The organism is Streptomyces sp. NBC_00354, from assembly GCF_036106915.1.
GTDB lineage: Bacteria > Actinomycetota > Actinomycetes > Streptomycetales > Streptomycetaceae > Streptomyces.
In genome coordinates this window covers 3,704,257-3,757,005 of the sequence record NZ_CP107983.1, presented here as the reverse complement: position 1 = coordinate 3,757,005, position 52,749 = coordinate 3,704,257, and the positions used below count along the sequence as shown (strand labels likewise).

The following is a 52,749-nucleotide window of genomic DNA, read 5'->3' as shown; positions in this document are numbered from 1 at the left end:
GCGCGCTGACCCTTGCCGGTGGTGGCCCCGCCGGTCAGCGCAGCGGCCACACGTGCCGCTCGGACCCGGCGGGGAGCCCGGCTCGCCAGACCCGCCACCACGCCCACCACTGCCCCGGCTTCGGTCGCCGCGCTCTGCCCATGCGGGGAGCGTAGGCGGGGCGGGTCGAGCCCTCATGGGGCGGGGACGGAGTACGTCAGCTTGCCTGCTTGCCTGCTCGGGGCAGGGTCAGTCGATGATCCCGGCGAACACGATGTAGTCGAGGACGACGGCCGCCGGGGCGAGCAGGGCGAACGTGATGCGGCGGGCGGAGTTCCGGCGCTGCCAGGGGAGCGCCCAACTGGTCACGAGCAACACGAGGACGAGCAGCAGGCCGGCGCCGAAGACGGGGAAGGCGATGCCGAACGAGGCGTCGAACCGGTCGCTCGCGGCCTCCCCGCAGGAGTCACAGGCCATGGGGGACAGCCCGGCGAAGAAGAGTGCGACGAGGGCCATCGGCAGCGTCAGCAGGGTGGAAACGAGCGGCGCGACGAAGGCGCGCTTGTCGCGCGAGGTGTCCTGATCCATGGCACCAGTCAACCGCCCCGGCGGGAGAGGCACATGAGTGCCGGTACTCAGGCCGGGGTGGGGTTGGTGGCCTGGATGGTGTTGCGGCCCCTGAGGTGGATTGCGCCCGTGCCCCGGAGGGTGACCATGGCGGTGCAGACGGGGTCGAGGCTGTCGACGACGTGCCCGTAGAAGGGGATGCGGGTCAGCTCGAGGTCGATCTCTGCGTCTACGCACACGACTTGGCGGAAACGCGCCCCGAGCCGGACCGCCCCGACCACGCAGCGCACACGGAGCCCGACCCGGAGGGTCCGGCTGGCCTCTCCGTCGCCGAGCGCGCGGACCCGGCCCCCTGCGTCCCGCCCGGCGCTCCCGACCCCGCTCACCCCGCCCTGCCCCCCGACCCCCGCGCCCGTCCCCGCTCGCGTTCCCGTCCCCCCAGGCGCACCCTGGAGGCAGGGTGACCCCCCTGGAGGTGATGCACCATGCCCACACTCGTCGGGTGGCACGTGGAGCTCGAATTCACCGAGGAAGGCCACCGCACCAGTGCGGCGGCCATGGTCAGACTCGGCGACGGCTCCGAGATGAGGGCGCACGGCTACGCCATGCGTCACCCCTCCGACCCGGAGCAGCTGCGGGTCGGGGAAGAGATCGCCGGCGCTCGCGCGCTCATGGATCTCGCTTCCCAGATGTTGCAGAAGGCCCACTCGGAGATCGATGAGGTGACGGGCCGGCACTCCTATCCGCTGAACCAGTGAGTGAGCTGCGGCCACGCGGTGGGAGCGAGGGCGAGAGAAGGGCCGTGAGGGACTTTCGAGTCCCTCACGTGCATCCGAGGAGGCCGGGGACGACCGTGGCAGGGCCGGGTGGCCGGTCTCCGGGGTGTGGGCGCGCTTCGGCCTGGCAAGGTGGTGGGGTGCGAGTGCCGAACGGGCCTTGCTGACATGCGCAGTTGGGGGACGTGCTCACGTGTCGGATCAGGAGCGCCGGATGATGCGCGGACGGGTGGGCTGTCTGATCGCCCCGCCGGCCGGAGTGGGCACGGGGGTGCTCGGGGCGGTGCTGCTGAATGCCGCGTGGCGGGCCTGCGGCGTCGGGGTCAACGGGGCGGCCAACGGCCTCGCCCTCCTCTTCTACGGCGCGCTGCTGGCGCTGTTCGCGACGGCATGGTGGGGGGTGCTCGTCGGGTACGTCGGGCGGAACAACCCGGCGGCCGGGTTGTTCGGTGGCCTGGCCGGGGCAACGGTGATGGTGTGGGTGTTCGTGGCGCTGTTGCAGGTGCCCGACGGGTATCGCTGCTAGCTTCAGAGGTTCGGTTCATTGGCTGGAGGGGGCCCAATGTCGCGTCCGTTGCGGTGGGTTGTCGTGCTCGTGGGTTCGGCTGTCGTCTTCTTCGTCTGCTTCAAGCTCGCCCAGGTGGATCCGTTCGGCTGGCTGCCCGTGAAGGATTCCGATGCCGTGGCCGTCGCGGCCGGGTTCGCCGGGGCCATGACCGCGGCCGTCGGGCTGGCCGGCGGCTGGTGGGCCGGTATGGCGCCCGTGCCGCCCACCGTGCCCGTCGCGGCCCCCGTGACGCCGGAACGCTCTGTACGGCAGAAGGCCGAGGCGTCGGGCACGTCGCAGATCAGCCAGGCGGGCGGGGCCGCCCCTGCCGGGCCGGTCGACCAGGAGGCCACGGCCCGGGACAACAGCCGGATCCGGCAGACCGGCGGCGATGAGCAGGCCACGCCGTAAGGCCGCGGCGCAGCGTCGTGCCGATTCCGATATCCGGTGTCCGGCTTCCTCTGATCGGTGACGGAAAGGCTTCCTTCGGAGGAAGCGATGGTGACAACTGATCAGTAGTTGGTTAAACGGCCGATACGCTGACCTGTGCCGGAAAGTTAAGATTAGGGGCGGTGTTCCGATTTCGCCGCACCTTCTTAACTGCTACAGGCAGGAATGCGTGAGACCCTCAGCGAGTCCGTACTGCCCCTACTGTAAACTCGGTGAACCCGAGCAGTGGGACAAGGAAACGGAATGGATCCGTCAAGGATTTCTCCGGATCCCGGATCTTACCGACCGGGAACTTGAGATGTTCAAGGAAATGACCTGCGGTCCGTCGAACGAAGAGCTCGGAAAAAGGCTCGGGATGACCGTCCGCACGGTGAAATTCCATCTGGAGAACATGCGCGGCAAACTGGGTGGCCTGTCCCGAGTCCAGACGTGTTTACTCGCCGTGCACCACCGCATTGCCAGCTGCCCTGTCGGGCATGTCTGACCGCTGTTTACGAGGCGCATCTCCGAGGCGGTTCCTCACGGCACGGGCGGCCCTTCCACGTATTGCCCGGCGGCGTCGTACGGCCATGCGTTGGGCAGGCAGCCGTCCAGCCCCTTGATCTGCTGCATCATCGCGGGCGCGAGCGCGCCCGGCCCGGCACAGCTCTCATGCCCGCGGCCTATTTCATGGCCGACCTCATGGTTGACGATGAGGGCCCGGTACTCCTGGATCGGCCCGTCGAACTGCGGGGATCCCTGCGCCCAGCGCTTCAGGTTGACCACGACGGTGTGCCCCGTCCGGCAGTTCACGTTGCCGCGGCTCTCCGGCGTGGTCACGTCGCACAGCCGGTCGGTGGTCGCGGGCGTGGCCACCTTGATCGTGAAGTCGACGGGTCCCGAGGAGACGAGCTGGAATCCGTAGGCCTTGTTTCTCGTCCAGCCGCGCGGATTCCCGAGGATGTCGGCCACCTCCCGCGCGGTCTGGGGCCCGGGCAGCCGGATCCCGTCCTCGATCTCCACCCGGTAGCGGCGGATCCGGCCCTGCCCGTACGCCTTGCCCTCGGCCGCCGCGACGGTGAAGGTGCCCGGTCCCGCGTCCGGTACGGCGGTGCCGGGGGACGCCGAGGGAGAAGGGGAGGGGGAGGGAGACGGGGACGGCGAAGGTGACGGCGGCGGCGACGGTGGGGCGGGCGGCGACGGAGAGGCCGTGGGTGCCGGCGCCGGGCTGCTGCCCGGAGCCGCCCGGGCCGGCGGTTCGGACGGTGACGGCAGGAGCACGAGGGCAGTCGCGGCCCCGGCGCAGCCCACCGCCGCCACGGCGGTGGCGGCCAGGGTCCGTTTCCGCCTGCGGAGCCGTGCCTCGGCGCGGGGCGGCAGGGCCGCTCGCTTCCCCATGGGTCAGGAGCCGGCGATCAGGGAGGCGGCGAGCTTCATGCGTTCGTCGAGCTGCTTCTTCGCCCGGTCCAGGGTCTCGGCGTTCTGCTCGATCAGCCGCTTCTGGTAGGCGATTTCCACCGTGTACCAGGTGCCCACCAGGTTGGTCTCCTTCTTGCACTCGACGTCCTGCTTGGCAAGGGTGATCGCCTGCGGGCTGCTGATGTTGGAGTCGTTGATGCCGGGCGGTTGATCCATCGGGTTGTCGATGCTGTGTCCGTGCTTCGCCATGCACTCGCTCCAGGACTTGATCGTCTTGACGACCCGGCTGTCCTTTCGGGAGCGCGCAAAGGAGTCCATGCCGAAGCCCTGCGCGACCATGGAGCCCACTGTCTCCTTGGTGGGCGTCCAGAGTTTCAGGGAGCTTTCGCGCAGGCAGCCGCCCGCCGGCACTTTCTGCCCGCCGACGACCGTGGTCGCCACATCGGACTTCTCGGCCTCCTCCTGGCTCTTGGGAACCGGCAGGGACGGGTCCACCTCCAGCCCGTACAGCACCAGCTTCTCGTTCGGCCCGAGGGGCTGCTGCGGGGGCCTCTGGGCCTGGGAGACCTGAGGGTTGTCGTAGCCGAGCCGGGCTGCCTCGGCGGGGTCGGAGAGCCCGTACCTCCGGTTGTAGTCGCGCTTGACTGCCGAGTCGGCCTTCCGCCGCATCTGGTAGCGGAATCCGTAGCGCTGCATGCACTGGTCGACGAGGACGTCCTGCGCCTCGTTGAGGAGCCCGAGTTGCCGGTCGTCCGCGATGTAGGGGGTTATCGGGAAGGTGAGGTTCCGGCTCTCGAGCAGCGTAGGTACGTCGCCGATCGCGGGTTCCTTGTCGGAGTCGCCGCCGTCCGACTGCGAGCACCCGGTCAGCAGGAGTGCCAGTACGGCTGCGGAAGCCGTCAGAACGGGACGGGGTGAACGCGGCGAGAACATGGTGGCTCCGATGCGGGGAAGGCTAGGATGCGCGAAGCGGCAGCTCCGCCCGGCGATTACGGGCGGAGCTGCCGTTTCTGCGTGTGGGGTCAGGCGGATGTGCCTAGCGGGGGTAGGCCGAGGAGACCTTGTTGAAGAACGTCGAGCTGAAGTTGTCCCGGGAGCCGACGCCGATGTAGCCGCCGCTGCCCTGGCCGTTCCAGTCGGTGTAGACGTCCCAGACGTACGCGTCCTGGTTGGAGAAGGACTCCGTGTAGTCGTTCGTGGTGTGACCGGCGCAGCTCTGCGAGCCCTTGAAGTAGTCGTCCGCGAAGTTCGAGTCGTAGCTGTAGAGGTCGAAGACCGAGTTCCCCTGGTTGGAGTAGCAGAACAGGCCCAGCTCCCCGGAGGTGAGCCAGCCGTCCTTGGCGGCGGCCGAGGCCGAACCGGCGCTGACGCCGATGGCGCCGAGGATCAGGCCGGCGGCCGCGAGGGAGCGGAGGGAATTACGAAGCTTCATCAGCCATCTCTTTCCGAATCATTGCGGATTTTCCTGGTCGAGATTTCGGCCGTCGGGCCGGGTTTCGAACCGTTGAGGAGTGGATCACGCCATGGCCGACCTTCACAACTGTCCCTGAGTACAGGGGCATGATCTTTCTTTTCGCCTAGGGTGTCGTCGATACAAGATGCCTCAGGAGGCCTGCTGTGCCATTTCGACGGGTCCGATCCGTGGCCGCCCCAGCTTTGTTGTCCGGCCTATTCCTGCTGGCCGGCTGCTCGGGCGGGGATTCCGCTTCGCCTTCGCCTTCGTCTTCCACTTCCGTTCCGCAGTCCGGGCAGTCCAAGGGGGCGGTAGACCCCAAGCAGGCCGACTTTTTCCGGTGCCTCAAGGAAAAGGGGCTGCCGATGAAGGAAACGGACTCCGAGATTCCGGTCGTGGATTCGGCCAAGGCGGATCCGGCCAAGGTGAAGGAAGCCGAAACCGCCTGCGAGAGCCGCCGGTCGGTACCCCCGGTGACCCCCGAACAGCTCGCCGAGGCGAAGGAGCTCACGGCTTGTATGCGGGCGAACGGCGTTGCGAACTTTCCTGATCCCGATCCGCGGACGGCCCAGCACGACATGGAAAAGCTCGGCCTGAAGGAATCGCCGGAGGGCTGGGCAGCCCTGCAGAAGTGCGGTGGCCGGCCCAAGTCGTCGACCCCCGGGCAGAGCGCCGGATGACGGCCGGGGAGCCCGAGGGCGCGGAGGTCTCCGCGGGCCTGTCCCGGCGCCGTGCGTGGGTGGCGGCCGTCGCGGTGGGCGCGGTCCTGCTTTCCGGCGCCGGTGTCGCCGCCTCGCTGGTGATCAAGTCGCCGGCGCAGACCGCGGCGGAGGCCGGCCCGCCGCCCCTGGACGTACTCATCGCACGCGTCGAGAAGCGCGTACTGCGGGACACCGTCATCCTGCGCGGCACGGTCACCTCGGCCCAGGCCGTCCAGTTCACCCCGACCGCCCCGGGCGGGGAGGGCACGGCTGCCCCCGTCGTCACCAAGGTCTCAGTCCGTCAGGGCGATCAGGTCGAGGCGGGCAAGGTGCTGCTGGAGGTGTCCGGCCGCCCCGTCTTCGCGCTGCCGGGCCGGCTGCCCGTGTACCGGGACCTGAAGCCGGGCGCCACCGGTGACGACGTGAAGCAGCTCCAGAAGGCGCTCGCCGACCTCGGCCACGGCACGGGCTCCGACAAGGCGGGCACGTTCGGGGCCGGGACCAAGACGGCGCTGGCAGCCTTCTACAAGTCCATCGGCTACGACCCGCTGCCCGCTCTCGCCGACCGCGGCGAGGCCCTGAAAGCTGCCGAGGACGCGGTCACGTCCGCCGAGCGCTCCCTGGAGGACGCCCGCGCTGCTGCCAAGGGCGGTACGGGGAGCACGGGGGGCACGGGGAGCACGGGGGGCACGGGAAGTACGGGCGCCACGAGCGGCTCGGGTGCCAAGGGCTCGGAGGGTTCCGGGAGTTCCGGCAGCGGCAAGGGCTCCGGTCAGGACGGGGCCCGAACGGTGGCCCGCGCCCAGGAGGACCTGAACAAGGCCCGCGAGCGCCTCACCGAGGCCCGCGCGGCGTCCGGCCCCATGCTCCCGGCCGGCGAGGTCGTCTTCCTGGAGTCCTTCCCCGCCCGCGCCGACTCCGTCGCCGTCCGCCCCGGCTCCCCGGTCAGCGGCAGCGCGATGTCCCTCTCCGCAGGCGCGCTGGTCGTACGCGGCCAGCTCCAGGAACACCAGAAGGGCCTGGTCCGCGGCGGCCAGAAGGTCGAGATTCTCTCCGAGGTCAGCGGGGTCACGGCGGCCGCCGAGGTGCAGTCGGTCGCGGACAGCGCGCAGTCCGCGCCCGCGCCGGGCAACGGGTCCACCGGCGGCCAGGGCCAGAGCCAGGGCCAGGGCCAGCAGGCTCCCGCTCCCGGCGGACCGGCCGGGTACGAGTTGCTCGTACGGCCCCTCGCCCCGCTGGACGCCAAGCTCGTCGGCCAGGATGTACGGCTGACCGTGGAAGCGGCCGCGACCGACGGCAACGCGCTGGTCGTCCCGGTGTCCGCCGTCTCTGCCGGAGCCGACGGCCGCACCATCGTCACCGTCGTGGACGGCAAGGGGACCCAGCGCCGGGTCGAGGTCCGGCCCGGAACCACCGGCGACGGCTACGTGGAGGTCCGGCCCACCACGGACGGTGCTCTCGCGGAAGGCGACTCGGTGGTCACCGGCATCAATCCGGGCGTCGCCGGCAAGCAGACGGGCGGGAAGACCGGGGGAAAGAGCAGCGGCGGTGAAAGCGGTTCCAAGAGCGGCGGTTCCAAGGGCGGCGGCTCATGACCGAGGCCGCACCACCCGTCATCGAGTTCCGGCAGGCGGGCCTGACCTACCCGGGCCCGCCTCCGGTGGCCGCGTTCAAACCGTGTGACCTCACCATCCGGCGCGGCGAGTTCGTCACGGTCGTCGGCCCCTCGGGCTCCGGCAAGTCGACCTTCCTCAACATCGCCGGCCTGCTCGACGCACCCACCGAGGGCCAGTACCTCCTCGACGGCATCGACACCGGCGCACTCGGCGACAGCGACCGGACCGCCCTGCGCGGCCGCCGCATCGGATTCGTCTTCCAGTCCTTCCATCTGCTGCCCCACCGCTCAGCCCTGGAGAACGTGGCCCTCGCCATGTTCTACAACGGCGTGCCGCGCCGGGAGCGCCCCGCCCGCGCCAGGGAAGCCCTCACCCGGGTCGGGCTCGGCCACCGCCTCTCCGCGGTGCCCTCCCGTCTGTCCGGCGGTGAGCGCCAGCGGGTGGCCATCGCCCGTGCCCTGGTCGCCCGGCCGTCCCTGCTGCTGTGCGACGAACCCACCGGAAACCTCGACTCCGCCAACGCCGGCACCGTGCTGGCCCTCCTGGACGAGCTCCACACCGACGGGATGACCGTGCTGGTCATCACCCACGACCACGAGGTCGCCGCGCACGGCGGCCGTACCGTCGCGATCCGCGACGGCGTACTGCGCGAACAGGCACCCGTATGACGCTGCCCTCCATGAAGCCGCCCCCGCTCCGCCGGCGCCGCTCCCGTGCCGCCGTCCGGATCGAGCCCTCCCGGCTCACCGTGCGCGATACCGTCGGGGAGGCCTTCGCCGGGGTACTGCAGCGCCCGGCCCGCTCGGCGCTGACCGCCCTCGGGACCGTGCTCGGCGTCGGGACCTTCGTCGCCGTCCTCGGGCTGACCGCCACCACCTCGTCCCAGATCGACAGCCGCTTCAACCTGCTCACCGCCACCGAGGTGAGCGTCGAGGACATCGCCAGGGAGAAGAACAACTTCGCCGGGCCCGGTTTCCCGGCGGACGCCGACCTCCGCGTCGAGCGTCTCAACGGGGTCCGGCACGCGGGTGTCCTGTACACCGTCCGCTTCGACAGCAACGCTGGCGGCGTCCGCGCCGCCCCGGTCGGCGGTGCCCAGGGCGGGGGCGAACGCACCGATGTGGTCGCGGCTTCCCCCGGCGCGCTGCAGGCCGCGGTTCCGCGGATGGCCCAGGGCCGCCTCTACGACGAGTACCACTCCCGCACCAAGCAGCGCGTGGCCGTCCTCGGCTCGGGCACGGCCGCCCGCCTCGGCATCACCACCCTGGACACCCGTCCGGCCGTCTTCATCGGCACGGAGCCGTTCACCGTGATCGGGATCATCGACGACGTGGAGCGCAAGGCCGACCTCCTCCTGTCGGTCATGGTTCCCCGCACCACCGCGGAGGACATCTGGGGGCCGCCCGAGGGCTCCGGCACCACCATGCTCATCGCCACCGACATCGGCGCCGCCCAGCAGGTCGCCCGCCTCGCCCCCACCGCGCTGCGCCCCGACCACCCCGAGTACCTCAAGGCCGTACCGCCCCCCGACCCGCGCACCCTGCGCAGCGGTGTCACCTCCGACCTCGAACAGCTCTTCCTGGTCCTGGCAGGGATCTGCCTGGTGATCGGCGCGGTCGGCATCGCGAACACCACCCTGGTCGCCGTCCTGGAACGGACGGGGGAGATCGGCCTGCGCCGGGCCCTGGGAGCCCGTGGACGCCACGTCACCGCCCAGTTCCTCGCGGAATCGGGTGCGCTGGGTGCCCTCGGGGGGCTCGTCGGCACCTCCCTGGGCACCCTGACCGTGGTGGGCGTCGCCGTCATCCGTGACTGGACGCCCGTCGTCCACCCGGCGACCGTCGCGACCGCGCCCCTCCTCGGCCTGATCACCGGCGTCCTGGCCGGGCTCTACCCCGCCGGGCGGGCCGCCCGCATCCAGCCCGCCGAGGCGCTCCGGCGCTGACACCGTTGCCGGTGGCCTTCCTGATCCCGCGGCGCGGGCCCGGGCCGGCGCGCTACGAGCCGCCGACCCGGGCCTTCAACCGCTCTGCCGCCAGCTCCAGTTCGCGCTTCGCCCCGAAGGGGACGATCGCCGCGCGCCCGGGGACCCGTACGCCGCCCGTCAGGGCCACGCGGGTGCCGCCCGCGGGGTCGGGGGCGGCCGCCATGCCGATGATCAGGAACCGGCTCTGCAGCCAGCACCAGCCCGGGCGCAGGACGCCCCGGAAGTGGGCGCGGAAGCCGTACCTGCTGCGGGCCAGCGCCTCCACCCGGTCGCCGGCCACCCGCAGGACGCGGACGCTGCGCATGTCCGGCTGGAAGCGGCCGAACTCGCCCTCCAGGTCGCCCATCACAGCCCAGACGGCATCGAGGGGGGCGGGGACGACCCGTTCGGCGATCCGGGCGCCCCGGACTCCCGCCGCCATGATCCGCAGGCGGTTCACCTCGTCGAGTGCGTACGTCATGCGGACCATGCCCTTCGGAAGCTCGTACGGGCCCGGTGCAGCCGGGACTTGGCGGTGCCGGGCGGGACGCCGAGGAGGGCGGCCGCGGACTCCTCGTCGAGGCCCTCCACGTCCCGCAGCACCAGGACGGCCTGGTGGTCGGGCGAGAGGCGGGCCAGGACGTCGTCGATGTCGGCGGCGAGCTCGGGGTCCCCGGGGCCGGGGAGGTCGGCGAGTTCGGCGGGGCGGGCGCGGGCCGCGCGGCGGGCGGTACGGACCGCCTCGCGGACCGCGATGGCGCGGACCCAGCCGTACAGGGTCTCCGGATCGCGCAGGGCCCGCAGGGCGCGGAAGACCGCCACCAGCGCCTCCTGGCAGGCGTCCGGGCCGTCCACGAGGGCGATGGGGGTGCAGATACGGGCGATGTACGGGGTGAGGTGCTCGAGCAGGTCGTGCATCGCGAGGGTGTCGCCGGCGCGGGCGGCCCGGGCGAGGGCGACGCCGCGGTCGCGTTCGGCGGGGGTCACCGGGCGCGGGCCAGCCGGGCGGCCGCCCAGCCGAAGCCGAGGCAGGCGGGCGTGTAGAGGAGCAGGTTCAGCCGGTGGAAGGGGCCGGCCGGGCTGTCGAGGAGACCGGCCGCCCACCCCAGGCCCGCGAGGCCCCGTACGGCCAGCCCGGCCGCGACCGCGGCGGTCACGAGGCGGGTGGGCCGGCCGCCGCGGCCGTGGGCGTGCGCGAGGACGGCCCCCGCACCCGTGAGGGTGAGGGCCGCCAGCGGGAGCACGACGGGCGGGGCGAAGGACACCTCCGTGCCGAGGACGGCGAGGGAGAGGGCGCGCTCGCTCGCCGCGGGCCAGGTCTGCCCGGTGGCCCAGTACAGGTGCGCCAGCCCGTCCACGGCCAGCAGCCCGGCGAGTGCCGCTCCGGTGCGGCGCCGCGATGCGTCCCTCATGAGTGCCCCCTGGGTATCGAGAATCAACACTCGGAAGAGGAGGCGGACTTGGAGAACGTTCCCTGTGTGCTGCGTCACATCAGATCTTGCCCCCCTGCCCCGCGAGAAGCTGGATTCCGATGGTCATCTCGGCGCCCAGGATCACCAGGTCGAGCACCATCCCCACCGTCAGCAGCAGGCTGAACGGGCCGCGCAGCAGGGAGAAGCCGCGGATGAGGCCGAAGAGGGCCATGAGCAGCGAGAGGAGCCACATGACGAGGAGGATGGGGCTGATGGCCAAGGACTGCTCGAACCTGATGACCAGCCAGGCGGCGGCCGTGAAGCCCAGGCACTGGGGCAGTCCCAGCATGAAGACCGACCGGATGAGTTCGCGCCGGGTCCGCCGCTTCCGGGGCGGCGTCTCCCGGATCACGATCACCTGAGGCTGCGGCGGCGCCACGGGCATGGGCGGCGCCGGGGGCGGCGGGGGCGGCTGGAAGGGGATCGCGTTCGCGGTCATCGCACCCAGCCCGATCGACCCCAGCGAAGTCGAAGTCGAAGCCGGCGGCGAGGTCGGCGGCGAGGTCGGCGGCGGCGTCGGCCCCGGCGTCGTGGCCGCAGCCGGGGATGCGCCCGGCGGGGCGGGGGGCGTCGTGGGCGGCGGGGGGACCGCGTACGCCGCCACGGCCGCCGGTCCGCCCAGCAGCTGTTCCAGCAGGTCGTTCAGGGTGTCCCCGAACGCCGGGTCGCGGGAGATCTCGTCCGCCAGTACCGGCACGGCGATGGCCGTGGACGCGTCACCCGGCTCCTCGCGCAGCTTCGTCAGTACCGCCGTACCCAGCGCGCCGCTCCGCAGCCGGTCCTCCACGTGGACCCGCAACCGTGCCTCGAGCGCGGACCGTGCCGGGGTACCGCCCCCGGCGCCGGTCAGCACTCTCAGCGCGGCGCGCGCCAGCTGTAAACCCTGCGAACCGTTCACGATCGGCCTCCCCTGCCGTCAGGACGGGAAGGCCGATCGTACGGAGCCGCGTGCCCCGCCAACAGGGTCAGAGACGCTCGGGCGTGCGGATGCCCAGGAGGGACATGCCCTTCGTGAGCGTCCGGGCGGTCAGGTCGCACAGGAACAGGCGGTTCTCGCCGACGACGAGCTCCGGCTCCGGCTTCACGACCGGGCACTCGGTGTAGAACGTCGTGTACAGCGAGGCGAGCTGGTACAGGTACGCGGCCAGCTTGTGCGGGGCGTGCTCCGCGGCCGCCTCGGCGATCAGCTCGCCGAAGCCGTCCAGGTGCAGGCCCAGCGCCCGCTCGGCCGGCGCCAGCGCCAGCTCCGGGTGGGCCACCGGGGAACGGTCGCCCGCGTTGCGCAGGATGGACCGGATCCGGGCGTACGCGTACTGGAGGTACACGGACGTGTCACCGGTCAGCGAGACCATCTGGTCCAGGTCGAACTTGTAGTCGCGCGCGGCGGAGGTGGAGAGGTCCGCGTACTTGACCGCGCCGATGCCGACCTGGAGGCCGTTCTCGACGATCTCCCGCTCGGTGAGCAGGCCACGGTCCTTGTCCTTCTCCCGGACCACGGCGGTCGCCCGCTCCACCGCTTCGTCCAGCAGGTCGACCAGCCGCACCGTCTCGCCCTCGCGGGTCTTGAACGGCTTGCCGTCCTTGCCGAGGACCGTGCCGAAGGCCAGCTGCACGGCCTTGACCTCGTCGTTCAGCCAGCCGGCGCGGCGGGCCGTCTCGAAGACCATCTTGAAGTGGAGCGACTGCCGCGCGTCCACCACGTAGATGAGGCTGTCCGCCTTCAGGTTGCCGACACGGTCCCGGATCGCCGACAGGTCGGTCGCGGCGTAGCCGAAGCCGCCGTCGGACTTCTGGACGATCAGCGGGGTCGGGTTGCCGTCCTGGCCCTTGTACTCGTCGAAGAACACGCACAGCGCGCCGTTGGAGCGGACGGCGACGCCCGACTCCTCCAGCAGCTTGCACGTCTCGACCAGCATGTCGTTGTAGCCGGACTCGCCGACGACGTCCGGGTCCTGGATGTCCATGTCGAGCTTGTCGAAGACGGAGTAGAAGTAGATCTTCGACTCGTCGACGAACCGCTGCCACATCGCGAGGGTCTCCGCCTCGCCCGCCTGGAGGTCGACGACCCGCGCCCGGGCCCGCGTCTTGAACTCCTCGTCCGAGTCGAAGAGCGCCCGCGAGGCCTTGTACAGGCGGTTCAGGTTGGACATGGCCTCCTCGCCGGAGACCTCCGCCGACGCGCCCGCGGCCTTGTGGTCCAGCTCGTGCGGGTGCTCGATCAGGTACTGGATGAGCATGCCGAACTGGGTGCCCCAGTCGCCGATGTGGTGGCGCCGGACCACCTTCTCGCCCGTGAACTCCAGGATCTCGACCATCGCCGCGCCGATGACCGCCGACCGCAGGTGGCCGACGTGCATCTCCTTCGCGACGTTCGGCTGCGCGTAGTCGACCACCGTCGTGCCCGCGTTCGCCGCGTACGGGACACCGAGCCGGTCGTCGCCGGCGCGCGCCGCCAGGGTCTCGATGATCGCCCGGTCGGAGACCGTGATGTTGAGGAAGCCGGGGCCCGAGACCTCGATCTCGCTGATCAGGTCGGCGTCGGAGCCTGCGGGGATGGACCCGACCACGGTCGTCGCGAGCTCGCGCGGGTTGGCCTTCGCCTTCTTCGCGAGCGCCAGGATTCCGTTGGCCTGGAAGTCGGCCCGGTCGCTTCGTCGCAGCAGCGGGTCGGCGCCACCGGCCTCCGGCAGGGCCGAGGCGAGGGCGTCCGCGACGCGCTGATTGACGGAAGAAGCGAGGGAAGGGACCGAGGCCATGAGCTGCCGTTCCTGTGAGGTCGTGGTGCGTGTAGGTGCACTTGGTTGTTCCGACAAGCCCCGAGTATCCCACGCGAGGACCGTCCGGTGCCCGGGATAAAGGAGGGCCGCAGGCAACCCCGGAGCGGCCTGTTCCGTCTGGGAGAATGGCTGAAGCCAGCATTCGAGATAGAAGGACGTGTCGTGGCTCAGAGCAGCACCGAGACCGACTGGGTCTCCCGTTTCGCGGACGAGGTCATCGCCGAGGCGGAGCGCCGAGCACCCGGCAAACCTGTCGTCGTCGCGTCCGGACTCTCCCCCTCCGGCCCGATCCACCTGGGCAACCTCCGCGAGGTCATGACCCCGCACCTGGTCGCCGACGAGATCCGCCGCCGCGGCTTCGAGGTCCGGCACGTCCTGTCCTGGGACGACTACGACCGCTACCGCAAGGTGCCGGCCGGCATCCCCGGCGTCGACCCCGAGACCTACGGCCGGTACATCGGCATGCCGCTGACCTCCGTCCCGGCCCCGGCCGGATCGGAGTACGCGACCTGGGCCGAGCACTTCAAGGCCGCCATGGTCGAGGCCCTGGCCGAGCTGGGCGTCGAGTACGACCCGATCAGCCAGACCGAGCAGTACACCTCCGGCGCGTACCGCGAGCAGGTCCTGTTCGCGATGAAGCACCGCGGCGACATCGACGCCGTCCTGGACCAGTACCGCACGAAGCAGAAGCCGGGCGGCAAGAAGCCCCAGCAGAAGCAGGTCGACGAGGCCGAGCTGGAGGCCGCCGAGGGCTCCGGCGCGGCCGCCGAGGACGACGGCAGCAGCGCCGAGGGCGGGTACTTCCCGTACAAGCCGTACTGCGGCCGGTGCGGCAAGGACTTCACCAAGGTGACGTCCTACAACGACGAGACGACCGAGCTGGTCTACGTCTGCACCGAGGACGAGTTCACCGAGACCGTCAAGCTCAGCGAGTTCAACCGCGGCAAGCTGGTCTGGAAGGTCGACTGGCCGATGCGCTGGGCCTTCGAGGGCGTGATCTTCGAGCCCTCGGGCGTCGACCACTCCTCGCCCGGCTCGTCGTTCCAGGTCGGCGGCCAGGTCGTGCACATCTTCGGCGGCGAGCAGCCGATCGGACCGATGTACGCGTTCGTCGGCATCAGCGGCATGGCCAAGATGTCTTCGTCGAAGGGCGGGGTCCCGACCCCGGCCGACGCGCTGAAGATCATGGAGCCGCAGCTGCTGCGCTGGCTGTACGCCCGCCGCAGGCCGAACCAGTCCTTCAAGATCGCCTTCGACCAGGAGATCCAGCGGCTCTACGACGAGTGGGACAAGCTCGAGGCCAAGGTCGCCGACGGCTCCGTGCTGCCGGCCGACGCCGCCGCGCACACCCGCGCCGTACGCGTCGCCTCGCACGAGCTGCCGCGCACCCCGCGCCCGCTCCCGTACCGGACCCTGGCGTCGGTCGTCGACATCACCGCCGGGCACGACGAGCAGACCCTGCGCATCCTGGCCGACCTGGACCCGTCGCAGCCCCTTACCTCCCTCGACGAGGTACGGCCGCGCCTGGACCGCGCCGAGAACTGGATCACCACCCAGGTCCCGGCCGACCAGCGGACCCTCGTACGCGAGGAGCCCGACACCGAGCTGCTGTCCTCGCTGGACGACGAGGGCCGCGAGTCGCTGCGGCTGCTCGTGGACGGGCTGGACTCGCACTGGTCGCTCGACGGGCTCACCACGCTCGTCTACGGCGTCCCGAAGGTGATGGCGGGCCTGGAGCCCGACGCCAAGCCCACCCCCGAGCTCAAGGTCGCACAGCGCTCGTTCTTCGCGCTGCTGTACCGCCTGCTCGTGACCCGGGAGACCGGGCCGCGCCTGCCCACGCTGCTGCTCGCGGTCGGGGCGGACCGGGTGCGCAAGCTGCTCGCCGCCTGATGCAGATGTAGATGATGTAGATGCGGAAGGGCCCGCACCCCCTCGGGGTGCGGGCCCTTCCGCGTGCGTGTGTGCGTGCTGCCTGCTGCGTGCTGCCCGTCAGGCGATGTGCTCGTTCTCGAGGTCGCGCTGGTAGCGCTGCTTCAGGTCCGGCATCAGCCGCTTGAGCGTGGTGGCGCTGCGCGGGTGCACGATGCCGAGCCGGTCCGAGAGGTGTATGTCGAGCTGCTCCGGGTTCGGGAACTGGGAGTACTCGTCGATGTACGCCCGGAAGACCTCGTACGCGGCCTCCGCGAACTTCACCTCGTCGACCTCGCCGAGGTCGCCGGCGGACTCGTCCGCACGGGCCGCCGGGATCGGGAGCTCCTGCTGCCCGGGCTGCTCCTGCGACTCCTCCGGGCCGGTCGGGGGCATGACCGGGGTCGGCTCCAGGCCCTCGACGTACTGGGGGTTGTACCCGCCCTCGTACGCGGCCTGCGGGGCCAGCGGCGCGGCGAACCAGGCGCTGTCGTGGGCGGCGGGCATGGCCGTCGGGTCGACCGCGTAGGGGGGCGGGGTGTGGCCCTGCGGGGCTGCTCCCCCACCCGCCCCGGGGGCGTACGCGGAGGCCGGCGCCTGCGGCGCGGCCTGGCCCGCGGGGCCGACGGCTCCGCCGGGCAGGCCCGGCTGGCCGGGGCCGGGGACGCCGGCGGCCGCGCCGACAAGGCCCGGCCCGCCCGTCAGGCCGGCGGTGGCCGCCTGGCCCGGGATGCCCGCCTGGCCCGGTATGCCTGCCGCGCCCGAGCCCGCCGGACCCGCCGCGCCCGAGCCCGCCTCCAAGGCCGGAGCCGATGACGCCGATACCGCCGCGCCCGTCGCGATGGCCGCGGCCGCCGGAGGCAGCAGCATCGGGTCGATGCCCGCCGCCGCCAGGCCCTCCGGGGCCGTCTGGGAAAGGGGGACGCCGATCCGCGCCAGCCGGAGCGGCATCAGCGCCTCCACCGGCGCCTTGCGGCGCCACGCCCGCCCGTACCGGGCCTGCAGCCGCGCCTGGTAGATCAGCCGGTCCTGCTCCATGCCGACGGCCTGCTCGTAGGAGCGCAGCTCCCACAGCTTCATCCGGCGCCACAGCTTGAACGTCGGGAGGGGGGAGAGCAGCCACCGCGTGATGCGCACGCCCTCCATGTGCCGGTCCGCGGTGATGTCCGCGATCCGGCCCACCGCGTGCCGGGCCGCCTCCACCGTGACCACGAACAGGATCGGGATCACGGCGTGCATGCCCACACCCAGCGGGTCCGGCCAGGCCGCCGCGCCGTTGAACGCGATCGTCGCCGCGGTCAGCAGCCACGCCGTCTGGCGCAGCAGCGGGAACGGGATCCGGATCCACGTCAGCAGCAGGTCCAGCGCCAGCAGCACACAGATGCCCATGTCGATGCCGATCGGGAACACCAGCGAGAAGCTCCCGAACCCCTTCTGCAGGGCGAGCGCGCGGACCGCGGCGTACGAGCCCGCGAAACCTATCCCCGCGATGACCACGGCTCCTGCGACCACGACGCCGATGAGTATCCGGTGCGTACGAGTCAGCTGCATCGCGGCCACCCGCGGTCCCCTCCCCTTGTCGAGCTACGGCAGGCACAGCGTACGGGTGACTGCACAGGTGACTGAATGTCAGCCTCCTGTTAAGCGCCCGACAAGCCGCCCGGATCCGCCGACGTCTACTGCGCGGAGGGAGAAGCCTGCTGCTCAGGCTGCTTCTGCTGCTGGTTGGCGGTGCCGACCGAGGCCACCGTCTCCTTCGCCGCCGCGATCGCGTTCTCGAGCAGCTTGGCCTGATCCGGAGCGCCGGCACCCTCGTACGCCGCACCGTTGTAGTCGAGCGTGATCACGATGTTCTGCGTGCGCGCCACGATCGTCGTGTTGAAGAAGTCGACGTCCTTCTTCACGCCGTACACGACCGACGACGCCTGGTCGCCGATGCCGGCCGCCTGCTCGACCTTCACGTCGTGCGCGCCCTCGGCCGTCTTCGCGGTCTCGACCTGCTTGTTGAACTGCTCCTCGGCGCGCTTGTTCGCGCCGCCGAGCGAGGCGTGCGAGTCGTAGCGGACCAGGGAGATCGACAGCCAGCGGTACTGCGAGCCCTTCAGACCGTCCTCGTCCAGGCCGTTCCAGGAGCAGCTGGCGCGGGAGGTCAGGTCGTTCGACTTGGTCGCGGTCCCGTTCTTGTCCTTCGCCTCGGGGACGAGGGTCTCGACCGTCTTCGTCTGGATCGACTTGCACGGGTCGGGCAGCGTCGCGAACGCCGCCTTCTCCAGCTCGGCCGACGGCTTGCCGCTCGGCTTGGCGGACGAGGACGCGCCGGGCTTCTTGTCGCCGCCCGAACCCGAGTCCTTGCCCGAGTCGGACGAACAGCCGGCGACGGTGAGGATCACCGGGACGGCTGCGCAGGCGAGAACGCGAGTGAGGCGCGAGGCTGATCGGTGCATGGTTCCTTCAGTACGTTGTGAGGCGCGTTCTGTGGACGCGGTACGGACGCGGTACGGGTGTGGTGCGGGTGCGGCGCGGGCGCGGGACCCGAGCAACGGTAGCCCGACCCGGCGCGCGCCTGCTGTGCGCGCCGTCACTCCGAGCCCCCCGCGCCCGCTCCCGGTCGCCCTCTCAGTCGTTGAAACGCTCGACGAGAGCCTGCGCCAACTGCCGTGCCTTGTCCTGGGTTTCGGGGCTCGCCGGGACCGTACCGGGCAGCGCGGGCTGCACGCTGTACTCGACGGTGACGATGACATTCGAGGTGCGGAACACAATCCGCACGGTCCGCGCCTGCGCCGCGCTGGCCCCGGCCGCGCTCAGCTTGTCCTCGAGGAACGCCTCGGTCCCGAGCCCTTCGATGACGCGGGAACCGAGCTCGGGCGGCGGCGCGGAGGGGCTGCCGGCGCCGGGGGACGGCGACTGCCCGGCCGGCGGGGGAGCGCTTGCGGCCGGCGGGGCGCTGGGGGCGGTGCTGGGGGCGGGGCTGGTACCCGTACTCGTACCGGGGCTCGGTGTGGGGCCGGGGAAGGGCAGGTGCGCGTCCGTCAGCCGGCGCACGTACACCTGCCGCGCCTTGTCGTCGTCGCTCATGGTGGTCCGGTCGTACGAGACGACGCGCTCGAAGACGACCGACAGCAGCCGCGTCTCCTCGGGCGTCTGCGCCGTCCAGCGGCAGCCGACGTGCCGGTCGCCGTCGTACGAGGTGTCCGCGGCGCCGGCGTACAGCTGCGCGCGCTGCTCGTCGGTGAGGCTGTCCGCGGCCGGGAGCATGGCCTTCAGGCGCTTGCCGTCGGCGGCCCTGCACGGCGCGGGCAGGCTGCGGTACTTGCCGGCCGGTGCGGGTGCGGGGCTGCTGTCGCCCGCCTTGGAGTCGGTCTCGTCCCCGACGCCGTTGCCGCTGGTGCACCCGGTCAGGCCGGTCAGACCGGCCATGAGTGCGGTCAGCATCGCGATGCCCGGCAGGACTCGTCGCCGTACCGCCTTGCGCTGCACGTCCACTGGCTCCCTTCGACCGGCCGGCGGCCCGGCGGTCAGGAAAATACGTTGCCGCGCTTTGGACGCGGATGAACACAATGTCTATCGCACACGCTGGTGCTGGCGCCGGTCTCCTGTCTGGTTTGGGGCTAAGAGCGAGGCTTTTTGCGTATAATGAATTTTCTATGCTTCTCGGGGGATTGAAGCCGTATGTCGTATGTAGAGGTACCGGGAGCGAAGGTCCCGATCCGGATGTGGACCGACCCGGCGTCGGTCGAGGCCGGCGCGATGCAGCAGCTGCACAACGTCGCCACCCTTCCGTGGATCAAGGGCCTGGCGGTCATGCCGGACGTCCACTACGGCAAGGGCGCCACGGTCGGCTCGGTGATCGCGATGAAGGACGCGGTGTGCCCGGCGGCGGTGGGCGTGGACATCGGCTGCGGCATGTCGGCGGTGAAGACGTCCCTGACGGCGAACGACCTCCCGGGGGACCTGTCCAAGCTCCGCTCGAAGATCGAGCAGGCGATCCCGGTGGGTGCGGGCATGCACCGCGACCCGGTGGACCCGGACCGGCTGTACGGGTTCCCGGTGGAGGGGTACGAGGACTTCTGGCAGCGGTTCGACTACATCGCTGATGCGGTGAAATACCGGCGGGACCGGGCACTGAGGCAAACCGGAACCCTAGGGTCCGGAAATCACTTTTGGGAACTTTGCGTCGACATGTCCGATTCGGTGTGGATCATGCTGCACTCGGGCTCCCGGAACATCGGCAACGAACTGGCCGACTTCCACATCAACGTGGCCCGTGGGCTCTCGCACAACCAGGGGCTGGTCGACCGAGATCTCGCCGTCTTCCTTGCTGCGACGCCAGAGATGGAGGCGTACCGCAGCGACCTCTTCTGGGCGCAGGAGTACGCGAAGTTCAACCGCGCCGTGATGATGAGCCTCTCGAAGGAGGTCCTCCGCCGGGAGTTCCGCAAGGCGAAGGTCTCCTTCGACCGGGAGATCAGCTGCCACCACAACTACGTGGCGCAGGAGCGGTACGACGGCATGGACCTGCTGGTCACCCGCAAGGGCGCGATCCGCGCCGGCAGCGGCGACTACGGGATCATCCCGGGGTCCATGGGGACGGGCTCGTACATCGTGAAGGGTCTCGGCAACGAGAAGTCGTTCAACTCTGCCTCGCACGGTGCGGGCCGGAAGATGAGCCGGACGGCGGCGAAGAAGAAGTTCTCGGCGCGCGACCTGGTGGAGCAGACCAAGGGCGTGGAGTGCCGCAAGGACTCGGGCGTGGTCGACGAGATCCCGGGCGCCTATAAGTCGATCGAGCAGGTCATCGACCAGCAGACGGACCTCGTCGAGGTCGTGGCCAAGCTCAAGCAGGTCATCTGCGTGAAGGGCTGAGGCCCGGGCGTAGCTGTCGGGGGAGTGGAGGGGCCCGGACCGATCGTGATCGGTCCGGGCCCCTCCGCATGAGATCAGTCCTCGTCGCCGTCGAGGAGGAGATCCACGGGGAGATCGAGTGACACCCCGACGTACTCGGGGACCGTGATGGACTCGCCCCGCTTATGGGACGTGCGGAGCCGGTAGGTGCCGTTGCGCGGGTCGCGGCAGACCACGACCTCGTCGTGGCGGCGGTCGGCGATGATGTAGAAGGGGATGTCGGCCTTGGCGTAGGCATCGACCTTGGATCCGAGGCCATCCGCCCAGTTCGAGGAGGTCACCTCGACGATGAGGCGGAAGACGTCGGGCGGGTAGCAGTTGTTCCGTCCCTTGACGGCGAGGAAGTCCTTGCTGACGAGTGCGAAGTCCGGGATGGCGTAGTCGTCAGGGCCGGTGGGAAGCCAGATGCCGACACCCTGGACGTAGCGCAGGCCGGCCTTCTTGGCCCCGGCCTCGTAGAACTTCTCGATCAGCCAGCTCAGAGCGAGCGCGTGCGCCCCGTCGGCGGGTGGTGTCGCGGTGAGCCTCCCGTGGAGAATCTCCACTCGGTGCCTGGGAAGCTCCTTGGAGAGTCGATCGGCGGCTTCCGCGATCGTGGTCTCGTGTTGCATCACGGCCATAGCTTCCTCCTCTTCACGGCTCACGCTTTCGGAGCGTAGCGGCGTGCGTTGACGATTCGCGTGGATTCATCCATACGGGCCATGGAAGGTTGCTGCATGTCAACGCCCGCTTGCGACAAGGGGATTGACGGGCCAAGTTGGCCTAGACCAAGGTGTGTGGCGTGTAGAGAGCTCGTGTGATCGTCGCTGCGCTCGCGGCGCTGTCGCTTGCCTTTGGGGCCGCTGGGTCCGCGCAGGCCGGGGTGGGGCTGCCGCCCGTCGTATCGCATGTGCCGACCCAGGAGAGGGCCGTGTTCAACACGATCGACGACGGGTGGAGGTGTGCGGGCCCTGGGTGCGGCGAAGGCCGCCGGGTTGAAGCCGGCGGCCCTCATGCCGCATCTGAAAGCGGCGGGAATCGTCTAGAGGTCGCGGTGGACCTTGGTGTTCGAGGCCTGGGCACGGGGGCGGACCACCAGGAGGTCGATGTTGACGTGGCTGGGGCGGGTCACGGCCCAGGTGATGGTGTCGGCCACGTCGTCGGCGGTGAGGGGGGCCGCCACGCCCGCGTAGACCTTCTCGGCCTTCTCCGCGTCGCCGCGGAAGCGGGTCTTGGCGAATTCCTCGGTCTTCACCATGCCCGGGGCGATCTCGATGACGCGGACGGGCTGGCCGACGATCTCCAGGCGGAGGGTCTCGGCCAGGACGCGGGCGCCGTTCTTGGCGGCGACGTAGCCGGCGCCGCCCTCGTACGTGGAGTGGCCGGCGGTGGAGGACAGGACCACGACCGTGCCGTCGCCGGAGGCGACGAGGGCGGGGAGGAGGGCCTGGGTGAGGTTGAGCGTGCCGATGACGTTGACCTCGTACATGGTGCGCCAGTCGGCGGGGTCGCCGGTGGCGACGGGCTCGGCTCCGATGGCGCCGCCGGCGTTGTTGACGAGTACGTCGCAGCGGTCGAGGGAGGCCGCGAAGGCGTCGACGGCGGGCCGGTCGGTGACGTCGAGGGCGTGGGCCGCGGCGGAGTGGCCGGCTGCCGTGAGCTCCGCGGCGAGGGCCTCGATGCGGTCCTTGCGGCGGGCCGTGAGGACGACGTGGTAGCCGGCGTCGGCGAGCTGCCGGGCGGTGGCCGCGCCGATGCCGCTGCTCGCGCCGGTGACTACGGCGGTTCGGGTGGCCGTGCTCATGTGCGGGGCTCCTCGGGCGTTCGGTCGTTCGTACGGGCGAATACCCGCCAGCATAGGCGGGGGTCAGCGGCCGCGCGGGGCGTACATGATCACCGCCATGCCGGCGAGGCAGACGAGGGCGCCGGCGATGTCCCAGCGGTCGGGGCGGTAGCCGTCGGCGGCCATGCCCCACACGAGGGAGCCGGCGACGAAGACCCCGCCGTACGCGGCGAGGACGCGGGCGAAGTCGCCCTGGGGCTGGAGGGTGGCGACGAAGCCGTAGAGGCCGAGGGCGATGACGCCGGCGCCGATCCAGGCCCAGCCCTTGTGCTCGCGGACGCCCTGCCAGACGAGCCACGCGCCGCCGATCTCGAGAAGGGCGGCGAGGGCGAACAGGGCGGCGGAGCGGGCGATCAGCATGGCTCGAAGCGTACGCAGGCGGGCCCGGGCCGCCGCCCGCCGGTTGGGCGAGGGCTCGCCCTCGTTCGTGTGATGGTCCGACCGGACGGGGGCGGTGCTGGCTAGCCTCCGCGCGTGGAGGTGGTGGCGGTGCGCCGTGGTGCCGTACGGAGTGTGGTGGTGGCGGGCTTGCTGGTTCTCGGGGTCTCCGGGGTGCCCGGGGTGCCCGGGGTGCCGGGGATGTCCGGGAGCGCCGAGGCGTGGAGCGGACCCGAAGCGGACTTGGCGTACCACGGGCGGGTGTCCCTGTCGCAGGGGCGGCTGCGGGTGTGGGTGGTGCCGCAGAACGAAGGGCCGGCCGCGCTGCCGAACGCGACGCTGCGGGTCCGGCTGTCGGCGGAGCTCGCGGACCGGCAGGAGCTGGCGGAGGGCTGCGCGCGGGCCGGACTGCGCGAGGTGGTGTGCGAGACGGGCGCGCTGCCGCTGCACGGGCGGGGCCGGCACATCGGGCTGCTGCTGGAGCTGAAGGAGCGGGTGCCGGAGGTCGTGGTCCGGATCGACACGTGGTGGAACGGCGGGGCGTCCGACCGGGACCTGTCCAACAACCAGCACGCGGTGCTGGCGCTGGACACGGGCGACGCCTACGCCTTCTGAGCCGGGGGCGGGGCCGACCGGCTACGGGGTGGCCACGCCGCCGAACTCCTCGACGGCCTCGCTGACGATCCGCTCCAGGCGGGCGTGGTGGGCGCCGCGCCAGTAGACGCGCTCGCACGCCGTGCACTGGGCGAAGACGTCGTACGAGCGGTGCGTGCCGCTCTCGAGGCGGTCGCCGACGCTGTCCTTGTCGGCGCTGCGGAGGGGCCCGTTGCACGCGGTGCAGCGGGTCCAGGGGGCGAGCGCGGGGGCGAACCGGCCGAGGACGTCGCGCAGTTGCTCGTCGGGGTTGTCGCTGTAGACGTACGCGCCGGCGAAGAGCTCGCGGCGGCGCAGCAGTCCGCGGTCGCGGGAGAGCAGGACGCGCTGCTCGGCGGCGGAGCGGGTGGCGAGGGCGGGGTCGCCGATGTCCTCGTTCTCGTACGCGGCGTCCACGCCGAGCAGGCGCAGGCGGCGGGCGAGGGTGCCGAGGTGGACGTCGAGGAGGAAGCGCAGCGGGGCGCCGGGGACGTGCTGGGGGCGCTCGACGCCGAAGACCTCGACGGACTGGCCGGCGCTGGGCACGTACGAGACGGGCACCTCGTGGCCGTCGACGAGGAGCCGGCCGACCTCGGTGAGCGGGACGCCTGCCGATTCCACGACGTGCCCGAGGCTGGAGGCGCCGTCGGTGGCGGTCGGTACGCGTTCGGCCCGCCGGCTGGGCGGGGCGAACAGGCGTAGTTCGGGGGCGAGGGTGAGCTGAATGCCGGGTCCGTTCACGCTGTCAGCATGCCATCGGGGCCGTGGCGGCGCGGCCGAATTACGCGGCCGGATCACGCGGCCGGATCACGCGGTGGCGGCGGAGCTGTCGTAGGAGGTGCGGTGGGCGTCGACCTCGTCGAAGTGGTTCTCGGCCCACTGCTTCACGGAGGTGAGGAGGCAGGCGAGGCTGTTGCCGAGTCCGGTGAGGCGGTAGTCGACGCGGACGGGGACGGTGGGGGTGACGGTGCGGGTGACGAGGCCGTCGCGTTCGAGGGAGCGCAGGGTCTGGGTGAGCATCTTCTGGCTGACGCCCGGGATCTTGCGGCCGAGGTCGCTGTAGCGCATGGAGCTGTCCTCGGCCTGGGCGAGGGCGGCGACGATGAGGCCGACCCATTTGTCGCTGATGCGGGCGAGGAGCTGGCTGGTGGGGCACTCCTTGAGGAACGCGTCGTAGGCGTAACGGGCCTCTTCGCGGCGGGCGGCGGCGGTACGGGTGGCCATCGGGTGCCCCACTTCCGGGTCGGGTACGCACCTCCGAGTACGTACTTACGAAAGGAGAGTACCTCTCCCTAGGTTAGTGCTCAGTGGAACGCAGGAAACGAGCGAACGAACCGAACAGGGGAGACATCATGAGCGAGAACGCGCAGACCGTACGGACCATGCAGGCGGCCGTCGTGAACACCTTCGGCGGGCCGGAGCAGGTGGAGATCGTGCGGGTGCCGATCCCGCAGCCGGGGGCCGGCCAGGTCCGGATCCGGGTCGCGGCGGCCGGGGTGAACCCGGTGGACGGTGCGGTCCGCGTCGGTGTCTTCGGCGGCGCCGGGACGCGGCTCGGGCTCGGCTGGGACGTGGCGGGCGAGATCGACGCGGTCGGCGCCGAAGTCACCGGCTGGTCGGCGGGGCAGCGGGTGGTCGGTCTGCACTACGGGCCGGTCAAGCCGCTGGGCACGCACGCGGAGTACGCGGTGCTCGACGCCTCGGCGGTGGCGGCCGCGCCGGTCACCGTGGACGCCGTGGCCGCGGCCGCGCTCCCGCTGAGCGGGCTGACCGCCGCACGGGCGGTGGGGCTGCTGGGGCTGGCCCCGGGGTCCTCGGTGCTGGTGACCGGGGCCGCAGGGATGGTCGGCGGGCTCGCGGTGCAGCTCGCGGTACGCGCCGGGTTGGTGGTGACGGCCCTGGCGGGGGAGTCGGACGAGGAGTTCGTACGGTCGCTGGGCGCGACGGCGTTCGTCTCGCGGGGCTCGGCTCCGGCCGAGCCGGTGGACGGGGTCGTGGACGCGGCCGTCCTGGGGGAGCCGGCGCTGGGCTTCATCCGTGACGGGGGGGTCTACGTGGGCCTGCGGCCGCACGCCGGCCCGGCCGCGGAGCGGGGGATCCGGGTGGTGGAGCAGGAGGTCGCCGCGGACGGCGCGCACCTGGCGGAGCTGGTGGGTCTGGTGGACGCGGGCGCCCTGACCCTGCGGGTCTCGCAGACGGTTCCGCTGGCGGACGCGGTGAAGGTCCACGCCCGCCTGGCGGAGCCGGGCACCCGCGGCCGCCTGGTCCTGACGGCCTCCTGACGGCGGCCTGCCCGGGCGGGCCGCCGGTCGGGGGGACCGGCGGCCTGCCCGGGCGCCCGGGCCTCAGTGGAACAGGGCGTAGCCGGTGGGGTCGCCCGGCATCTGCCAGGCGAAGCCCTGGAGGAAGAAGCAGGCGACCAGGTTGCTCGCGGCGAAGACGAGCAGCACCGCCGAGGTGACGGGGCCCGCCCGGCGCAGGGCGGGGGAGGCGAGGCCCGCGTCGAGGGGCTGGGCCCGGGGGGTCAGGAACAGCGCGGTTCCGGCGGCGACCGCGGCGGCCAGGAAGGTGATCAGGGCCCAGGTGTAGAGGTGCAGGCCGAACAGGGCGCCGGCGTAGCCGGGGTCCGGGGGCGCGATGTGCATCAGGACCTGGGTGGCGGAGACGGTGCTGCCGGCGAGCGCGGTCACGACGGCCCAGCCCCAGCCGGAGGCCCATTCCCCGGCGGTCACCGCGCCCTTGCGGGACCGGGAGATGATCCAGGCCGGGCCCAGCGCGCTGGCGGTCCCCATCACGGCGGCGTACCAGTTGGGGCCGAGGTGCCGGATCAGGCTGGGGCCGGCGGGGGGCGGTGGCGGGGGCGCGGCCATGTGCCCACCGTGACCCGGCGCGGTGACCTCCGCAAACAGCGGGCGCAAGCGGTCTACGGCTGGCCTGCCCGGCACCGCGGTGGAACACTCGGGGGAGAGCGGCGACGAGCCGCCGGGAGTGTCCCATGGGTACCTCGACTGTGCCGGTCCGGCTGGACGACTCCGCGTACCACGAGCTGGCGCGGTCCTTCCGGGGGAGCCTGGTGCGGGCCGGGGACGCCCCGTACGAGGAGCGCCGGAGGATCTGGAACGGTTCGATCGACCGGCATCCCGCCCTGATCGCCCCCTGCACCGGTTCGGCCGATGTGGTGGCGGCGCTGAAGTGGGCGGTGGAGACGGGTGCGCCGGTCGCGGTGCGCAGCGGCGGGCACAGCTTCCCCGGGCATTCGGTCTGCGACGGCGGCGTGGTGATCGACCTGTCGGGGATGAAGGAGGTCCGGGTGGACCCCGAGGCCCGTACGGTCCGGGTCCAGGCGGGGGTGCTGCTGGGCGAGCTGGACGCGGCGACGCAGCCGTTCGGGCTGGCGGTGCCGTCGGGGATCGTGACGCACACGGGGGTCGCGGGGCTCACCCTGGGCGGCGGGATCGGCTGGCTGAGCCGCAAGTACGGGCTGAGCGTGGACCAGCTGCTGTCGGTGGACCTGGTCACCGCGGGCGGGGACCGGGTCACGGCGAGTGCCTCGCACGAGCCGGAGCTGTTCTGGGGGATGCGCGGGGCGGGCGGCAATTTCGGGATCGTCACGGAGTTCACGTTCCGGCTGAACCCGGTCGGCCCGACCGTGCTCGCCGGGCCGGTGATGTGGCCGGTGGAGGATTCGGCGCAGGTGCTCGGCCGCTACCGGGAGTGGATCGCGGGGGTGCCCGACGAGCTGACGACGATCGTGGTCCACCGCAAGGTCCCGCCGCTGCCGGCGATCCCGCCGGAGCTCTACGGCCGGCGCGTGGTGATGGTGATCGGCTGCTGGGTGGGGGAGCTGGAGGCCGGTGAGGAAGTGATGAGGCCGATGCGGGAGTTCGGGCGGCCGCTGCTCGATCAGTGCCGGCCCAAGCCGTACCTGGCGCACCAGGCGATGTTCGACCCGTCGTTCCCGCACGGCTGGTGGTACTACTTCCGGGGCTGCGGCCTCGACCGGCTCGCCGACGGGGCCGTGGAGACGATGGCCGAGTACGCGGCGCGGATCGCCTCTCCGCAGAGCGGGTTCCCGCTGTTCCAGCTGGGCGGTGCGGTGGCCCGGGTCGGCGAGGACGACACGGCGGTCGGCGGGCGGGGTCTGGGCCACATGCTCAACATCAACGGGATCCGGAAGACGGCGGAGGGCTTCGCCGAGGAGTGCCGGTGGGTCCGGGAGTTCTGGTCCGCGCTGGAGCCGTACCACGCGGGTGTGTACGTGAACTTCCTGATGGACGAGGGCGAGCAGCGGATCAGCCAGGCCTACGGTGCGCGGGAGCGGAAGCTGGACCGGCTGCGGGCGCTGAAGGGCGAGTGGGACCCGGGGAACGTGTTCCGCCTCAACCAGAACATCCCGCCGGCGGCCCGGACCGCCGCGTAGCCGAAGCCCGCCGCCTGCCTGCCTCCAGCCCTGCCCGCCTCCAGCCCGGCCCGCCTCCAGCCCGGCCCGCCTCCGGCGCGGCTACGGGCACTCGCGCGGCGGCATGGCCAGGCTGGGTGGGGAGACCAGAGGCCACCACCGAGCCGGAGGCACAGATGAACCAGGCCGTACCGTTCACGACCGCCGAGACCAGCGGACTGCACGACGCGCTGCGTGAGATCGTCGCCGACGGCGCCACCCCGGGCGGGGTCGTCGTCTGCGGTACGGCGGCCGGGGACCGCACCGTCCGGTCGGCCGGCGTCGTCTCCCCGTTCACGGGCCCCGGCACTCCCGACGCGGACACCGTCTACGACATCGCGTCCCTGACGAAGGTCACCGCCACCTGGCCGCTCGTCGGCCGTGCCGTCGATGCGGGCCTGCTCGAGCTCGACACCCCCGTCCGGGAGTTCCTGCCGGTCATGGACGGGCCGATGCCGAGCGCGGAGGCCACCGTGCGACAGCTGCTCTCGCACACCTCCGGCCTGCAGGCCGCCACCCGGCTCGACCTCTGCGACCTGACCGAGCGGCCCCTGCACGAGCTGATCTGCCGTGAGCTCATGGAGAGCCTGCCGGGCACCCACCGCTACATCAACCGCGGCTACATCCTCCTCGGCCTCGCGCTCGCCCACGTCCACCGGCAGCCGCTGGACGAGCTCGCCGCCGTCCTGTGGGCCGAGCTGGGCATGGAGGACACCGCGTACGGGCCCGTCGAGCAGTCGCCCCGGGTCGCGCCGACCGAGCGGCAGGACGGCCACGACCGGCTCTGGGGTGCCGTCCACGACGGGAACGCGGCGGTCATGGGCGGCGTCGCGGGCCACGCCGGGGTCTTCGCGCCGGCCGCCGACCTCGCCACGTACGCCGAGCACCTGCTCGCCGGGGACGGGAGCCCGCTGGGCCGGTGGTTCCGCGCCGGCCTCGTCCCGCAGGCCGAGATCGAGCCGGGCCTGCAGCGCGGCCTGGGCTGGATCATCGGCGCGGGCGGGACGGTGGCCTACCACCACGGATTCACCGGTACGAGTCTCCACCTCGCTCCCGCCACCGGCCGGTACGTGGTGATCGCCACCAACGCCGTCCACAACGGCGCCGCCTCGCGCATCCGGATCACCCCGCTGCGCGAGCTTGCCCTCAAGACCCTCGCGGCCGGCTGACCGGGCGAAGGGGAGCCGTCAGGGCCAGACCAGGCAGTACGGCTGGTGGCCCGCCTCGTGCAGGCGGTGGCTGAAGTCCTGCCACTCGTGGAGCAGCTGGTAGACGTTGAAGGCGTCGCGCGGGCCGCCGCGGTCCGGGACCGTTGACCAGATGAACGCCGCGGCGCCGACCGACTCCTCGCCGATGCCGCGCAGCGGGTCGACCACCGTCATCGGGAGCTTGACCACCGCGTAGTCGGGGTGGAGGACGACCAGCTCCAGCGGGGGCACCTTGTGCAGGGGTATGCCCTCGATGCCGGTCAGGACCATCGCGGCCACCGTCTCCGGCTTGATCTTGGTGAACAGGCCGCCCATGCCGAGCTCGTCGCCGCCGAGCTCCTCCGGCCGCATCGTGACCGGGACCCGGGCCGCCGTCGCGCCGTCGGGCGCGCCGAAGTACTTGTACGTCACGCCCATGCCGCGGCCCTTGGGCAGGCCGTCGGGGAGCTCGAGGGGCCCGGGTACCGGATCCGCCGCGTCCGCTGCCCGGCGCCGGTGCTTGCCGCGGCGGCGGGCTTCGCGCGCCTCGCGGGCGCGCTGCGGGTCGAGGCCGTCCGTACCCTCGCCCGGTCCACCACCGCGTTGCATATCTCCACCCGACTGGTCTTGCCTGCCCCGGCCCCGCGGCCCCCGCCACGCAGCCTGATCATCATGGCAGTGACCTCCCCAGGGGCGGCGCGGTGAAACGCCCGTCCGCAAGTCAGTCGCGGCCTGATGAGACCATGGCTGGTGTGAGCTACCCGTACCCGTATGAAGCCAAAGTCTCGCAGACTCTCTTTGACCGCGCGTCCCTCGTGACGCCTGGCGGCGTGAACTCTCCCGTGCGCGCCTTCCGCGCCGTGGGCGGAACGCCCAGGTTCATGGTGTCCGGTACCGGTCCGTACCTGACCGATGCCGACGGCCGCGAGTACGTCGACCTGGTCTGCTCGTGGGGGCCGATGATTCTCGGCCACGCCCACCCGGCCGTGGTGGAGGCCATCCAGGCCGCCGTCGTCCGCGGCACCTCCTTCGGCACGCCCGGTGAGGGCGAGGTCGCGCTCGCCGAGGAGATCGTCGAGCGCATCGAGCCCGTCGAGCAGGTCCGCCTGGTGTCCTCGGGCACCGAGGCGACCATGTCGGCGATCCGGCTGGCGCGTGGCTTCACGGGCCGGGCCAAGGTCGTGAAGTTCGCCGGCTGCTACCACGGTCATGTGGACGCGCTGCTGGCCGCCGCCGGTTCCGGGCTCGCGACCTTCGCGCTGCCGGACACCCCCGGGGTGACGGGGGCGCAGGCCGGCGACACGATCGTGCTGCCGTACAACGACCTGGAAGCGGTAAGGGCGGCGTTCGCCGCGCACCCGGGCGAGATCGCCTGCGTGATCACCGAGGCCGCGCCCGGCAACATGGGCGTCGTGACCCCGGCCGAAGGGTTCAACCAGGGGCTCGCCGACCTGTGCCGGGAGAACGGCGCGCTGTACATCTCCGACGAGGTGATGACCGGTTTCCGTACCTCCCGCGCCGGCTGGTACGGCGTCGACGGGGTCAGGCCCGACCTGATGACCTTCGGCAAGGTCATGGGCGGCGGCTTCCCGGCCGCGGCGTTCGGCGGCCGCGCCGACGTGATGGGGTACCTGGCCCCGGCGGGCCCCGTCTACCAGGCGGGCACGCTCTCCGGTAACCCGATCGCCACCGCTGCCGGCCTCGCGCAGCTGCGGCTGCTCGACGAGGCCGCGTACGAGAAGGTCGACGCGGTCTCCGCGCAGATCCAGGGCCTGGTCACGGACGCGCTCGCCAAGGAGGGCGTCGCGCACCGGCTGCAGACCGCGTCCAACATGTTCTCCGTCTTCTTCACCGAGGACGAGGTGAAGAACTACGACGACGCCAAGAAGCAGGAGTCCTTCCGCTTCAACGGCTTCTTCCACTCGATGCTGTCGCAGGGCGTGTACCTGCCGCCGTCGGCCTTCGAGTCGTGGTTCGTCTCCACCGCCCACGACGAGCGGGCGGTCGAGCGCATCGCGGCTGCGCTGCCCGCCGCCGCCCGCGCCGCCGCGCAGGCCACCCCGGAGGGGACCGCATGAGCAGCAGCGAGATCACCGTCGTCCACTTGATGCGGCACGGAGAGGTGCACAACCCGGACGGGGTGCTCTACGGGCGCCGTTCCGGCTACCACCTCTCCGAGCTGGGCCGGGAGATGGCCGAGCGCGTCGCCGAGCACCTGCAGAACCGTGACATCACGTACGTGGTCTCCTCCCCGCTGGAGCGGGCGCAGGAGACGGCGGCGCCGGTCGCCAAGGGCCACGGCCTGGACGTGGCGACGGACGCGCGGCTGCTGGAGGCGGAGAACGTCTTCGAGGGCAAGACCTTCGGTGTCGGGGACGGCGCGCTGCGCAAGCCCGCCAACTGGAAGCACCTGACGAACCCGTTCAAGCCGTCCTGGGGCGAGCCGTACGTGGAGCAGGTCGTCCGGATGACGAGCGCCGTCGAGGCGGCGCGTGACGCGGCCCGCGGCCATGAGGCGGTGGCGGTCAGCCACCAGCTGCCGATCTGGATCGTGCGCAGCTTCGCGGAGAAGCGCCGGCTGTGGCACGACCCGCGGCGCCGGCAGTGCACGCTGGCCTCGCTCACGTCGTTCACGTACCAGGGCGACCGGCTGGTGTCGGTGGGCTACAGCGAGCCGGCCCGGGACCTGGTCCCGGCGCATCTCCTTGCGGGGGCGAAGCCGGTGAAGGGCAAGTCGAAGGCCTTCGGCGCCTAAAAGTTCATACAAGTCCTGTCGAATCGCCGCGCGGAGCCTCGACTTCATTGAAAAGTCCGTTTATGTGACTATTCATGAATGGTATGAACAGGGCGACGCGCGACTTCACCCGAAGGGGACTGCTCGGGCTCGGCGCAGCCGCGGTGGCGGCCGGGGTCGTCGGCTGCGGCGCCGACGACCGCCCGGCCCGTCCCGGCCCCGGCGGCTCAGGCCCGTCCGGGTCCGCGGCCGCGGTCCGGCCGATCGGCGACGGCTCCACCGCAGACTCCGGCCCGCAGCCCCGGCAGCCGGGCAAACCCGTACCGCTCCAGCCGGGCGAGACCCCGCCGCAGTTCGTGGTGTTCAGCTGGGACGGTGCGGGGGAGATCGGCAACGGGCTCTTCCCGCGCTTCCTCAAGCTCGCCAAGGACCACGGCGCGGCCATGACGTTCTTCCTCTCCGGCATCTACCTCCTGCCCGAGTCGAAGAAGGACCTCTACAAGCCGCCGAACAACCCGGCCGGGGCCTCCGACATCGGCTACCTCAAGGACGAGAACGTCCGGGGCACCCTGAAGTGTGTCCGCGAGGCCTGGCTCGACGGCCACGAGGTCGGGACCCACTTCAACGGCCACTTCTGCGCCGGCTCCGGCTCCGTGGCCCACTGGACCCCGGACGACTGGCAGAGCGAGATCGACCAGGCCGTGTCCTTCGTCACCAACTGGCGCACCAACACGGGCTTCACCGACCTCGAGCCCCTGCCCTTCGACTACCGCAAGGAACTGGTCGGCGGCCGCACCCCCTGCCTGCTCGGCCGGGACAGCATGCTGCCGGTCGCGCAGAAGCTGGGCTGGCGCTACGACGCCTCCTCGCCCGGCGGCCTCCAGGTGTGGCCGGGGAAGAAGTCGGGCATCTGGGACCTGCCGCTGCAGTCCATGCCGTTCCCCGGGCACTCCTTCGAGGTGCTGTCGATGGACTACAACATCCTCGCCAACCAGTCGAAGAACACCACCCGGGGCATGCCCTCCAACTACCCCGCCTGGCGCACCCAGGCCACCAGCACCTACCTCGGCGGCTTCCGGCGCGCGTACGAGACGAACCGCGCACCGCTCTTCATCGGCAACCACTTCGAGGAATGGAACGGCGGCATCTACATGGACGCCGTCGAGGAAGCCCTCAAGGGCATGTCGGACAAAAAGGACGTACGGCTGCTCTCCTTCCGGCAGTTCGCCGACTGGCTCGACGTCCAGGACCCCAAGCTGCTCGCCCGGCTCCAGGAGCTGGCCCCCGGTCAGTCGCCGGCCGGCGGCTGGGGCACGTACCTCTCCGCCGCCTGACCAGCCGGGATCAGCCGGCCGGCCGACCGGCTGACCAGCGGCTCGGTACACCTCCGGGGGGCGGGAAAGATCCGCAAATCGCTCATGCGAAACTTTTCACATGAGAATTGGCCGTGCTCTCCTGCTCACCGCGGTGACCCTCGCGAGCGCCGTGACCCTGTCGGCGTGCGACGACGGCGGCAAGCCGAACGGCTCCGCCGGCGGCAACTACGTGACCGGCGCCGCCGGCATCTCCACCGTCGCCCAGGGCTCGCGCACCGAGGCACCCAAGCTCGACGGCGAGACCGTCGACGGCAAGACCCTCGACGTCACCAGCCTCAAGGGCAAGGTCGTCGTCCTCAACGTGTGGGGCTCCTGGTGCCCGCCGTGCCGCAACGAGGCCAAGTACTTCGCGAAGGTGTCCAAGGAGCTCGCCGACGGTGGCAAGGACGTCGCCTTCGTCGGCATCAACACCCGCGACAACAGCAAGCAGAACGCCATCGCGTTCGAGGAGAACTTCGGGATCACCTACCCGAGCCTCTACGACCCGGACGGGAAGCTGATGCTCCGCTTCCCCGCGGGCACCCTGAATCCGCAGGCCATCCCCTCCACGATCGTCCTCGACAAGCAGGGCCGGATCGCCGCCCGCACCCTCGTCGCGATCAACGACCAGCAGCTGCGCTCCATGATCGACCCCGTCCTCGCGGAGCAGTGACCTCGTGGTCTCCGAGCTCCTCACCCTGGCCGCCGAGCCGACCGGCGTGAACACGACGGTCCTCGACGGGGCCCTGATGCTGGCGCTGCCCATCTCGGTCCTCGCCGGACTCGTCTCGTTCTTCTCGCCCTGCGTGCTGCCGCTGGTCCCCGGCTACCTCTCGTACGTCACCGGCATCGGCGGGGCCGACCTCGCCGAGGCGCGGCGCGGCCGGATGCTGGCCGGCGCGAGCCTGTTCATCGCCGGCTTCACGGCCGTGTTCGTCTCCACCGGCGCGCTCTTCGGGTACTTCGGCGGCACGCTCCAGGCGAACAGGGAGATCATTTCCCGGATCCTCGGCGGTCTGGTGATCGTCCTCGGCCTCTTCTTCATGGGCCTGATCCCGGGCCTGACGATGCGGGAGTTCCGCTTCCACAAGAAGCCGGCCGCGGGCCTGATCGGCGCGCCGCTGCTCGGAGTCCTGTTCGGTGTCGGCTGGACCCCCTGCATGGGCCCGACCCTCGCCGCGGTCAGCACGCTCTCCCTCGACCAGGCGAGCGCCGGCCGGGGCGCGCTGCTGACCGTCGCCTACTGTCTGGGCCTGGGCCTGCCCTTCGTCCTCGCCGCGATCGCCTTCCGCAAGGCGCTCGGTGCTTTCGGCTGGGTGAAGCAGCACTATGCATGGGTGATGCGGATCGGCGGCGGCATGCTGGTCCTGACCGGGCTGCTGCTCGTCACAGGTTTGTGGGCCAGCATCGTCGACGACATGCGGATTTGGACCCAAGGCTTCACGGTGGGGATCTGAGGACTACATACACATGAGTACGACAGACAAGGCGTCCACCGAGGCGCCGAACCCGTCCGAGGAAGCCGCGGATTCCGCCGAGGCCCGCGAGAACGCGGCCGAGGAAGCCGCTGGCGCGCAGCTGTCCACCGCCCCCGCGGAGGACACCGGCGGCCCCGTCGGCATCGGCGTGATCGGCTGGATCCGCTGGTTCTGGCGCCAGCTCACCTCCATGCGGGTGGCGCTGATCCTCCTCTTCCTGCTCTCCCTGGGCTCCATCCCGGGCTCGCTCGTCCCGCAGAACCAGGTCGACGCGATGAAGGTGGCCCAGTGGAAGAAGGACCACTCCTTCTGGGTCCCGCTCGCCGAGAAGCTCCAGCTCTTCGACGTGTACAGCTCGGTGTGGTTCTCCGCGATCTACCTGCTGCTGTTCATCTCGCTGATCGGCTGCATCGTCCCGCGCAGCTGGCAGTTCGTCGGCCAGCTCACCGGCCGCCCGCCCGGCGCCCCCAAGCGGCTGGACCGGCTGCCCGCGTACGCGACGTGGCGTACGGAGAAGGCCCCCGACGAGGTGCTCGCACACGCGAAGTCGGTCCTCGGCGGGCGGCGTTTTCGCACCGAGGCCGCAGCGGCCTCCGTCGCCGCCGAGAAGGGCTACCTCCGCGAGGCCGGGAACCTGGTCTTCCACATCGCCCTGATCGTGATGCTGGTCGCGTTCGCCTGGGGCCAGCTGTTCAAGTCCGAGGGCGGCAAGCTCGTGCTGCGCGGCAAGGGCTTCGCGAACACGCTGACCCAGTACGACGACTTCAAGTACGGCAGCTTCTTCAGCCCCGACGACCTGGCGCCCTTCTCCTTCACGCTCGACAAATTCGACGCCACGTACGAGGAGAGCGGCCCGCAGAAGGGCACCGCGCGCGACTTCAAGGCGTACGTCACCTTCAGCGACGGCGCGGACGGCGCACCGCAGAAGCGCGAGATCCAGGTCAACAAGCCCATGGAGGTCGACGGCTCCAAGGTCTACCTGCTCGGCCACGGCTACGCGCCGATCGTCTCGGTGACCGACCCGACCGGCAAGGTGGTCTTCAAGGACGCCGTGCCGATGCTGCCCTTCGACGCGAACCTCAGCTCCTCCGGCGCCGTGAAGGTCCCGGACGGCTACAGCGACAAGGACGGCAAGAAGGAGCAGCTCGGCTTCAACGCCATGTTCGTGCCGACCTTCGCCGGTGAGGGCAAGGGCACGATGCTCTCCCAGTTCCCGGACCTGAAGTTCCCCGTCCTCGCGCTGAGCGCCTACCACGGCAGCCTGGGCGTGGACGCGGGCCTGCCGCAGAACGTGTACCAGCTGAACACCTCCAAGATGCAGGAGTTCAAGGACGCCGACGGGCAGCTGTTCAAGAAGCGGCTGCTGCCCGGCGAGGCGATGGAGCTGCCGAACGGCGCGGGCACCGTGAAGTTCGAGGGCGTCGAGCGCTGGGCCACCTTCTCGATCACCCGGCAGCCGGGCAGCGGCCTCGCCCTCTCGGGCGCGATCGCCGCGATCGGCGGCCTGGCCGCGTCGCTGTTCATCCAGCGCCGCCGGGTCTGGGTGCGCGCGGTGGCCGGCAAGGACGGCGTGACCGTCGTCGAGATGGCGGGCCTCGGCCGCAGCGAGTCGGCCAAGCTCCCGGAGGAGCTGGGACAGCTCGCCGCCGCCCTCCACCAGCAGGCGCCCACGGCGCCCGACCAACCTGTCAAGGAAACTGTTGAAGGGGAGCGCGGATGACGCCGCTCGCAGCCGAAGTCAACGAGAATTTGGCTCAGATCAGTAACTACCTGGTCTATTCGTCGATGGCGGTCTACATGCTCGCCTTCTTCGCCCACATCGCCGAGTGGACCTTCGGCAGCCGCAGCAAGGTGGGCCGTACGGCCGCCGCGCTGACCGCCACCAAGGCCGCCGAGGCCGGGGCCGCCGACGCTCCCGCCGTCCAGGTGCGCGGCAAGGGGGGCACGGCCGTCCTCGACAAGCCGAAGGTCGTCACGCGCTCCGCCGCCGGCGCCCGCGACGTCCCGGACGGCCCCGGCGCGGCCGGCGGCACCGAGAACGGCGACCTGTACGGCCGGATCGCGGTCTCGCTGACCGCGCTCGGCTTCCTCATCGAGGCGGGCGGCGTGGTCACCCGCGCGATGTCCGTGCAGCGGGCCCCCTGGGGCAACATGTACGAGTTCTCGGTGACCTTCTCCGCCGTCGCCGTCGGCGCCTACCTGCTGCTCCTGGCGCTGAAGAAGAACGTCCGCTGGCTCGGCCTGATCCTGGTCACCACCGTCCTGCTGGACCTCGGCATCGCCACCACCTGGCTCTACACCGACAGCGACCAGCTGGTCCCGGCCCTGCACTCGTACTGGCTGTGGATCCACGTCTCCACCGCGATCTTCTGCGGCGCGGTCTTCTACATCGGCGCGGCCGGCGCGGTGCTCTACCTCTTCCGCGACTCCTACGAGAGCCACCTGGAGCAGGGCCGCACGCCGGGCCGCTTCCGCTCCTCGGTGCTGGAGCGGCTGCCCTCGGCCGCCTCGCTCGACAAGTTCTCGTACCGGATCAACGCGGCCGTGTTCCCGCTGTGGACCTTCACCATCGTCGCGGGCGCGATCTGGGCGGGCGACGCCTGGGGCCGCTACTGGGGCTGGGACCCCAAGGAGGTCTGGTCCTTCGTGACCTGGGTGGCGTACGCCTGCTACCTGCACGCCCGCGCCACCGCAGGCTGGAAGGGCCGCAAGGCCGCGTACCTCGCGCTCTTCGCCTTCGCCTGCTGGATCTGGAACTACTACGGCGTGAACATCCTGCTCAGCGGCAAGCACTCGTACGCAGGCGTCTGACCCGCGGGAGTGGGACGCTGGTGGCATGGCACCTGTGAGTCATGCCACCAGTGAGAGCCGCGGCGGGAACCGCTGGCTGCTGCGCTTCGAGGTCCACGTGCCGAGTGCGTACGAGACCGTGTGGCCCGCCCTGACCACACCGGACGGGCTGCGCGGCTGGCTGGCCGCGGCGGACGTCCTGGAGCGCAGGCTCGGCGGGGTCGTCACGCTGCACTGGCTGAACGGCGGGACGACGGTCTCGGGCCACGTCACGGCCTGGGACGTCGAGCGGGTCGTGGAGTACACGGTGAGCGAGCACGGCCGCATCCGCTTCCACCTGGAGGCGGTGGGGACGGACTCGACCGTGATCCGCTTCCTGAACGAGCGGGCCGGCTCCGACGAGGACCGCCTCGACTCCCTCGCCGGCTGGCACCACCACTTCGAGCTGCTGGAATCCGCACTGCAAGGCCATCCGGCGGACTGGTCCCGGTGGACCGACGCCCGCTGGGCGGAGCTGCGCGCGTCCTACGCGTCCTTCTCCAGGACGTAGGCGCTGCGCGCGCCGGGATCGCCGAGGAAGAAGTACAGCTCGAGGGTCTGCCGGTGGTCGCGGCGCAGCTCGAACGTCCACTTGTACCGTGCGGGCGCGGCCTGCCGGTCCGGTGCGCCGCCCCTGGCCCCGGCGAAGGCGGGGGCGGGCAGGTGGAGGCGGACGTGCTGGCCGTAGTTCCAGCCGGCGGGCTCCCGGCTGATCAGCTTCCAGGTTCCGGAGCCGGAGAGCCGCCAGCCGTGGTCGTAGTCCCGCTCCTGCCCGTCGAGGAGGGTGACGGTGGCGCTCCCGTCGCCCCGGAAGACGACCTCGGTGCCCCCGACGCAGCGCCAGGTGCCGACGATCTCGTCGCTGCGCGCGTCGTAGACGGCCGGGACGGCGTGGTGGGTGTGCGGATTGCCGCCGGCCATGGCGAGCAGGGCGGCGACGGCGACCCCGTACGCGAGCAGATTGCGCAGGATCGTGTCGACGACCCGCGGCCCTCCGCAGTTCTCCGGCATCCGCCCATTGTTGCAGTCGCCTTGAACGTGTTCAATTGTGCGCTGCGCCACACGGAGGCGCCGCGGCGCTCAGTCCTTGTCGGTGTCCCGGTTCGTGTCCCGGTTCGTGTCACGGTCCTCGTCCCGGTCCTTGTTCTTGTCGCGCTCCTCGCCGAGCGACCGCAGGAACTCCGGGTTGTCGTCGGGCGCGACCCACTGCGTCCGGCGCGCCCGGCCGCCGCCGACCGCGGACCGCTGCCTGCCCGCGAACAGCCACACCACCGGCCCGACGATCGAGAAGAGCAGGATGATGATCACCCAGACCACCTTGGGGAGGTGCTTGACCTCCTCCTCGGGGGTGTTCAGGCAGTCGATGAAGGCGTAGATGGTCAGCGCGATGATCAGCAGGAACGGCAGATAGCGCAGCACGGTGTGGGACCGACTCCCCAGCAGTGACGGGGGACCCGCCTCGGGCCCCGGTGACGCTCCCAGGTTAGTCGGTGACGGATACTGGCCCCTATGGCTTACGACGATCTCCGCTCGCTGCTCCGGGCTCTGGAGCGGGAGGGCGACCTCAAGCGCATCAAGGCCGAAGTCGACCCGTACCTCGAGGTCGGGGAGATCGTCGACAGAGTGAACAAGGCGGGAGGTCCCGCCCTCCTCTTCGAGAACGTCAAGGGCTCGGCGATGCCGCTGGCCATGAACGTCTTCGGGACCGACCGCCGCCTCCTGAAGGCCCTCGGCCTCACGTCGTACGGCGAGATCAGCGAGAAGATCGGCGGCCTGCTCAAGCCGGAGCTGCCGCAGGGCTTCATCGGGGTCCGCGAGGCGTTCGGCAAGCTCGGCTCGATGGTGCACGTGCCGCCGAAGAAGGTGAAGGGCGACGCCGCCCCCGTCCAGGAGGTCGTCCTCACCGGCGACGACGTCGACCTGGACCAGCTCCCGGCGCTCTTCACCTGGCCCAAGGACGGCGGGTCCTTCTTCAACCTCGGCCTCACCCACACCAAGCACCCCGAGACGGGCGTGCGCAACCTCGGCCTCTACCGCCTCCAGCGCCACGACAAGCGCACCATCGGCATGCACTGGCAGATCCACAAGGACAGCCGCAACCACTACGCGGTCGCCGCCAAGCGCGGCGAGCGGCTGCCGGTCGCGATCGCCTTCGGCTGCCCGCCGGCCGTGACGTACGCGTCGACCGCGCCGCTGCCCGGCGACATCGACGAGTACCTCTTCGCCGGGTTCGTCGCGGGCAAGCGGATCGAGATGGTCGACTGCAAGACCGTCCCGCTCCAGGTCCCGGCCAACGCCGAAGTCGTCATCGAGGGCTGGCTGGAGCCCGGGGAGATGCTGCCGGAGGGCCCCTTCGGCGACCACACCGGTTTCTACACCCCGCAGGAGCCGTTCCCCGCGCTGAAGATCGACTGCGTGACGATGCGCAAGCGCCCGCTGCTCCAGTCGATCGTGGTCGGCCGGCCGCCGACGGAGGACGGCCCGCTGGGCCGCGCCACGGAGCGCTTCTTCCTCCCGCTCCTGAAGATCATCGTGCCGGACATCGTGGACTACCACCTGCCCGAGTCGGGCGGCTTCCACAACTGCGCGATCGTCTCGATCGACAAGAAGTACCCGAAGCACGCCCAGAAGGTCATGCACGCCATCTGGGGCGCGCACATGATGTCGCTGACCAAGCTGATCATCGTGGTGGACGCCGACTGCGACGTCCACGACCTGCACGAGGTGTCCTGGCGGGCGCTCGGCAACACGGACTACTCCCGCGACCTCACGGTGGTGGAGGGCCCGGTCGACCACCTCGACCACGCCTCGTACCAGCAGTTCTGGGGCGGCAAGGCGGGCATCGACGCCACGAAGAAGCTCCCCGAGGAGGGCTACACCCGCGACGGCGGCTGGCCCGACATGGTGGAGTCCGACCCGGCGACGGCGGCCCTGGTGGACCGCCGCTGGAAGGAGTACGGCCTGTGAGCCCCATCGTTGTGGGAGGTCCCGAGCTCTTCCTCGGCGCCGGCGACGTCTACGTGGCACTGCTGCGCCCGAAGATCGACCCGGCGGACCCGGGCGTCCGGCTGGCCGCCGAGCAGGCGGGCGTCACACCCGAGGAGTTCGCCGGACCCGGTGACGTCTGGGCGTTGATGTACGAGGACGGTGCCGGCCACGGCGAGTTCGAGCTCCCCGGCGCGCGGGACACCGAGGCGGACGGCTTCGCGGAGCAGCTCCAGGGCGCCTTGGCGTCGGGCGAGCCGTTCGCGGTCGAGGCCGGCGACTTCCTGAGCCTCGAAGCCCGCCCGACGGGCGGCGACTGGGTGGTCACCGCCCGGGTCACCCCGCCCGAGGACGAGGAGGACGGCGCCGCCGCCCCCCACACCCTGGAGCTCGGCGCGCTCCCGGCGGCGGAACTGCTGGCCGACCTCGAAGAGTTCCGGAGAGCCCTCGCATGATGACGACCGCCGACGGGGTGATCGGGCCGGGCCCGGCACCGCAGCCGACCGGCAAGGTGAAGGCGTTCCTGCGGCTCGTGATGATCGAGCACTCGGTCTTCGCGCTGCCGTTCGCCTACATCGCGGCGCTGACGGCGATGTTCCGGCTCGACCGGACCATGCACTGGGCCGAACTGCTGCTCGTCACCGTCTGCATGGTGGGGCTGCGGACCTTCGCGATGGCCGCGAACCGGATCATCGACCGGGAGATCGACGCGCGCAATCCGCGTACCGCCGGGCGCGAGCTCGTCACGGGGGCCGTGTCCGTACGGTCGGCCTGGACCGGGGCCGGGATCGCGCTGGCCGTGTTCCTCGGGTCGGCGGCGCTGCTGAACCCGCTGTGCCTGGCGCTGGCGCCGGTCGCGGTGATCCCGATGGTGGTGTACCCGTACGGCAAGCGGTTCACGAACTTCCCGCACGCCATCCTGGGCCTGGCCCAGGCGATGGGGCCGGTCGGGGCGTGGCTGGCGATCACCGGCGAGTGGTCCTGGGACGCGGTGATCCTGGGCCTTGCGGTGGGCGTGTGGATCGGCGGTTTCGACCTGATCTTCGCCTGCCAGGACGTGGCCGCGGACCGCGCTGACGGCGTCAAGTCCATCCCGGCGCGGTTCGGTGTCCCGGCGGCCCTGTGGGGCGCGCGCGGCGCGCACGTCGTGACGACGGCCCTGCTGGCGTGGTACGCCGTGGCAACCGATGCCGGCCCGCTGTTCTGGTTCGGCCTGCTGATCGTGGTCGGGGCCTTCCTCTACGAGCACACGATCGTGAAGCCGCACGACCTGTCCCGCCTGAACCGTGCCTTCTTCACGGTGAACGGCTTCATCGGCATGGCGCTCTTCGTCTGCGCCCTGGCCGACCTGGTGGCCCGGGGTCTGACCCTGTAACTCGATGGTGTGGCCGCCGCGGGAACTCGTCGTTCGGAGTCCGCCCCCGTGAGTAGCGTGCGGCCCAGCATCGAGTGCATGGACAGGGAGGCCGACGTGACCGTCTCGGACAGCGACCGCCTGCACTCACAGCTCAGCCGGTTCGAGGACATGTTCCCCGGGTACCGGATGGAGAACGTCGAGGGCGCCATCGTGGTGAGTCCGCTCAAGCCGCACCTCGTCGAGACGGGCATCGGAAAGATCTCCGTGGACACCTCGGCCTTGCCGGTGGACCCGGGCACGACCGCCCCGTAGGCCCTACCCCCGGGCGGTCCGACGGCCGAACAGGAAAGCCGCGGTGACGCCCGTCAGCAGGCCGAAGAGGTGGCCCTGCCAGCTGACCGTGGTGTTCGTCGGCAGGATGCCGGTCAGGATCCCCGTCCCCCAGTACGCGGCGATGGCAACGCCGACCAGTACCCCCAGCGCCCGCCGCTCCACGAACCCGCGGACCAGCAGATAGCCGAAGAGGCCGAAGACCAGCCCCGAGGCCCCGGCCGTGACGGTGTTCGACGCGGAAACCAGCCACACCCCGAGCCCGTCCACGAGCACGACCACCGCGCACAGCACGAGGAACCGTCGAATCCCGCTCAACGCGGCGACGAACCCGAGCACGAGCAGCGGCACGCTGTTGGACGCCACATGGTCGAAGCCGAAGTGGAGGAACGGCGAAAGGGGAATCCCGGTCAGTCCGTCGGCGGTGCGCGGGATGATCCCGTACGCGTCCAGCGCGTGCCCGGTGGCCAGGTCCACCACCTCGATCAGCCACAGCAGGGCCACCCAGCCCAGCATCAGCTTCCCGGCGGCCTTGGCCCGTTCGGCCTGGCTCCACTCTTCGAGGCGCATCTCGGCCATGTCCTGATCCCCCTGCCCGCCGACCACCCGTCGACGCTCAGGTCACCTTACTCAGCGTCGTTTTGCAGTGGCCGGATAGTCTCGGAGCTATGACTGACGGCAAGCGCACCCCGTGGGTGGTCGGGGTTTCCGGGGCGTCCGGGACGCCGTACGCGGCCGCGGTGATCCGCGGACTGCTGGCGGCGGGGGAGAGCGTGGACCTGGTGGTCAGCCGGGCCTCGCGGCTGACCCTGCTGGACGAGACCGGGATCGCCTTCCGCGACGCGCACTGGCGCGACGATCTCGGCGCCTGGCTCGAGCACGGGGCGGACGGCAAGCCCGCGACCTTCGCCCGGCCGGAACTGGACGACGTCCGCTACTGGGGCGCCGGCGACCTGGCCGCCGGGCCGAGTTCGGGCTCGTACCCCGTGAAGGGGATGCTGATCGTGCCGGCGTCCACGGCCTGTGTGGCGGGGGTGGCGCTCGGACTGTCGAAGGACCTGCTCCAGCGCGTCGCGAGCGTGACGCTCAAGGAGCGGCGCCGGCTGGTGGTCGCGGTGCGGGAGACCCCGCTGAACGGGCAGACGCTGCGGCATCTGGTGGCGCTGGACGAGGCGGGCGCAGTGGTGCTGCCCGCCTCTCCGGCGTTCTATGCGGGTGCGACGCACATCCAGGACCTGGTGGATTTCGTCGCGGGGCGGGTGCTTGATGCGGCAGGGGTGCCGCACAAGCTGTACCGCCGGTGGGAGGGGGAGCTCGGTGGTGGGGGTACCTCCCAGCGGAGCTGGGGGACGTCCCGATCCCGGGAGGCAAGCGGTGGTGAGAAGTGACCGGCCGGGAAGTGGCTAGCGCTTCTTCGCCGTGCTCGGCTTGCGGGTCCGGTCGACGCGGTGCGCGGCGGCGGGCTGGTCGGTGCGGGATCGGTTGGCCAGCTCCTGGAGCTGTCGCATGTGCGCGTAGGCCATCTCGATCGTGTACACGGTGAACCACTCCTGATGTCGTCAGATCAGCGAGATCATCGCCGATCTGTTGAAAGATTCACAGGGTGTTTACCCTGTGCGCCTTTGATTCTATACGTAAACTTGCGGGATCGCCGAATAATGGAAGGCTCCAGGTATATGGACGCGGTGGATAGGCAGCTCATCCAGGCACTCCGGGAGAACGGACGTGCCTCGTACGCGGAGCTGGGCCGGCTCGTGGGCCTCTCCGGCCCCAGCGTCACCGACCGGATCAACCGGCTCGAGTCGGCCGGCGTGATCACCGGCTACCGCGCGACCGTCGACGCGGCCTCGCTCGGCCTCGGCGTCACGGCGTTGATCGGCATCTCCCTCTCCGACGCCGCGGACCACGAGGACGTGGCCCGCCGGCTGCGCGACCTGGCGGAGATCGAGGACTGCTGGTTCATCGCCGGCGACGACTCGTACATGCTCAAGGTGCGGGCCGGCGACGTGGACGGGCTGGAGCGGATCATCCGCAAGCTCTCCAGCACCAAGGGTGTCTCCCGCACCCGTACCACCATCGTGCTCTCCACCAAGTGGGAGAACCGGGTCGGGGACCTGCCCGAGGAGCGCTAAGAGTACGGTGGGTGGCGGTTTGCAGGCAGGACGGGACGCGTAGAGGAGACGACCGGGATGACCGGAATGGACGCTGGGCTCAAGCGCGAGCTGGAGGAGAAGGTCCGCTCCGGCGAGCGGCTGACCCGTGAGGACGGCATCGCCCTCTACGAGTCCGACGACCTGGCCTGGCTGGGCGGCCTCGCCCACGAGGTGCGCATGCGCAAGAACGGCGACGTCGTCCACTTCAACGTCAACCGCCACCTCAACATGACGAACGTGTGCACCGCGTCGTGCGCCTACTGCTCGTTCCAGCGCAAGCCGGGCGAGAAGGACGCGTACACGATGCGCATCGAGGAGGCCGTGCGCCTGGCCAAGGCCATGGAGAACGAGAACCTCACCGAGCTGCACATCGTCAACGGCCTGCACCCGAGCCTGCCGTGGCGGTACTACCCGCGCTCGCTCTCCGCGCTGAAGGAGGCGCTGCCGAACGTCTCGCTGAAGGCGTTCACGGCGACCGAGATCCACCACTTCGAGACGATCTCCGGGATGTCGGCCTCCGACATCCTGGACGAGCTGATCGAGGCCGGTCTGGAGTCACTGACCGGCGGCGGCGCGGAGATCTTCGACTGGGAGGTCCGCCAGCACATCGTCGACCACCGCACCCACTGGGAGGACTGGTCGCGCATCCACCGGCTCGCGCACTCCAAGGGCCTCAAGACCCCGTCGACCATGCTCTACGGGCACATCGAGGAGCCGCGCCACCGCGTGGACCACGTGCTGCGGCTGCGCGAGCTCCAGGACGAGACCGGCGGCTTCCAGGTCTTCATCCCGCTGCGCTACCAGCACGACTTCGTGGACATGCAGGACGGCAAGGTCCGCAACAAGCTCCAGGCGCGGACGACGATGGCGACGGGCGCGGAGGCGCTGAAGACCTTCGCCGTCTCGCGACTGCTGTTCGACAACGTGCCGCACGTCAAGGTGTTCTGGGTGATGCACGGCGTGCAGACCGCCCAGCTGGCGCTGCAGCACGGCGCGGACGACATGGACGGCTCGGTCGTCGAGTACAAGATCACGCACGACGCGGACAACTACGGCACGCCGAACAAGCTCGGCCGTGACGATCTGCTCGAGCTGATCCGCGAGGCGGGCTTCCGCCCGGTCGAGCGGAACACGCGCTACGAGATCATCCGCGAGTACCCCGGCCCGGACGCGGCCCTGCGCGAGACCCCGCAGGCGATGCGCGTCTGAGGCGCTCCGTTGCTCGAACGGCCCCGGTCCCACGAGGACCGGGGCCTTTCGCGTGTCGGCGCGCTCTTTCGTTGCCGAGGCGACTGGTAATAGATAATCTGCCAGCATGGCCCTTACTTTCACGGTCGACCCGGTCGTCGACCCCGCGCTGCGCGACGGCGTCGCCGAACTCTGGACCGAGGTCTCCAATGCCGGCGGCGCGGTCGGATTCGTGCCGCCCGTCACCGCCGAGGACATCCGGCCCGAGCTGGTCAAGCACCTCGTTGCGATGGCCGAGGGGCGCCACCGGCTGGTCGTCGGCCGTGATGCGCACGGGCGGGTGCTGGCCGCCGCCGTCCTCGCGTTCAACGCGCACCGGTTGCAGACGCACTGGGTCTGGGCCTACACCGTCATGGTCAGCCCCGGCCTCCAGGGGCAGGGCGCCGGCCGGGCGCTGATGGAGGCCGTCGCCGACGCCGCGCGCTCGTTCGACGGCATCGAGGCGATCCGGCTCGGCTGCCGCGGCGGTATGGGCCTGGAGCACTTCTACGCGGCCTGCGGCTACAAGGAGGTCGGCCGCGTCCCGGACGCCATCCGGGTGGCCCCGGGCGACGACCGCGACGACATCACGATGCTGCTGCCGCTGCACTGACCCCCGGAGGGTTTGTCCGTGGCTGCGTCGTGCTTCACTGGACGGGCACGTGCTGGACGGGCACGCGACGACGTACCCGACGTACCCGACGTACCGACGAGAGAGAAGGGGTCACCGTGTCCCTCAAGCCGAGCGCAACGATCCGCTACACCGCGATGCGCCTGGGCATCTTCGTCGGATGCCTCGTCGTGGTCGCCGTCCTGGTCAACGTGGGCTGGGTGCCCGCAGGCCTCGGCGACGCCAACCCCGCCTGGGTCGTACTGCTCGCCCTCGTGATCTCCGCGCCGCTGTCCTTCGTACTCCTGCGCAAGCAGCGCGACGAGATGTCCACGCAGATCTCCGGACGCGTCGCGGGCGCGAAGGAGCGGCTCGCCGCGAACCGCTCCCAGGAGGACGCGGCCGACGACGCCGCCCGCGCGTAAGTTCCCGCACGCGCGTTAGCTGCGTCACAGCCCAAAGCACACCGAACCGCCCCAGTACCGGGAACTTCCCTGCGTGCTGGGGCGGTTCGGCGTTTTCGGGGTACCCCTGTCTCAAAGTGCACCTTTGAGATCCTCAAAGGGAAAGTGTTAGCGTGTTAAACATGTTGACCACAGTTGCGCATGAAATGACCACGGGTGTCCTGCTCGTGGCGCGCCTGCACGTCGACCTCTGCCGCCGCGTGTCCGCGGCCTGTTGTGGCTGTCGCTGAGTCCACGCCGTTCTTCCTTCCCCACTTTCTTTGCGCATCACCCCCGGAGTGTGTCCGTGTCCGCGACCCCTCAGGCCCCCGCCAAGGCCTCTTTCAAGTTCCCCTTCTGGGCCCAGATCGTCACCGGCCTCGTGCTCGGTGTCCTGTTCGGCTGGCTCGCCCGCAGCCAGGACGTCAGCTGGCTCGCCAAGACCCTCGAGCAGATCGGCGACATCTTCGTCCAGCTGCTGAAGCTGGCCGTGGCCCCCCTCGTCTTCTTCGCGATCCTGGTGTCCATCACCAACCTGCGGAAGGTGAACAACGCCGCCCGCCTCGCCTCGCGCACCCTGCTCTGGTTCATGATCACCTCGCTGATCGCGGTCGGCATCGGCCTCGCGATCGGCCTGCTGACCAACCCGGGCGCCGGCACCGGCCTCACCCCGCAGGACGGCAAGCTCCCCAAGCGCACCGGCTCCTGGCTCGACTTCCTGACCGGCATCGTCCCGAAGGACGTCATCACGCCGTTCACCGAGCTGAACGTGCTTCAGATCGTCTTCCTGGCCGCCGTTGCCGGTATCGCCGCCCTCCAGCTCGGCAACAAGGCGCAGCCGCTCCTGAACGTCGCCGAATCGGTCCTGGAGCTGCTCCAGAAGGCCCTGTGGTGGGTCATCCGCCTCGCCCCGATCGGCACCGTCGGCCTGATCGGCACCGCGATCGCCTCGTACGGCTGGGAACTCATCGGCAAGTACGCGACCTTCACCGCCGACGTGTACGTCGGCTCGGCGCTCGTGATGTTCGGCGTCTACCCGCTGCTCCTCGCGACGGTCGCCAAGGTCAACCCGATCCAGTTCTTCAAGGGCGCCTGGCCCGCGATCCAGCTGGCCTTCGTCTCCCGCTCCTCGGTCGGCACCATGCCGGTCACCCAGAAGGTCACCGAGCGCCTCGGCGTCCCGAAGGAGTACGCCTCCTTCGCCGTCCCGTTCGGCGCCACCACGAAGATGGACGGCTGCGCCGCGATCTACCCGGCGCTCGCCGCGATCTTCATCGCGCAGATCTTCGACGTCCAGCTGACGATCACCGACTACCTGCTGATCGCCTTCGTCTCGGTCGTCGGCTCGGCCGCCACGGCCGGCCTGACGGGCGCCACGGTCATGCTGACGCTGACCCTCTCCACCCTGGGCCTGCCCCTGGAGGGCGTCGGCCTGCTGATGGCGATCGACCCGATCCTGGACATGATGAGGACGGCAACGAACGTCGCCGGCCAGGCCCTGGTCCCGGTCGTGGTCGCGGCCCGCGAGGGAATCCTGGACAAGAAGGCCTACGAGGCCGCCTCGTCCTCCCCGCTGGACGAGCCCACCGCGGTCCCCGTCCCCGCCTGACCCGTCCCCACCGCCCCGCAGCCCCCGCCCCCGTCCGGGCGGGGGCTGCGGTGCGTTCACAGGGCTGTCGCGGCGAAGTAGGCGAGCGTGGCGAGGACCAGCGGGACGGCGTACCACCAGCGGTTCATCGTCCGGCGGTAGACCGGGAGGAGGGAGAGGAGCAGGCCGGCGAAGCTGATGCACAGGGCTACGGCGCCCATCGCGTGGGCGTCGTCGCGCGTGCGCTGGTCCCCGGGCGCAATCGGGTCGGCGACCAGCAGGAGGACGCAGATGTACACCGCGGGCAGGTAGATGAGGGCGAGGGGGACCCCCAGCACCCACTGGAGGCAGCCCCGGTCTTCGGGCAGGTCGATGCTCTCGCGCCCGCTCCCGTACGTCATTGCATGGCCTTCTTCACGTTGCCGAGGTTGCTGCGGAAATCATCGCCGTAGTCCTGGGCCTTCTTCGACTCCCAGTACGGGCCGCCGTTGTAGCGGGCGGCGATCTCCTGCATCTGGGCCTCGGTCAGCTGGTCGGCCGGGACGTTCGCGTAGCCGGTCTCCTCCTTGATCTGCGCAAGGAAGCCCGCGGCTATGAAGGCGTTCTGCTTCGGGTCCTGGAGCGCGGACTTCACCACGTTGCGCTGCTGGTCCGTGAGGTTCTCCGGGTCGTAGCCGAGCACCTCCGCGCCGCGCCGCAGCTGGACCGCGATCGGGCCGAAGGAGGTCTCGTCCGGCTTGCCACCCGCCCGGTCCGGCAGGTTCTCGGCCGTGACCGGGCTCAGCCCCCACGGGGCGTCCGCCGCCTGGCGGAAGAAGTCCACGCCGTCGTCGAAGATCCCCGGCTGTCCGCCGACCTCCTTCCAGGCGATGCCGGCGACCATCTCCTCCGGCAGCCCCGCCCGCTGCGCGGCCGCCCGCAGGATCTCCTTGTTGTTGCGGATCCACTCCGCCCGCCCCTCGTCCGACTGCGGCGGGTCCCAGTAGTTGTCGTCCGCCTCCGGCAGCCCCGCCACCCGCATCCGGATGTCGCGCAGCTCGGGGGAGACCGGCTCGTTCCCGAACGGGCCGGTCATCTCCTTCTTCGGACCGCTGCCCGGCAGGTGCGTCAGGGGGTTGGTACGGGCCTCCGCCGCCTCGCGGCGGATGTCGGCCATCGCCGCGTAGACGTCGACCCCGCCGCCACCGCCGGCACCGCTCTTCACCTTGAACTCCGGCAGCAGCTCGTACGCCTGCTTCAGCGCGTGCACGCACACGCTGCGCGCCTCCTGCTCGGCCGTCTTGGCCTGGTGGAAGCTGCCGCCCGCGTCGTCGTGGAGCCGGTTCGCCTCGTCGCGGATGTCGTCCACGTCCATGGTCAGCTCGGCGAAGAAGTCCATGACGCCGGTCGTCGCCCGCATGTCCTCCCACTGGCGCATCGGCTCCGCCTCCTGCGCGGTGCGCGTGATCGCCGTGCCCTTCGTGGCGATGAGCGCCGCGAGCTTGCGCTCGGTGCGCTTGCCGTTCGAGTAGTGCGACTTGGCGGTGGTCAGGGCCGCCGCGTACGCGTGCAGGGCGCTCGCCGCCTTGTCGTACCCCTCGGCCATGTGGAGCACGAGCTGCCGGGCCTCCGACAGGCGGTCGGTGTACGTGTGGCTGCCGTCGCTCTGCCACTGCGTACCGGTCTCGGCGCGCCGGGCGGGCTCCTCGGCCTGCACCAGCAGATCGCGCAGCCGCTTGAACTCGGCGGCGTTGCGCTCCACCAGCGCCGGGTTGCACTCCTCCAGGAACTCGACGTCCTTGCGGTGACTCAGGCTCACTTGGACTCCGGCTTCACGTACTGGCCCCCGTCGAGGAGGTTGCCCAGGAAGTTGCGGGCCGTCCCGTCGTCCACCTGGGCGAAGCTGGTGCCGGTGGTCTTGAGTTTGGTGGCCAGGGCAGCGAACAGGTTGATCGTGTCCTTGAACTGGTCGTCGGCGAAGCGGGCGAAGCGCAGGGCCTCCGCCGAGACGTCCGCGTGGGCCCGCGGGGCGCGGGCCATGGTGCTCGCGTCGCCGTCGGGCCGGCCCTCGTGGAGGAGCGCGGCGATCTCGATCAGCAGGTTGGCGTTGCCGTTGATGGACTGCGCCCCGGCCACGAGGCTCCCGGCCGGGCTGCCCGGGGCGCCCGCCTCGGCGGGCACGTGGTTGAGGCGCATGGCGGGCGACTGCTGCGCGAGTACGGCGGCCTTGTGCTGAGCCCATTCCGCGTCGAACGACATGTGTCCCCTGAGTAGTTGATAACCGGACATGACCAGATTCGACTGATCATGTTCATGAGGGACGCGGAAGGGGGAGTGCATGGTTCCACGCAGTGGAAGTGACGGCCCGTTGCCCCGGCCGTGACGGCTGGGGCAACGGCCGCCCCTGCTCAGGCGGGCTGCTCCGGCGCCGTGGCGGTGATCACCGCGAAGGTGCCGCCCTGGGGGTCGGCGAGGACCGCCATCCGGCCGGCCGCCATGTCGAACGCCGGGGCCATGACGCTCCCGCCGGCCCGGAACGCGGCCGCCTGGATGCTGTCTACGTCGTCGACGTGGAAGTAGGGCTGCCAGTGTGGCGGGACCCCGGCCGGCAGCGCGGAGAGGTCCATCATCCCGCCGACCGCGCGGCTGCCGACCTTGAACTCCGTGTACCCCTCGGCGCCCGGCATCTGCGACGGGACCGTGGTGAGTGGCAGTACGGCCGCGTAGAACGCGGCGGCGGCGTCGGTGTCCCCGGTGTTCAGCTCGTTCCAGATCAGCGCGCCGTGCTCGTTGACGATGCCCGCGCCGGGGAAGGTCCCGTACTGCCAGAGGCCGACCGCGGCGCCGGTCGGGTCGGTGATGACGGCCATCCGCCCGAGGTCCATGACGTCCATCCGGGGCATCATCACCGCGCCACCCGCGCCGGTGACCGCCTTGAGGGTGGCGTCGACGTCGTCGGTGGCCAGGTACGTGGTCCAGACGGTCGGCGGCATCGGGTCCGGCACGGTCCCGTCCGGGTTGGAAGCGCGCATGATCCCGGCGACCGGCTTGCCCTTGAGGGTGCAGACGGAGTAGCCGCCGGTCTCCGCCGGGCCGACCTCCCCCTGCCAGCCGAACAGGTCGCGGTAGAAGTCGAGGGCGGCCTGCTGGTCGGGGACCATCAGGTCGATCCAGCAGGGGGTGCCGGCCTGGTAGGGGCCGTTCATTTCGGGCACGGATGCCTCCGGGGCTGCCGATGGGGGATGGACGGCCCGGTCCCTACCCGGCCCCCACCGGCCGAATCGGGCCGTACGGCTGAATGTGCGAGGGCTCCCCTATAGTCGGTCGCTGCTGATCAACTGACTGTGTACGGGGGCCTGATGACGGTACGAGAGATACGCGCTGCGGCGCAGGTGATCGGGCGGCGCAACGCGCTGCGCTACCTCGCGATCGGGGTCGGCGCCACGCTGGTCGCGGCGTGCGGCGGCAAGGACAAGACCCCGGCGGCTGGGGGCACGGCCGCATCGCCCTCCGCTCCGACCGCGGGACAGGCCTCTGCCTCTGCCTCGGGACCGGCCGGTGGCGGGGCCGCATCCTCCGCAGCCCCGACACCGGCGTCGACCGCCTCCAGCGTGGTGACCAGGGCCTTCGACGCCTTCATCAAGGGCGACTGGAACCTGGAGTCGACCACGCCGAACGGCGAGACGGTGAAGGGGAAGGCCACCGTGAACGCGGACGGCGGCGGGAACTCCGGCTGGACCATCACCTGGACCAGCGGCCCCGAGCCGGTCACCTGGCACGGAGGCTGGCTGCACCGCGGCGGCCACCTGGTCCTCGACGTGTACGAGGCCCCCAAGGGCGTGAGCAGGCTGACCGGCGGCCAAGCCCTGACCGTGCCCAAGGAGGTCGGGGACAACGTCTCGCTCACCTTCCCCTGGCAGCCCCCGGGCCACAAGGACACGAGCGACGGCCAGGTGCTGAAGGTGACGTACAAGAACAACGTGCTGCGGATCGTCCACAGCGAGAGCGGGCACAGCGAGTCGGTGCACGTCTGCACCCGCGCCTGAGGGTCGTCGTCAGATGCCGGACGCGTGGGCCACGAACCCGGCCCACGCGTCGGGCCCGACGGTCAGGTGGGCACGCTGGATGTCCTTGGAGTCCCGGACCAGGACGGCGCCGGGGGCTGCGGCCACCTCGACGCAGTCGTTACCGTTACTGCTGTCGCTGTAGCTGCTCTTGAACCAGGCGACCTCGACACAGTCGTTGCCGTCGCTGCTGCTGTAGCTGCTCTTGAACCAGTCCAGCTCGGGGTGGTGGATCATGTTTCTCCCAGCAGTTCCTCGATGAAGGCCCTCGACTCTCGGGGCGTGAGCGCCTGAGCTCGGATGATGCCATAGCGCAGCTCGAGGATCTGGAGCTGCTTGCGATCGGAGACCGGGCGACCGTAGAACACTCCGTCCGCTCGGCCCACCGCAGAACCGTCGGCGAACTTCAGCAGCTGGATCAGCCCTTCCATTCCGGCATGGTCATCGCGGTTGGTCGGCATCACCTGGAACTCGATGTTCGGCAACTGGATGACCTCCAAGAGGTGTTCGAGTTGTCGGCGCAGCACCATTGTGCCTCCGATGGGGCGGCGGAGCGTGACCTCTTCTTGGACGAAACTGACGGCCGGGCCAGGGGACCGCTGGAAGATCGACTGCCGCGACATCCGGCCGGACACCATCCGCTC

The 52,749-nt window shown here is 70.9% G+C and carries 65 protein-coding genes (2 of these 65 cut by a window edge); 34 read left to right on the top strand and 31 right to left on the bottom strand.

Annotated features, from left to right (window positions below):
- Positions 1–9, top strand: partial view of a porphobilinogen synthase gene (gene hemB, locus OHT74_RS16840; RefSeq protein WP_266665073.1) — the 3' end only. It extends 993 nt beyond the left edge of the window; 9 of the gene's 1,002 nt are visible here — the last part of the coding sequence; the start codon falls outside the window, past its left edge; its stop codon occupies positions 7–9.
- A gap of 219 nt (positions 10–228) precedes the next feature.
- Here the strand turns inward: hemB and OHT74_RS16835 are convergent, their stop codons facing one another.
- Positions 229–567, bottom strand: a complete 339-nt coding sequence (locus OHT74_RS16835) for a hypothetical protein (protein ID WP_266665072.1) — start codon at positions 565–567, stop codon at positions 229–231.
- A 47-nt stretch (positions 568–614) separates the two neighbouring features.
- Positions 615–785, bottom strand: coding sequence for a hypothetical protein (locus tag OHT74_RS16830; protein ID WP_266665071.1), 171 nt, complete (start codon positions 783–785; stop codon positions 615–617).
- A 246-nt stretch (positions 786–1,031) separates the two neighbouring features.
- Here OHT74_RS16830 and OHT74_RS16825 point away from each other — a divergent pair, with 246 nt between their 5' ends.
- Complete coding sequence (locus OHT74_RS16825; protein ID WP_266665069.1) at positions 1,032–1,304, top strand: DUF1876 domain-containing protein; 273 nt, start codon at positions 1,032–1,034, stop codon at positions 1,302–1,304.
- Here the strand turns inward: OHT74_RS16825 and OHT74_RS42145 are convergent.
- A complete protein-coding gene (locus OHT74_RS42145; protein ID WP_353962354.1) occupies positions 1,286–1,378 on the bottom strand; it encodes a DUF397 domain-containing protein in 93 nt (30 codons plus the stop codon). The genes OHT74_RS16825 and OHT74_RS42145 overlap by 19 nt on opposite strands.
- Positions 1,379–1,536: 158 nt before the next feature.
- On the opposite strand from OHT74_RS42145, the gene OHT74_RS16820 reads away from it, so the two are divergent.
- The 3 genes from OHT74_RS16820 (at position 1,537) to OHT74_RS16810 (ending at position 2,803) form a co-directional block, all read left to right on the top strand.
- Complete coding sequence (locus tag OHT74_RS16820) at positions 1,537–1,848, top strand: hypothetical protein (RefSeq protein ID WP_328620634.1); 312 nt, start codon at positions 1,537–1,539, stop codon at positions 1,846–1,848.
- Between the two features lie 63 nt (positions 1,849–1,911).
- Complete coding sequence (locus tag OHT74_RS16815; RefSeq protein ID WP_328620633.1) at positions 1,912–2,280, top strand: hypothetical protein; 369 nt, start codon at positions 1,912–1,914, stop codon at positions 2,278–2,280.
- Between the two features lie 208 nt (positions 2,281–2,488).
- Positions 2,489–2,803 (top strand): helix-turn-helix transcriptional regulator, encoded by a 315-nt coding sequence (locus OHT74_RS16810; RefSeq protein ID WP_328620632.1) that lies wholly within the window; start codon positions 2,489–2,491, stop codon positions 2,801–2,803.
- A gap of 35 nt (positions 2,804–2,838) precedes the next feature.
- Here the strand turns inward: OHT74_RS16810 and OHT74_RS16805 are convergent, their stop codons facing one another.
- From OHT74_RS16805 to OHT74_RS16795, 3 genes are all read right to left on the bottom strand, one after another.
- Entirely contained in the window at positions 2,839–3,696 is an 858-nt protein-coding gene (locus OHT74_RS16805; RefSeq protein ID WP_328620631.1) for a DUF3152 domain-containing protein, read from the bottom strand.
- A 3-nt stretch (positions 3,697–3,699) separates the two neighbouring features.
- A complete protein-coding gene (locus OHT74_RS16800; RefSeq protein ID WP_328620630.1) occupies positions 3,700–4,650 on the bottom strand; it encodes a hypothetical protein in 951 nt (316 codons plus the stop codon).
- A 103-nt stretch (positions 4,651–4,753) separates the two neighbouring features.
- Complete coding sequence (locus tag OHT74_RS16795) at positions 4,754–5,149, bottom strand: hypothetical protein (RefSeq protein ID WP_266665057.1); 396 nt, start codon at positions 5,147–5,149, stop codon at positions 4,754–4,756.
- A gap of 209 nt (positions 5,150–5,358) precedes the next feature.
- Between OHT74_RS16795 and OHT74_RS16790 the strand changes: the two genes are divergently transcribed.
- Genes OHT74_RS16790 through OHT74_RS16775 form a run of 4 tightly spaced genes read left to right on the top strand, consistent with a single transcriptional unit; the run spans position 5,359 to position 9,432 of the window.
- Positions 5,359–5,850 carry a hypothetical protein gene (locus OHT74_RS16790; RefSeq protein WP_328620629.1) on the top strand — a complete coding sequence of 164 codons (492 nt, stop codon included), beginning with the start codon at positions 5,359–5,361 and terminating at the stop codon, positions 5,848–5,850.
- Positions 5,847–7,466 (top strand): peptidoglycan-binding protein, encoded by a 1,620-nt coding sequence (locus OHT74_RS16785; RefSeq protein ID WP_328620628.1) that lies wholly within the window; start codon positions 5,847–5,849, stop codon positions 7,464–7,466. Before OHT74_RS16790 ends, OHT74_RS16785 begins: the two co-directional genes overlap by 4 nt.
- Complete coding sequence (locus OHT74_RS16780) at positions 7,463–8,155, top strand: ABC transporter ATP-binding protein (RefSeq protein ID WP_266665052.1); 693 nt, start codon at positions 7,463–7,465, stop codon at positions 8,153–8,155. Before OHT74_RS16785 ends, OHT74_RS16780 begins: the two co-directional genes overlap by 4 nt.
- An 11-nt stretch (positions 8,156–8,166) precedes the next feature.
- Positions 8,167–9,432 carry an ABC transporter permease gene (locus tag OHT74_RS16775; RefSeq protein WP_266665050.1) on the top strand — a complete coding sequence of 422 codons (1,266 nt, stop codon included), beginning with the start codon at positions 8,167–8,169 and terminating at the stop codon, positions 9,430–9,432.
- A gap of 52 nt (positions 9,433–9,484) precedes the next feature.
- Here OHT74_RS16775 and OHT74_RS16770 read toward each other — a convergent pair whose 3' ends face one another.
- The 5 genes from OHT74_RS16770 to argS all read right to left on the bottom strand — a co-directional run bounded on the left by OHT74_RS16770 (position 9,485) and on the right by argS (position 13,681).
- Complete coding sequence (locus tag OHT74_RS16770; protein WP_266665048.1) at positions 9,485–9,934, bottom strand: hypothetical protein; 450 nt, start codon at positions 9,932–9,934, stop codon at positions 9,485–9,487.
- The gene (locus tag OHT74_RS16765; RefSeq protein WP_266665046.1) at positions 9,931–10,440 is read right to left on the bottom strand and encodes an RNA polymerase sigma factor; all 510 of its coding nucleotides are present in this window, start codon (positions 10,438–10,440) and stop codon (positions 9,931–9,933) included. Before OHT74_RS16765 ends, OHT74_RS16770 begins: the two co-directional genes overlap by 4 nt.
- Positions 10,437–10,865 carry a DUF3995 domain-containing protein gene (locus tag OHT74_RS16760; RefSeq protein WP_328620627.1) on the bottom strand — a complete coding sequence of 143 codons (429 nt, stop codon included), beginning with the start codon at positions 10,863–10,865 and terminating at the stop codon, positions 10,437–10,439. The genes OHT74_RS16765 and OHT74_RS16760 overlap by 4 nt, the downstream gene beginning before the upstream one ends.
- Positions 10,866–10,944: 79 nt before the next feature.
- Positions 10,945–11,823 carry a hypothetical protein gene (locus OHT74_RS16755; protein WP_328620626.1) on the bottom strand — a complete coding sequence of 293 codons (879 nt, stop codon included), beginning with the start codon at positions 11,821–11,823 and terminating at the stop codon, positions 10,945–10,947.
- A 67-nt stretch (positions 11,824–11,890) separates the two neighbouring features.
- Positions 11,891–13,681, bottom strand: coding sequence for an arginine--tRNA ligase (gene argS, locus OHT74_RS16750; protein WP_266665038.1), 1,791 nt, complete (start codon positions 13,679–13,681; stop codon positions 11,891–11,893).
- 183 nt (positions 13,682–13,864) lie between these two features.
- Here argS and lysS point away from each other — a divergent pair, with 183 nt between their 5' ends.
- Complete coding sequence (gene lysS / locus OHT74_RS16745; protein ID WP_328620625.1) at positions 13,865–15,595, top strand: lysine--tRNA ligase; 1,731 nt, start codon at positions 13,865–13,867, stop codon at positions 15,593–15,595.
- 99 nt (positions 15,596–15,694) lie between these two features.
- On the opposite strand, the gene OHT74_RS16740 is transcribed toward lysS, so the two are convergent.
- The 3 genes from OHT74_RS16740 to OHT74_RS16730 all read right to left on the bottom strand — a co-directional run bounded on the left by OHT74_RS16740 (position 15,695) and on the right by OHT74_RS16730 (position 19,090).
- The gene (locus tag OHT74_RS16740; RefSeq protein WP_328620624.1) at positions 15,695–17,173 is read right to left on the bottom strand and encodes a DUF2637 domain-containing protein; all 1,479 of its coding nucleotides are present in this window, start codon (positions 17,171–17,173) and stop codon (positions 15,695–15,697) included.
- 116 nt (positions 17,174–17,289) lie between these two features.
- Positions 17,290–18,057 (bottom strand): DUF3558 family protein, encoded by a 768-nt coding sequence (locus OHT74_RS16735; RefSeq protein ID WP_266665032.1) that lies wholly within the window; start codon positions 18,055–18,057, stop codon positions 17,290–17,292.
- A 172-nt stretch (positions 18,058–18,229) separates the two neighbouring features.
- Positions 18,230–19,090, bottom strand: a complete 861-nt coding sequence (locus OHT74_RS16730; protein ID WP_266665030.1) for a DUF3558 domain-containing protein — start codon at positions 19,088–19,090, stop codon at positions 18,230–18,232.
- 192 nt (positions 19,091–19,282) lie between these two features.
- Between OHT74_RS16730 and OHT74_RS16725 the strand changes: the two genes are divergently transcribed.
- On the top strand, positions 19,283–20,476 hold the full coding sequence (locus tag OHT74_RS16725) for an RtcB family protein (RefSeq protein WP_328620623.1): 1,194 nt from the start codon (positions 19,283–19,285) through the stop codon (positions 20,474–20,476).
- A 74-nt stretch (positions 20,477–20,550) separates the two neighbouring features.
- Here the strand turns inward: OHT74_RS16725 and OHT74_RS16720 are convergent, their stop codons facing one another.
- The 3 genes from OHT74_RS16720 to OHT74_RS16710 all read right to left on the bottom strand — a co-directional run bounded on the left by OHT74_RS16720 (position 20,551) and on the right by OHT74_RS16710 (position 22,697).
- Complete coding sequence (locus tag OHT74_RS16720; protein ID WP_328620622.1) at positions 20,551–21,135, bottom strand: Uma2 family endonuclease; 585 nt, start codon at positions 21,133–21,135, stop codon at positions 20,551–20,553.
- Positions 21,136–21,536: 401 nt separating this feature from the next.
- Positions 21,537–22,298 (bottom strand): SDR family NAD(P)-dependent oxidoreductase, encoded by a 762-nt coding sequence (locus OHT74_RS16715; RefSeq protein WP_266665024.1) that lies wholly within the window; start codon positions 22,296–22,298, stop codon positions 21,537–21,539.
- A 63-nt stretch (positions 22,299–22,361) separates the two neighbouring features.
- On the bottom strand, positions 22,362–22,697 hold the full coding sequence (locus tag OHT74_RS16710; protein ID WP_266665022.1) for a YnfA family protein: 336 nt from the start codon (positions 22,695–22,697) through the stop codon (positions 22,362–22,364).
- A 114-nt stretch (positions 22,698–22,811) separates the two neighbouring features.
- Between OHT74_RS16710 and OHT74_RS16705 the strand changes: the two genes are divergently transcribed.
- Positions 22,812–23,330 (top strand): hypothetical protein, encoded by a 519-nt coding sequence (locus tag OHT74_RS16705; RefSeq protein ID WP_328620621.1) that lies wholly within the window; start codon positions 22,812–22,814, stop codon positions 23,328–23,330.
- A 21-nt stretch (positions 23,331–23,351) separates the two neighbouring features.
- Here OHT74_RS16705 and OHT74_RS16700 read toward each other — a convergent pair whose 3' ends face one another.
- Together OHT74_RS16700 and OHT74_RS16695 are read right to left on the bottom strand one after the other, a co-directional pair.
- A complete protein-coding gene (locus OHT74_RS16700; RefSeq protein WP_266665018.1) occupies positions 23,352–24,089 on the bottom strand; it encodes a Mut7-C RNAse domain-containing protein in 738 nt (245 codons plus the stop codon).
- A 66-nt stretch (positions 24,090–24,155) separates the two neighbouring features.
- A complete protein-coding gene (locus OHT74_RS16695; RefSeq protein ID WP_266665017.1) occupies positions 24,156–24,572 on the bottom strand; it encodes a winged helix-turn-helix transcriptional regulator in 417 nt (138 codons plus the stop codon).
- 158 nt (positions 24,573–24,730) lie between these two features.
- On the opposite strand from OHT74_RS16695, the gene OHT74_RS16690 reads away from it, so the two are divergent.
- Positions 24,731–25,630: an NADP-dependent oxidoreductase gene (locus OHT74_RS16690; protein ID WP_328623332.1), complete on the top strand. Its 900-nt coding sequence runs from the start codon at positions 24,731–24,733 to the stop codon at positions 25,628–25,630.
- A 63-nt stretch (positions 25,631–25,693) separates the two neighbouring features.
- Here OHT74_RS16690 and OHT74_RS16685 read toward each other — a convergent pair whose 3' ends face one another.
- Positions 25,694–26,218: a hypothetical protein gene (locus OHT74_RS16685; RefSeq protein WP_328620620.1), complete on the bottom strand. Its 525-nt coding sequence runs from the start codon at positions 26,216–26,218 to the stop codon at positions 25,694–25,696.
- Positions 26,219–26,343: 125 nt separating this feature from the next.
- Here OHT74_RS16685 and OHT74_RS16680 point away from each other — a divergent pair, with 125 nt between their 5' ends.
- Together OHT74_RS16680 and OHT74_RS16675 are read left to right on the top strand one after the other, a co-directional pair.
- Entirely contained in the window at positions 26,344–27,768 is a 1,425-nt protein-coding gene (locus tag OHT74_RS16680) for an FAD-binding oxidoreductase (RefSeq protein ID WP_328620619.1), read from the top strand.
- 155 nt (positions 27,769–27,923) lie between these two features.
- A complete protein-coding gene (locus OHT74_RS16675; protein ID WP_328620618.1) occupies positions 27,924–28,955 on the top strand; it encodes a serine hydrolase domain-containing protein in 1,032 nt (343 codons plus the stop codon).
- A gap of 18 nt (positions 28,956–28,973) precedes the next feature.
- Here OHT74_RS16675 and OHT74_RS16670 read toward each other — a convergent pair whose 3' ends face one another.
- A complete protein-coding gene (locus OHT74_RS16670) occupies positions 28,974–29,411 on the bottom strand; it encodes a hypothetical protein (RefSeq protein ID WP_030161262.1) in 438 nt (145 codons plus the stop codon).
- A 305-nt stretch (positions 29,412–29,716) separates the two neighbouring features.
- Between OHT74_RS16670 and hemL the strand changes: the two genes are divergently transcribed.
- From hemL to OHT74_RS16630, 8 genes are all read left to right on the top strand, one after another.
- Positions 29,717–31,051: a glutamate-1-semialdehyde 2,1-aminomutase gene (gene hemL, locus OHT74_RS16665; RefSeq protein WP_328620617.1), complete on the top strand. Its 1,335-nt coding sequence runs from the start codon at positions 29,717–29,719 to the stop codon at positions 31,049–31,051.
- The gene (locus OHT74_RS16660) at positions 31,048–31,728 is read left to right on the top strand and encodes a histidine phosphatase family protein (protein ID WP_266665012.1); all 681 of its coding nucleotides are present in this window, start codon (positions 31,048–31,050) and stop codon (positions 31,726–31,728) included. Before hemL ends, OHT74_RS16660 begins: the two co-directional genes overlap by 4 nt.
- 83 nt (positions 31,729–31,811) lie before the next feature.
- Positions 31,812–33,041: a hypothetical protein gene (locus tag OHT74_RS16655; protein ID WP_266665011.1), complete on the top strand. Its 1,230-nt coding sequence runs from the start codon at positions 31,812–31,814 to the stop codon at positions 33,039–33,041.
- A gap of 100 nt (positions 33,042–33,141) precedes the next feature.
- Positions 33,142–33,735 (top strand): TlpA family protein disulfide reductase, encoded by a 594-nt coding sequence (locus OHT74_RS16650; RefSeq protein ID WP_266665009.1) that lies wholly within the window; start codon positions 33,142–33,144, stop codon positions 33,733–33,735.
- Positions 33,736–33,739: 4 nt separating this feature from the next.
- On the top strand, positions 33,740–34,519 hold the full coding sequence (locus OHT74_RS16645) for a cytochrome c biogenesis CcdA family protein (RefSeq protein WP_266665007.1): 780 nt from the start codon (positions 33,740–33,742) through the stop codon (positions 34,517–34,519).
- Positions 34,520–34,532: 13 nt separating this feature from the next.
- Entirely contained in the window at positions 34,533–36,260 is a 1,728-nt protein-coding gene (resB, locus tag OHT74_RS16640; RefSeq protein ID WP_328620616.1) for a cytochrome c biogenesis protein ResB, read from the top strand.
- The gene (ccsB, locus tag OHT74_RS16635; protein WP_266665003.1) at positions 36,257–37,351 is read left to right on the top strand and encodes a c-type cytochrome biogenesis protein CcsB; all 1,095 of its coding nucleotides are present in this window, start codon (positions 36,257–36,259) and stop codon (positions 37,349–37,351) included. The genes resB and ccsB overlap by 4 nt, the downstream gene beginning before the upstream one ends.
- A 25-nt stretch (positions 37,352–37,376) precedes the next feature.
- The gene (locus tag OHT74_RS16630; protein ID WP_266665001.1) at positions 37,377–37,880 is read left to right on the top strand and encodes an SRPBCC domain-containing protein; all 504 of its coding nucleotides are present in this window, start codon (positions 37,377–37,379) and stop codon (positions 37,878–37,880) included.
- On the opposite strand, the gene OHT74_RS16625 is transcribed toward OHT74_RS16630, so the two are convergent.
- Positions 37,856–38,380: a hypothetical protein gene (locus tag OHT74_RS16625; protein WP_328620615.1), complete on the bottom strand. Its 525-nt coding sequence runs from the start codon at positions 38,378–38,380 to the stop codon at positions 37,856–37,858. The two genes, OHT74_RS16630 and OHT74_RS16625, sit on opposite strands and share 25 nt — an antisense overlap.
- Positions 38,381–38,449: 69 nt before the next feature.
- Positions 38,450–38,788: a PLD nuclease N-terminal domain-containing protein gene (locus OHT74_RS16620; RefSeq protein WP_266664998.1), complete on the bottom strand. Its 339-nt coding sequence runs from the start codon at positions 38,786–38,788 to the stop codon at positions 38,450–38,452.
- Positions 38,789–38,878: 90 nt separating this feature from the next.
- Here OHT74_RS16620 and OHT74_RS16615 point away from each other — a divergent pair, with 90 nt between their 5' ends.
- From OHT74_RS16615 to OHT74_RS16600, 4 genes are all read left to right on the top strand, one after another.
- Positions 38,879–40,336, top strand: coding sequence for a menaquinone biosynthesis decarboxylase (locus OHT74_RS16615; RefSeq protein ID WP_328620614.1), 1,458 nt, complete (start codon positions 38,879–38,881; stop codon positions 40,334–40,336).
- Positions 40,333–40,809, top strand: a complete 477-nt coding sequence (locus tag OHT74_RS16610; protein ID WP_328620613.1) for a hypothetical protein — start codon at positions 40,333–40,335, stop codon at positions 40,807–40,809. The genes OHT74_RS16615 and OHT74_RS16610 overlap by 4 nt, the downstream gene beginning before the upstream one ends.
- Entirely contained in the window at positions 40,806–41,729 is a 924-nt protein-coding gene (mqnP, locus tag OHT74_RS16605) for a menaquinone biosynthesis prenyltransferase MqnP (protein ID WP_328620612.1), read from the top strand. Before OHT74_RS16610 ends, mqnP begins: the two co-directional genes overlap by 4 nt.
- Before the next feature lie 78 nt (positions 41,730–41,807).
- Entirely contained in the window at positions 41,808–42,023 is a 216-nt protein-coding gene (locus tag OHT74_RS16600; protein WP_328620611.1) for a hypothetical protein, read from the top strand.
- A 3-nt stretch (positions 42,024–42,026) separates the two neighbouring features.
- Here OHT74_RS16600 and OHT74_RS16595 read toward each other — a convergent pair whose 3' ends face one another.
- Positions 42,027–42,620, bottom strand: coding sequence for a rhomboid family intramembrane serine protease (locus tag OHT74_RS16595; RefSeq protein ID WP_328620610.1), 594 nt, complete (start codon positions 42,618–42,620; stop codon positions 42,027–42,029).
- Between the two features lie 89 nt (positions 42,621–42,709).
- Between OHT74_RS16595 and OHT74_RS16590 the strand changes: the two genes are divergently transcribed.
- A complete protein-coding gene (locus OHT74_RS16590; protein WP_266664989.1) occupies positions 42,710–43,429 on the top strand; it encodes a UbiX family flavin prenyltransferase in 720 nt (239 codons plus the stop codon).
- A 15-nt stretch (positions 43,430–43,444) separates the two neighbouring features.
- Here OHT74_RS16590 and OHT74_RS16585 read toward each other — a convergent pair whose 3' ends face one another.
- Positions 43,445–43,579: a hypothetical protein gene (locus tag OHT74_RS16585; protein ID WP_266626677.1), complete on the bottom strand. Its 135-nt coding sequence runs from the start codon at positions 43,577–43,579 to the stop codon at positions 43,445–43,447.
- Between the two features lie 138 nt (positions 43,580–43,717).
- On the opposite strand from OHT74_RS16585, the gene OHT74_RS16580 reads away from it, so the two are divergent.
- The 5 genes from OHT74_RS16580 (at position 43,718) to OHT74_RS16560 (ending at position 48,083) form a co-directional block, all read left to right on the top strand.
- Positions 43,718–44,173 (top strand): Lrp/AsnC family transcriptional regulator, encoded by a 456-nt coding sequence (locus OHT74_RS16580; RefSeq protein WP_030302184.1) that lies wholly within the window; start codon positions 43,718–43,720, stop codon positions 44,171–44,173.
- Between the two features lie 66 nt (positions 44,174–44,239).
- Positions 44,240–45,403, top strand: coding sequence for an aminofutalosine synthase MqnE (gene mqnE, locus OHT74_RS16575; protein WP_266672815.1), 1,164 nt, complete (start codon positions 44,240–44,242; stop codon positions 45,401–45,403).
- Between the two features lie 106 nt (positions 45,404–45,509).
- Positions 45,510–46,034: a GNAT family N-acetyltransferase gene (locus OHT74_RS16570; protein ID WP_328620609.1), complete on the top strand. Its 525-nt coding sequence runs from the start codon at positions 45,510–45,512 to the stop codon at positions 46,032–46,034.
- Between the two features lie 116 nt (positions 46,035–46,150).
- Complete coding sequence (locus OHT74_RS16565) at positions 46,151–46,456, top strand: DUF4229 domain-containing protein (RefSeq protein ID WP_266664984.1); 306 nt, start codon at positions 46,151–46,153, stop codon at positions 46,454–46,456.
- A 319-nt stretch (positions 46,457–46,775) separates the two neighbouring features.
- The gene (locus tag OHT74_RS16560; RefSeq protein ID WP_266664982.1) at positions 46,776–48,083 is read left to right on the top strand and encodes a dicarboxylate/amino acid:cation symporter; all 1,308 of its coding nucleotides are present in this window, start codon (positions 46,776–46,778) and stop codon (positions 48,081–48,083) included.
- A 56-nt stretch (positions 48,084–48,139) separates the two neighbouring features.
- Here OHT74_RS16560 and OHT74_RS16555 read toward each other — a convergent pair whose 3' ends face one another.
- The 4 genes from OHT74_RS16555 to OHT74_RS16540 form a co-directional block, all read right to left on the bottom strand.
- Entirely contained in the window at positions 48,140–48,463 is a 324-nt protein-coding gene (locus tag OHT74_RS16555; protein ID WP_266996442.1) for a hypothetical protein, read from the bottom strand.
- Positions 48,460–49,860: a hypothetical protein gene (locus OHT74_RS16550; protein WP_266996443.1), complete on the bottom strand. Its 1,401-nt coding sequence runs from the start codon at positions 49,858–49,860 to the stop codon at positions 48,460–48,462. The genes OHT74_RS16555 and OHT74_RS16550 overlap by 4 nt, the downstream gene beginning before the upstream one ends.
- The gene (locus tag OHT74_RS16545) at positions 49,857–50,300 is read right to left on the bottom strand and encodes a hypothetical protein (RefSeq protein WP_266996444.1); all 444 of its coding nucleotides are present in this window, start codon (positions 50,298–50,300) and stop codon (positions 49,857–49,859) included. Before OHT74_RS16545 ends, OHT74_RS16550 begins: the two co-directional genes overlap by 4 nt.
- A gap of 149 nt (positions 50,301–50,449) precedes the next feature.
- The gene (locus tag OHT74_RS16540; RefSeq protein ID WP_328623331.1) at positions 50,450–51,247 is read right to left on the bottom strand and encodes a VOC family protein; all 798 of its coding nucleotides are present in this window, start codon (positions 51,245–51,247) and stop codon (positions 50,450–50,452) included.
- 153 nt (positions 51,248–51,400) lie between these two features.
- Between OHT74_RS16540 and OHT74_RS16535 the strand changes: the two genes are divergently transcribed.
- Positions 51,401–52,087 carry a hypothetical protein gene (locus OHT74_RS16535; RefSeq protein ID WP_328620608.1) on the top strand — a complete coding sequence of 229 codons (687 nt, stop codon included), beginning with the start codon at positions 51,401–51,403 and terminating at the stop codon, positions 52,085–52,087.
- A gap of 9 nt (positions 52,088–52,096) precedes the next feature.
- On the opposite strand, the gene OHT74_RS16530 is transcribed toward OHT74_RS16535, so the two are convergent.
- Positions 52,097–52,342, bottom strand: coding sequence for a DUF397 domain-containing protein (locus OHT74_RS16530; protein WP_328620607.1), 246 nt, complete (start codon positions 52,340–52,342; stop codon positions 52,097–52,099).
- Positions 52,339–52,749, bottom strand: the 3' portion of a protein-coding gene (locus OHT74_RS16525; protein ID WP_328620606.1) for a helix-turn-helix domain-containing protein. 450 nt of this gene lie beyond the right edge of the window; the window shows 411 of its 861 coding nt (coding positions 451–861); its start codon lies beyond the right edge, outside the window; it ends in the stop codon at positions 52,339–52,341. The genes OHT74_RS16530 and OHT74_RS16525 overlap by 4 nt, the downstream gene beginning before the upstream one ends.

Bases quoted from the DNA above. Each gene is read 5' to 3' on its own strand.
- OHT74_RS16835 (WP_266665072.1), bottom strand. From the start codon at position 567: ATGGATCAGGACACCTCGCGCGACAAGCGCGCCTTCGTCGCGCCGCTC.
- OHT74_RS16825 (WP_266665069.1), top strand. From the start codon at position 1,032: ATGCCCACACTCGTCGGGTGGCACGTGGAGCTCGAATTCACCGAGGAA.
- OHT74_RS42145 (WP_353962354.1), bottom strand. From the start codon at position 1,378: ATGCACGTGAGGGACTCGAAAGTCCCTCACGGCCCTTCTCTCGCCCTC.
- OHT74_RS16820 (WP_328620634.1), top strand. From the start codon at position 1,537: ATGATGCGCGGACGGGTGGGCTGTCTGATCGCCCCGCCGGCCGGAGTG.
- OHT74_RS16805 (WP_328620631.1), bottom strand. From the start codon at position 3,696: ATGGGGAAGCGAGCGGCCCTGCCGCCCCGCGCCGAGGCACGGCTCCGC.
- OHT74_RS16800 (WP_328620630.1), bottom strand. From the start codon at position 4,650: ATGTTCTCGCCGCGTTCACCCCGTCCCGTTCTGACGGCTTCCGCAGCC.
- OHT74_RS16795 (WP_266665057.1), bottom strand. From the start codon at position 5,149: ATGAAGCTTCGTAATTCCCTCCGCTCCCTCGCGGCCGCCGGCCTGATC.
- OHT74_RS16785 (WP_328620628.1), top strand. From the start codon at position 5,847: ATGACGGCCGGGGAGCCCGAGGGCGCGGAGGTCTCCGCGGGCCTGTCC.
- OHT74_RS16780 (WP_266665052.1), top strand. From the start codon at position 7,463: ATGACCGAGGCCGCACCACCCGTCATCGAGTTCCGGCAGGCGGGCCTG.
- OHT74_RS16775 (WP_266665050.1), top strand. From the start codon at position 8,167: ATGAAGCCGCCCCCGCTCCGCCGGCGCCGCTCCCGTGCCGCCGTCCGG.
- OHT74_RS16770 (WP_266665048.1), bottom strand. From the start codon at position 9,934: ATGACGTACGCACTCGACGAGGTGAACCGCCTGCGGATCATGGCGGCG.
- OHT74_RS16760 (WP_328620627.1), bottom strand. From the start codon at position 10,865: ATGAGGGACGCATCGCGGCGCCGCACCGGAGCGGCACTCGCCGGGCTG.
- argS (WP_266665038.1), bottom strand. From the start codon at position 13,681: ATGGCCTCGGTCCCTTCCCTCGCTTCTTCCGTCAATCAGCGCGTCGCG.
- OHT74_RS16735 (WP_266665032.1), bottom strand. From the start codon at position 18,057: ATGCACCGATCAGCCTCGCGCCTCACTCGCGTTCTCGCCTGCGCAGCC.
- OHT74_RS16725 (WP_328620623.1), top strand. From the start codon at position 19,283: ATGTCGTATGTAGAGGTACCGGGAGCGAAGGTCCCGATCCGGATGTGG.
- OHT74_RS16720 (WP_328620622.1), bottom strand. From the start codon at position 21,135: ATGGCCGTGATGCAACACGAGACCACGATCGCGGAAGCCGCCGATCGA.
- OHT74_RS16715 (WP_266665024.1), bottom strand. From the start codon at position 22,298: ATGAGCACGGCCACCCGAACCGCCGTAGTCACCGGCGCGAGCAGCGGC.
- OHT74_RS16710 (WP_266665022.1), bottom strand. From the start codon at position 22,697: ATGCTGATCGCCCGCTCCGCCGCCCTGTTCGCCCTCGCCGCCCTTCTC.
- OHT74_RS16695 (WP_266665017.1), bottom strand. From the start codon at position 24,572: ATGGCCACCCGTACCGCCGCCGCCCGCCGCGAAGAGGCCCGTTACGCC.
- OHT74_RS16690 (WP_328623332.1), top strand. From the start codon at position 24,731: ATGCAGGCGGCCGTCGTGAACACCTTCGGCGGGCCGGAGCAGGTGGAG.
- OHT74_RS16685 (WP_328620620.1), bottom strand. From the start codon at position 26,218: ATGGCCGCGCCCCCGCCACCGCCCCCCGCCGGCCCCAGCCTGATCCGG.
- OHT74_RS16680 (WP_328620619.1), top strand. From the start codon at position 26,344: ATGGGTACCTCGACTGTGCCGGTCCGGCTGGACGACTCCGCGTACCAC.
- OHT74_RS16675 (WP_328620618.1), top strand. From the start codon at position 27,924: ATGAACCAGGCCGTACCGTTCACGACCGCCGAGACCAGCGGACTGCAC.
- OHT74_RS16670 (WP_030161262.1), bottom strand. From the start codon at position 29,411: ATGGGCGTGACGTACAAGTACTTCGGCGCGCCCGACGGCGCGACGGCG.
- hemL (WP_328620617.1), top strand. From the start codon at position 29,717: ATGGCTGGTGTGAGCTACCCGTACCCGTATGAAGCCAAAGTCTCGCAG.
- OHT74_RS16660 (WP_266665012.1), top strand. From the start codon at position 31,048: ATGAGCAGCAGCGAGATCACCGTCGTCCACTTGATGCGGCACGGAGAG.
- OHT74_RS16655 (WP_266665011.1), top strand. From the start codon at position 31,812: ATGAACAGGGCGACGCGCGACTTCACCCGAAGGGGACTGCTCGGGCTC.
- OHT74_RS16650 (WP_266665009.1), top strand. From the start codon at position 33,142: ATGAGAATTGGCCGTGCTCTCCTGCTCACCGCGGTGACCCTCGCGAGC.
- resB (WP_328620616.1), top strand. From the start codon at position 34,533: ATGAGTACGACAGACAAGGCGTCCACCGAGGCGCCGAACCCGTCCGAG.
- ccsB (WP_266665003.1), top strand. From the start codon at position 36,257: ATGACGCCGCTCGCAGCCGAAGTCAACGAGAATTTGGCTCAGATCAGT.
- OHT74_RS16630 (WP_266665001.1), top strand. From the start codon at position 37,377: ATGGCACCTGTGAGTCATGCCACCAGTGAGAGCCGCGGCGGGAACCGC.
- OHT74_RS16625 (WP_328620615.1), bottom strand. From the start codon at position 38,380: ATGCCGGAGAACTGCGGAGGGCCGCGGGTCGTCGACACGATCCTGCGC.
- OHT74_RS16615 (WP_328620614.1), top strand. From the start codon at position 38,879: ATGGCTTACGACGATCTCCGCTCGCTGCTCCGGGCTCTGGAGCGGGAG.
- mqnP (WP_328620612.1), top strand. From the start codon at position 40,806: ATGATGACGACCGCCGACGGGGTGATCGGGCCGGGCCCGGCACCGCAG.
- OHT74_RS16600 (WP_328620611.1), top strand. From the start codon at position 41,808: ATGGACAGGGAGGCCGACGTGACCGTCTCGGACAGCGACCGCCTGCAC.
- OHT74_RS16595 (WP_328620610.1), bottom strand. From the start codon at position 42,620: ATGGCCGAGATGCGCCTCGAAGAGTGGAGCCAGGCCGAACGGGCCAAG.
- OHT74_RS16590 (WP_266664989.1), top strand. From the start codon at position 42,710: ATGACTGACGGCAAGCGCACCCCGTGGGTGGTCGGGGTTTCCGGGGCG.
- OHT74_RS16580 (WP_030302184.1), top strand. From the start codon at position 43,718: ATGGACGCGGTGGATAGGCAGCTCATCCAGGCACTCCGGGAGAACGGA.
- mqnE (WP_266672815.1), top strand. From the start codon at position 44,240: ATGGACGCTGGGCTCAAGCGCGAGCTGGAGGAGAAGGTCCGCTCCGGC.
- OHT74_RS16570 (WP_328620609.1), top strand. From the start codon at position 45,510: ATGGCCCTTACTTTCACGGTCGACCCGGTCGTCGACCCCGCGCTGCGC.
- OHT74_RS16555 (WP_266996442.1), bottom strand. From the start codon at position 48,463: ATGACGTACGGGAGCGGGCGCGAGAGCATCGACCTGCCCGAAGACCGG.
- OHT74_RS16545 (WP_266996444.1), bottom strand. From the start codon at position 50,300: ATGTCGTTCGACGCGGAATGGGCTCAGCACAAGGCCGCCGTACTCGCG.
- OHT74_RS16540 (WP_328623331.1), bottom strand. From the start codon at position 51,247: ATGAACGGCCCCTACCAGGCCGGCACCCCCTGCTGGATCGACCTGATG.
- OHT74_RS16535 (WP_328620608.1), top strand. From the start codon at position 51,401: ATGACGGTACGAGAGATACGCGCTGCGGCGCAGGTGATCGGGCGGCGC.
- OHT74_RS16530 (WP_328620607.1), bottom strand. From the start codon at position 52,342: ATGATCCACCACCCCGAGCTGGACTGGTTCAAGAGCAGCTACAGCAGC.